This is a genomic window from Haemophilus paracuniculus (assembly GCF_002015115.1).
Lineage (GTDB): Bacteria > Pseudomonadota > Gammaproteobacteria > Enterobacterales > Pasteurellaceae > Haemophilus_E > Haemophilus_E paracuniculus.
In genome coordinates, this window is the sequence record NZ_MUYA01000003.1 from 1 (window position 1) to 56,207 (window position 56,207).

A 56,207-nucleotide genomic window follows, 5' to 3' on the forward strand; every position below is an offset into this window, starting at 1 on the left:
AGGGAACACAGTTGCTACCTCGCCTACGGCGATACTTCCCCCGTAAACGGGGGAAGAGCTCATCATTTCATTTTTCTCTCATAAAATAAAAAGCCCACAATTTTTAAATTTGCGGACTTTTAACTATAAAATAATTTATATCAATCTTCGTATTTCCCAAATGCTCGATCCCATTTTTGTTTGCGGGTCAAATGCGGATCAAAGATGATTTTTAACAACAAATACAGTGCAAAAAGAGTAAAAAGGAAAGCGACAATGATAACTGCAATTAGATAATCAAACTCAATAACAGTGTTGCCGATATAATAAATACCAGCACTGCATAAAGCTAAAAACAGTATTAACACTATAAGATGACGGCAGTAGTATAAAATGCTACACCAAATAATCACATCCATTTTTCCCTCTTTTTTCGTGGTTACTCTCTAAAAGGAATATATAACAGGATTTATCATAGTACAACGAAAAACCCACACCAAGCGGTAACTTGATGTGGGTTTTTATTAAGATCTTGCCCCTTGCATTTATTTTTCCCCCTTCGGTCTCGCGTTGCTCGACCACTTCCCCCGCAAGCGGGGGAAGTACCCTGCGTAGCAGGGGGTAGGGGGCTAAATTTTAGAAGATCCTACCCCTTGTAAGGGGAAAATTTAGCGAAAAGCCTTATTTTTCATTCGCCTTTTGCGACTCTCGGGCGGTTTGGATACTGCGTTCAATCACAGGCACGCGAGGGTCATCGGCGGGCATTAGTTTTAGCACCATTGCCCAAGTGAGGGCTGCCATTTTGTAATCTTCCGCTTCAAAATATTGGAACGCCAATAAATTCAAGGCTTCGATGTTGGAATGATCTTTTCGCACCACCTGTTTCAGTAGTTCCAGCCCTTTCTCTTTGTCCTCTTTTTCTGAGGAAAAGACCAAAATGCGGGCGTATTCGATTTTGTAATCGACATTATCGGGTTCAAGTTTGTTGGCTTGTTCGTTCGCATCGAGGGCGAGTTGCCATTTTTCCCCTTGCATTGCGATTTTGCCGAGTAACGACCACATTGCGGCGTTATTCGGTTCATCTTGCAATTTGAGGCGTAAGGCGGTGCTGAATTGTTGCAATTCGCTTTCACTTAGCTCTTTTCCTGCTTTTAGTTGATCGAAGAAATAGGGCAATTTCTGGTAGGTTTTGCTCATCATCATTTCGGCTTGTGGCGAGCCAACTTTGAGGTAAGTCGCCCCTGCCATTAAAATCAGCAAAAATACCCCTGCACCTAAGGCGATTTTCGGGTTAAACGCCGTTTGTTTTGTTTGTGCTTGTTCACTCGGAATATCTTGCAATAAAGATTGCTGCAATTCCGTTTTGAGCTGTTGGCTATTTTCTAATAGCCCGAGCTGTTCGTCTCGCTCTAATTCTTGTAAGCGGTTGAAATAAAAGGCTTTATTTAATTCTTCCCGTTTTACCCCCTCGCCTGTTGGCATTGGGCGGAACAGGGGATAAAAGCAGATCGCCAGCATCACGAGCGTGATTAAAGCGATAAAAAACCAGAGTATCATCGGTTATTCCTTGTCTTTTAATAATGCGTTGAGACGCTGTTTTTGTTCGTCTGTTAAAATTTCAGCGGAACTGACCGCTTGTTGGGCTTTGGGCTGGGATTTTCTTCGCCATAAAAAGCCGAAGCCAAACAGTAACATTAGGATCGGGGCGATCCATAAGATGATCGTGCCAGCGGTAACGGGCGGATCGTAGGTAACGAAATTGCCGTAGCGTTCGATCATATAGTTGGTAACGTCTTGCTTGGTTCTGCCCTCTTTCAATAATTCCAACACTTTGGCACGCATATCGGTGGCAATGGTGGCGTTGGAATCGGCAATGTTGTTATTTTGGCACTGCGGGCAACGCAATTCTTGAATCAAAGCACGGTAATCTTGCTCTTGTTGCGGCGAGTTAAATTCCACCACCTCAATGGTGGCAACGGCGGATACGCTCAACAAAAGCAGTAAACAAGCGGTCAGTTTTTTCATTATTTTTGCCCTAACAGTTGGTTGTAAATCGGCAGTAATTTTTCGTTCCACACTTTGTCGTTCACATCGCCCGTGTGGCGGTAACGAATAATGCCGTCTTTATCCACAATAAAGGTTTCTGGCGCACCATAAACCCCGAGATCAAAGGCAAAAGCCCCTTTTTCATCTTTCAGCACCACTTGATAAGGGTTGCCGAGATCTTTCAGCCATTTGATCGCTTTTTGGGTGTCGTCTTTGTAATCCACCCCAACAATGGTGATCCCTTGATCCGCTAATTTATTGAGGTAAGTATGTTCTGCATAACAAGTCGGACACCAAGTCGCCCACACATTAAGCAAAATCGGTTTGCCTTGCTGAAAGAGTTTGTTGTCGTACTCTTTATTTTCAAACAAATCGTACATTATTTTGCTCGGCACGGGCTTGCCGATTAACGCACTTTCCAAGGCACGAGGGTCGTTGCCCTCGGCGTTGCGTTGCAGTTGCACGAAAAACGCCACACACACGGCAACAAAAATAATTAAAGGTAAATAGAGTTTTTTATTCATAACGATTACGCCTCATTACGATTTTTATTGAGCAACGCCCCAAAGCGATAACGGCGATCAAGCATACAGAGCAATCCGCCGAGAGCCATAAATAAGCCGCCGATCCAGATCCAACGCACGAATGGTTTGTAATACAAACGCAACGCCCACGAATCATCTTCAAATTTTTCGCCTAACGCCACATAAATATCACGGCTGAAACCCCAGTCGATCGCGGCTTCGGTCATTGGCATTTTACTCACGGTGTAAAAACGTTTTTCCGCAAATAAACTTGCCTCTAATTTACCGTTGCGAGCCACATCGACTTGGGCTTTGCCACCCGTGTAGTTCGGGCCGTCCGCATCGCTTAATCCGACAAAGGTAAAATCGTAACCTGCAATGTTGGTGGTGTCGCCAATATTCATTCGCACATCACGTTCAATGCTGTAATTTTGAGTAAAGGCAACGCCCCAAATGCTCATCGCTAAACCTAAGTGAGCCAACACCATTCCCCAATGAGAACGGGAAATTTTTCGCACGCCAACGAAAAAGGATTCACGGTGGGTAGCTCGTTTATGCAATTCGTAGAGAGATAAGCAGACGATAAATACCGCCATCATAATCCCTAGCACCGCACTGACGGTAACGCCGTCTTGCAGTAAATATGGCAAGCCAAAACCAGCAATCAACATAATGATAAGACTAACAATCACAGGTTTGCGAATATGCGAAACCTGATCACGCCGCCATTTTACAAGGGGTCCGATTCCCAAAAATAGTGCAAATGGGATCATAATTAACAGGAACATTCTATCGAAGAATGGGGCACCGATAGAGATCGTCCCTAATCCTAACTGCTTATGCACCAGCGGTAACAAAGTGCCTAAGAACACCACCACCAACGCCGCCATTAACAACAAGTTGTTGGCGAGCAACATTGTTTCACGGGAATAGCGTTCCGCATTATCACGGGAACGAATTTGGCTACCTTTGTAGGCATAAAGGGCGAGTGAGCCACCGATTACGACCACTAAATACGCCAAAATATACAAGCCTCGGGTTGGGTTTGAAGCGAAAGCGTGTACCGAAACCAAAATCCCCGAACGCACCAAGAACGTGCCAACCAAACAGAGCGAAAACGCCAGAATGGCGAGTAGCACCGTCCAGGTTTTGAATGAGCCACGTTTTTCCGTTACCGCCAGCGAGTGCAGTAACGCCGTTCCTGCTAACCACGGCATTAGCGAGGCGTTTTCCGTTGGATCCCAGAACCACCAACCGCCCCAGCCGAGTTCGTAATACGCCCACCAAGAGCCAAGCACGATCCCAAGGGTAAGAAAAATCCACGCCGCCATTGTCCACGGACGAGACCATCTCGCCCAAGCGGTGTCCAATTTTCCCGACATCAATGAGGCAATTGAGAACGCAAACGCCACCGAGAACCCTACATAGCCCATATAGAGCAGCGGCGGGTGGAAAATCAAGCCCACATCTTGTAGCAACGGATTCAATTCACGCCCGTCCACAGGGAAATCAGGGAAAGTGCGGGTAAAGGGATTTGAGGTAAATAAAATAAAGATCAAAAAGCCCAGCGTTACCAAGCCGAGAACGCCCAGAACGCGAGCAACCGCTTCCCGTGGCAACTGTTTACTGAACAACGCCACCGCCGCACTCCAACAGGCGAGTAGCCAGATCCAGAGTAATAACGATCCCTCGTGAGCCCCCCACACGCCTGACAAGCGGTATTGTAATGGCAAGGTGCTGTTTGAGTTGGTTGCCACATATTTGACGCTAAAATCATTTACCGCAAACAGGTAAAACAGGCACGCAAAAGAGAGCGTGAGGCTTAAAAATAAGCCAAACGTCATTGGGCGAGCTAACGCCATCAGTTGCGAGTTGCCTTTCGCCGCCCCCCAAAGTGGGAAAATGGTCAAAAGCACCGCAATCGCCAAGCTAAGGGCGAGGCTATAATTTCCTAATTCCGCAATCATTTTTGACCTTCTTTCTCACTGGCTTGACGAGCTTTTTCGGCTCGATCTCGCTCACTTTCGTTTTTCAAATCCGATACGCCCATTGGTTTGTGGGCTTTTTTCATCTGTTCATCAAGCTCTGGTGGTACATAGTTTTCATCGTGTTTCGCCAACACTTCCGTGGCTTCTAACAAAGTTGGCGATTTCAACACCCCTTGTGCCACAATGCCTTGCCCTTCACGGAAGAGATCAGGCAAGATCCCTTCATATTCCACGCTGATCGCAGGTCCGATATCGTTCAGATCAAAACGCACTTTGAGGCTTTTCGGATCACGCACCACCGAACCTGTAACCACCATTCCGCCCACACGGATACGTTGTCCCACTTCGGGTTTGGTGCTAGGGTCGTTTTCTTTACCGTAGATAATTTCAGACGGGGTGTAAAATAGGTCGATATTTTGACGTAATGCGTAAAGCATCAAGCCCGCCGCAACGCTGATACCGAGTAGTACAAATAAAATTAACGATAAACGAGATTTACGTCTTGGATTCATTACGATTGCCCTCTTGCTAAACGCTGTTCCCGCTGTTGTTCACGGCGAACGCTCTCAAACACTTTTTTCTTGCCTCGCACACTTTGGGCGATCAAAATCACAATAGTGAGCAATGAAATGCCGTAGGAAAGCCAAACGTAAAAACCGTAGCCCCCCATTGCCCAAAATTCACTCCACGATTGAAAAAACATCATTCACTCCGTCTCTTTAATTTAATAATAAACCCAATTACAAGGGGTAAGATTTCTAAAAATTTCCACCTTTTAGCATCTACCTTATATTTTCAAAAATTTCAAACCATTGCTCGAATAAATCCCCCCGTCATTTTGCGTTGAGCGGTTTCGTCAATTTCAAGGTCAATTTGTACTGTTTGAGCCTACTCAGTAGGCGAGTTTACAAATTGACCGCAGAAATTAGAAACAAGCGAAACAAAAGCAAAATGCTCGGGGTCGCCTTTCTTTTGCTACTTTTCTTTGGCGAAGCAAAGAAAAGTAGAACTACAAGGGGTAGGATTTCTAAAAATTTCCACCTTTGCTCGCCAACTCACGCACCCACGGGCGTTTGCGATCTTCTTTGAGTAATTCCACCCGATAACGCACCAGCGAAAGCCAAATATAGAGGGCTAAAAAGCCGAAAATACATAAAATCAATGGAATTAACATTGGGGTGGCAATGGACGGCTTTTCAAATTTGGTAATGCTCGCCCCTTGATGTAGGGTATTCCACCATTGCACCGAAAAGTGAATAATCGGCAAGTTGATCACGCCGACAATGCACAAAATCCCCGCCGCTTTTGCCCCCATTGCCCGATCTTGGAAAGCGGTGTAAAGGGCTAAAATGCCTAAATAGAGGAAAAGCAGGATCAATTCTGAGGTTAAGCGAGCGTCCCACACCCACCAAGTTCCCCACATTGGCTTGCCCCACACTGCCCCTGTTACAAGGGCTAAAAAGGTAAACACTGCCCCAATAGGTGCAGTAGCAATCATAAACACATGAGCCTGTTTGATTTGCCACACGAGGGCAACTACCGCCGCCACTGCCATTGAGGCGTAAACGCCCATCGACCAAATCGCCGTGGGAACGTGTACATACATAATACGGAAACTATTGCCCTGTTGATAATCGGCTGGGGCATAAGCCAAGCCCCAAACTAGCCCCACGCCCAATAATAGGGCGGTTAATACCGCAAAAAACGGCATAAATTTACCGCACAAGCGGTATTGTGTTTCAGATTTGGCGTAAGGGTGTAACCACTTCCACATACATTTTCCTTATTGTTCTAAACTAATTCGTAACGCTGCCGCAATCGCAAAGGGGGATAGCGTAACCGCCCCCACTAACATTGCCCCCAAAATCGCCAATTGCCCGTGATAGGGGAAATTGGAACTGGCGGCGTCCAACACAGACGCAGCGAAAATTAACACGGGGATAAATAACGGCACAACCAGCAAGCTCAACAACACCCCGCCTTTGCGAAGCCCGACAGTTAAAGCCACCCCGATTGCCCCGATGCAACTTAAAATCGGTGTACCGACCAACAGAGTTAGCACCAAGGCTAACCATAAATTAAATTCTAACGACAACAACAAGCCAGCAATCGGCGATAACAAAATCAACGGCACACCCGTTAAAAGCCAATGGGCGATCACTTTGGCGAGTGCCGTCAAAGCGAGGGGTTGAGCCGTGAGCATTAGCTGTTCGAGCGAGCCGTCCATAAAATCATCACGGAATAAGCGTTCAAAAGAGAGTAACGCCGAGAGCAACGCCGCCACCCACGCAATCCCAGGGGCAATTTTTGCCAATAATTTCGGATCTGGGCCGACAACCAACGGAAAGAGGGTTAATACGATCAAAAAGAACCATAATGGATTCAATAATTCCGCCTGCTTCCGCCACGCGATTTGTAGCTCTCGCTGAATAATTTTACTGAAAATCATCATAATCCACCCCCTTGTAGAGGCTGAAATTGAGCGAGATTCACTTTTTTCAGTTGCGAACTTTCAATCTCTTGGTGGCTGGTTAAAATCACGATACCGCCTTGTTTCGCGTGGCTTTCAAACAGTGCTGTGAGTAGTTTTACCCCTGTTTTATCAATCGCCGTAAATGGCTCGTCTAAAATCCATAAAGGGGCTTTGGAAATCCATAACCGAGCCAACGCAATGCGTTTTTGTTGCCCTGCGGAAAGTTGGCTGGCGGGCAAATCTTCTCGCCCAATCAAGCCGACTTTTTCAAGGCTTTGCCATAAAATTTCATCGCCCTGTTCGCTTTGGCTGATTTGCTGATAAAAGCGTAAATTTTCCCAAGCGGTCAGTTCGGGCTTAATTCCCGCTTGATGCCCTAAATAGAGCAAATTGTGATGATATTCTTCCCGATTTTTATGAATTGCCAAGCCATTCCAGCTCACATCGCCCGCCAATGGACGAGCCAGCCCCGCCAAAATGCGTAAAAGGCTAGTTTTACCAATGCCGTTATGCCCCTCAATTTGCACAAAACTACCCGCTTGCCAAGTGGCATTTAGCCCTTGAAACAGCAGTTTATCGCCCCGTTGGCAGGCAATGTCGTTCAGTTGTAATTGATTAAGTTGGCTCATCACAAATCATTCGCTGAAAAAAGGGGGGCGATTTTAACATAGCCACCCAATTTAGTAATCACATTATCATCAATCAAAATAAATGGATTTTGCGATAATGGCTCACAAAATCCCTAAAATAAATAGGCTATTTTTACCTAAATAACTCTTTTATTTTAACCGATAAAATATAAATGTAGATTGTTTGTTACACACTTGTTCAATAAAGTTTGATCTAATTCAACTATTTATCATTTTTTGATAGCTAAAACCCTAATTTTAAAATACCCTTATCCTACCTTTCTTTATATTCGTCTCTTATTAAATTAAATAAGAAACATTCTCATTTTAATAGACCTTTCATTGGGGGAATAAAACGTGAAACGTTTAACAAAAAGCCTAGCAATGGCAACGATTGCGATGTTGGGGTGTATGCAATCTGTATGGGCAGAAGAAAAACCTGCACCAGCAACCGATGACACTCAAAAAGTCGAAACGGCAACAGACAAAGCGGTAAAACGCGAAGCAAATCCAATTAAAGTGGAATCGGTAAACGAGAAATTTGCCAAAGAATTTCCGTTGCAATATAACACTTGGAAAGCCACTTCCGAATCCACCGACCGTAGCAGTGCCTTAGAACAAGATCCACGCTATGTGGTGCTTTGGGGCGGTTATGCGTTCTCAAAAGAGTATAACAAACCGCGTGGACACTACTACGCCGTAACCGATGTGCGTGAAATTTTGCGTACGGGTGCACCAAAAAATGAGAACGATGGCCCAATGCCAATGGCGTGCTGGACGTGTAAAAGCCCTGATGTGGCTCGTATGATTTCTGAAAAAGGCGAAGACGGCTATTTCGGTGCGAAATGGGCGAAATATGGCTCTGAAATCGTTAATCCTATCGGTTGTGCCGACTGCCACGATACAGGTTCGCAAGAATTTAAAGAGGGTAAACCTGCGTTACGCATTGCTCGTCCTCACGTTTTGCGAGCGTTAAATACCGTTGGCTGGAAGTTTGAAGACTTAGATAAATTCGGCAAACGTGCCGCTGTGTGTGCAAACTGCCACGTGGAATACTATTTCGCAGGCAAAACCAAAGAAGTTACCTTCCCGTGGGATAAAGGCGTTGATGTGGATAGCATTGAGCAATACTACGATGAAATCAACTTCTCTGACTGGACACATTCCCTTTCAAAAGCACCAATGTTGAAAGCACAACACCCAGACTTTGAAATTTGGTCAATGGGTACGCACGGTAAAAACGGCGTAACTTGTGTGGACTGCCATATGCCGAAAGTAAAAGACAAAGACGGCAAAATCTTTACCGATCACAAAATCGGCAATCCGTTTGATGCCTTTGACAGCACTTGTAAAACTTGCCACGAACAAAGCAAAGAAACCTTACAAACCCGTGTTCAAGATCATAAGAAAAAAATCAAAGATGCGATCATTCGTCTAGAAGATCAATTAGTGAAAGCTCACTTTGAAGCGAAAGCAGCTTGGGACGCTGGTGCAACCGAAGACGAAATGAAAGAGATCTTGCAAGCGATCCGCCACGCACAATGGCGTTGGGACTTCGCCGCCGCAGGACACGGTAGCTATATGCACGCCCCAGATGAAACCTTACGCATTATCGCCACAGGTATCGACCGTGCCGCAGACGCTCGTGCGAAATTGGGTGTGGTCTTAACCAAACGTGGTGTCGCAACCCCTGTTCAAATTCCAGATATTTCAACCCGTGAAAAGGCACAAAAAGTAATGGGTATTGATATGGAAAAAGAAAACCGTGAGAAAGCGGAATTCTTACGCACAGTCGTACCACAATGGGAAGCCGAAGCGAAGAAAAAAGGCTTAATCGCTGATCCAGCCGATGCGAAATAATCGCTAAGTTGAGGTTCAAATGAAAAATTTTCTCGCAAAAATCGCTAAACAAGCGGTCGTTTTAGGCAGTTTTTTCGCAATGTCCGTTGCGGTGGCAGAAATGCCATCGCAGCCAAAACCGATGTGGACAGATCCCCTTGCGAATGTGGACGGCAAAACCATTGCCGAAGATGCTCGCCGTGATCCGAATACCTATTGTGTGAACTGCCACGTTTCCAATATGGAAAATTTCCAACACGCAGGTAAGCACTTCCAAAAGGATACGGTTAGCCCTAACAATAGTAAACCGCTTAACTGTGTCAGTTGCCACGGCAATATTTCCGAAGATCACCGTAAGGGTGTGAAAGATGTAATGCGTTTTAGCTCACTCGAAAATAAAGCGAAAAATCCATTACTCGAACGTAGTGTTGCAGAACAAAATCAAGTCTGCTTTGCGTGCCACAATCCAACCAAATTGCGTGAAACCTTCTGGGCTCACGATACGCACGCAGCAAAAATCACTTGTACCAACTGCCACAAAGTTCACCCAGACAAAGAACCGATGAAAGGGATTGGGCAAAAACAACGCGTGAAACTCTGCGTTGATTGCCACACCAACATTCATCAACAAAAAAGCCAACAAGCTGAACCTGCTAAGGAAGAAAAATAATGAGTTGCTCTCGCCGTGATTTCGTCTCGGGTGCAGGTGCAATCGCTATCGTGGCAACCACAGGGGTTGCCACGGGATCAATCGCCTTAGCCGCAGACGAAAAAAAACCTATTCGCTATGCGATGTTGCACGATGAGCAGTCTTGTATCGGCTGTACCGCTTGTATGGACGCTTGTCGTGAAACCAACAAAGTGCCAGAGGGTGTTTCTCGCTTAGAAATTATCCGCAGCGAGCCTTATGGCGAATTTCCAAACGTCAAATACGAATTTTACCGTCAATCCTGCCAACATTGTTCGAACGCCCCTTGTGTGAGCGTTTGCCCAACGGGGGCGTCTTACATTGATAAATCAACGGGGATCGTTGATGTAAATCCCGATCTCTGCGTTGGCTGTCAATACTGTATTGCCGTTTGTCCGTATCGTGTCCGCTTTATCCACCCAGAGAAAAAATCGGCGGATAAATGTAACTTCTGTCGTGATACCAACTTGGCACAAGGAAAACAACCCGCTTGCGTTGAGGCTTGCCCAACCAAAGCATTAACTTTTGGCGATATGAACGATCCAAACAGCGAAATCGCTCGCCTCGTCAAAGAAAAACCCGTTTACCGCACCAAAGTGGAACTCGGCACCGAACCGAATTTATATCACGTCCCATTTGAACACGGAGAGCCAAGACGATGAACGACTATGTTCCTTTTCAAACGCCCAATCTCGTGTGGGATTACACCATTGCGATCTACCTCTTTTTATTAGGGATCGCTTCTGGCACAACCATTTTAGCGGTGCTTTACAAGCGTAGCCGTAAACTCGAAAAGCCAAGTGAAAATTGGCTGATTCGCTCAACAGCGGTGCTTGCCCCTGGGTCAGTAACCCTTGGTTTATTGATTTTGATCTTCCACCTCACTAAACCTTGGACATTCTGGTACTTAATGTTTAACTACCAGTTCAATTCCATTATGTCGATGGGCGTAATGATGTTCCAAGTTTATATGGCGGTGATCTTCCTTTGGCTGGCGATTATTTTCAAAGATCTGATCGCTTGTTTAATCAACCGCTTCGTGCCAAAACTCGGTTTTGTGGTGAAATGGCTCGGCATCGCAGAAAAATTCATCAACCCAATTGAATTATTCTTGCTCTTCCTCGCCGTGGTGCTGGGGGCTTACACAGGTTTCCTACTTTCAGCACTCGTCAGTTACCCAATGCTGAACAACCCTGTTTTACCAATCCTCTTTTTGGTTTCAGGGGCTTCATCAGGCGTCGCCGCACTGTTGATCGCGATTTTAACCGTAGGCAAACTATCCACCCATTCCGATGAAGTGCATTTCCTGCACAAAATCGAAACCCCAACCGTGTTGGTGGAAATGGTGGTGCTATTCTGCTTCTTCGTGGGCTTATACTACGGTGGCGGTGCGAAAACCCTCTCTGCGGTAAACGCCCTCACAGGATTCTGGGGAACGATTTTCTGGGTGTGCATAGTCGGTATCGGCTTAATTTTCCCATTCCTCACCAACCAACTTGCCAACGACAAGCTCAAACACAGCAAAGGCTTTATCATCGCCCTCGCCAGCTGCGGCTTATTCGGCATCCTCTGCTTGCGTCTGTTTATCCTCTACGCAGGGCAGATGACGATAGCGGGATAAATACGAATGATCGAAATAAAGGGACGCAATGCGTCCCTTGTTTTTATCCATTGCAAGGGGGAGGATTTTTAAAAATTTTCCCCATCCCCCCTTGAAAGCCCAAAATTTGGCTTTATATAGTGGCTCGTTGTGCGGTTTGGCACAAAGTTTTTACTAAGAGGAACAAACAATGAGTATTCGTCCATTACACGATAAAGTAATTTTAAAACGTGAAGAAGTTGAAACGAAATCCGCTGGTGGGATCGTTTTAACGGGGTCGGCAGCGACTAAATCTACCCGAGGTAAAGTGATTGCGGTGGGCAATGGTCGTTTGTTGGAAAATGGTGCAATCCAACCGCTTGCGGTGAAAGTGGGCGATGTGGTGATTTTCAATGAAGGTTATGGCGTGAAAACAGAGAAAATTGACGGCGAAGAGGTGTTAATTCTTTCTGAAAACGATATTTTGGCGATTGTAGAATAATTTGAGAGGACAACAAAATGGCAGCAAAAGACGTAAAATTTGGTAACGATGCACGCGGTAAAATGTTGAAAGGCGTGAATGTTTTAGCCGATGCAGTAAAAGTAACCCTTGGCCCGAAAGGTCGTAATGTGGTGTTAGATAAAGCCTTTGGCGCGCCGACCATTACCAAAGACGGTGTTTCGGTGGCTCGTGAGATCGAATTAGAAGACAAATTCGAGAATATGGGCGCTCAAATGGTAAAAGAAGTTGCCTCGAAAGCGAATGATGCGGCAGGGGACGGTACAACTACGGCGACCGTGTTAGCCCAAGCTATTGTGAACGAGGGCTTGAAAGCCGTTGCGGCAGGTATGAACCCGATGGATCTTAAACGTGGGATCGATAAAGCGGTGTCTGCGGTGGTTGAGGAATTGAAATCGCTCTCTAAACCGTGCGAAACCTCAAAAGAGATCGAGCAAGTCGGCACAATTTCAGCCAACTCAGATAATTCGGTGGGTAAATTGATCGCCCAAGCGATGGAAAAAGTAGGCAAAGAGGGCGTGATCACCGTGGAAGACGGCACGGGCTTAGACGATGAATTAGCCGTAGTGGAAGGTATGCAGTTTGACCGTGGCTATCTCTCGCCATATTTCATCAATAAACCAGAAGCTGGCACAGTGGAATTAGATAATCCGTACATTTTGTTGGTGGACAAAAAAATCAGCAATATCCGTGAGATTTTGCCAGTGCTTGAAGCGGTCGCAAAAGCAGGTAAACCGTTGTTAATCATCGCCGAAGATATTGAGGGCGAAGCGTTAGCGACCCTCGTGGTGAACACAATGCGTGGTATCGTGAAAGTGGCGGCGGTGAAAGCCCCTGGTTTTGGAGATCGCCGTAAAGCAATGTTGCAAGATATTGCGATCTTAACCGCTGGCACAGTGATTTCCGAAGAAATCGGTATGGAATTAGAGAAAGCGACCCTCGAAGAGCTTGGTCAAGCGAAACGTGTAGTGATCTCAAAAGATAACACCACCATTATTGACGGCGTGGGTGATGAAGCACAAATCAAAGCTCGTGTGGCTCAAATTCGTCAGCAAATCGAAGAATCAACTTCGGATTACGACAAAGAGAAATTGCAAGAACGTGTGGCGAAACTCGCTGGCGGTGTGGCAGTTATCAAAGTCGGTGCAGCGACCGAAGTTGAAATGAAAGAGAAGAAAGACCGTGTTGATGATGCACTTCACGCGACCCGTGCGGCGGTGGAAGAAGGTATCGTAGCAGGTGGTGGTACAGCCCTTGTGCGTGCGGCAAGCAAAGTGGCGGCAAGCCTCAAAGGCGACAACGAAGAGCAAAATGTGGGGATCAAACTTGCCTTGCGTGCAATGGAAGCCCCATTACGCCAAATCGTAACCAACGCAGGCGAAGAAGCCTCAGTGGTAGCTCGCAACGTGAAAGACGGCAGCGGCAACTTCGGCTATAACGCCGCAACCGAGCAATACGGCGATATGATCGAAATGGGTATCCTCGACCCAACCAAAGTAACCCGTTCAGCGTTACAATTCGCCGCTTCTATCGCAGGCTTGATGATCACCACCGAATGTATGATCACCGACCTACCGAAAGACGACAAAGCCGACCTCGCCGGCGGAATGGGCGGTATGGGTGGAATGGGCGGAATGATGTAATCGCTCTTTCCCCAAAAATAGAAAACGCTACTGAGAAATCAGTGGCGTTTTTGTTTTTGCAAGGGGTAGGATTTTTTTTAATTTTACCCTTTACATAAAGAAAGATTGCCTTTGTTTTACGTTTGTTTTACATTACACAAAAAATAGTGAGGTAAATATGGCAAATTTAAATATCCGTGTTGATGATGCAATCAAGCAACAAGCCTTTTTGGCGTTTGATAAATTAGGCGTTACCCCATCTGATGCCATTCGTACTTTTTTGGCGTATGTGGCGGACACGGGCAAAATGCCGATGAAGCAGATTATTGTGTCTGATGAAGATGCGGATCTTTATGCTTTGGTCAAAAAGCGGTTAGCCGAGACGGATAAAATCAAAGAAACGACCTTAGACGAGCTTTTTTCATAGGGCATTACAATGGCTTATTCAATCAAAGTTCACGAGGATTTTGTGGTTGAATTAGCTAAACTTGACCCAGCGGTTAAACAGCAATTACGCAAGAAATTAGATAAAGTGGTTGAAAATCCACACATTCCTAAAAATCGGTTGGGTGGTGAATTGCATCAATGCTATAAAATTAAGCTGAAAAAAGCAGGTGTTCGGTTAATTTATCAAGTGAATGATGATGAAATTTATATTTTGCTTTTGACCGTAGGTCGCCGAGCCGATAACGAAGTTTACGATACAGCTTTAACCCGAATTTAGTGATGGTTAATCTCGGTTTAAATAAGGGGTAGGATTGTTGTACAGCAAAGATCAAATATAAAATTTCCTCACATTTTAAATTTTTGTTCGAAAAACATTTCCCCGTCATTTTGCGTTGAGCAGATTCGTTAATTTCAAATGGAAAGCAAGGACGCCAGCGTGGCGTCCCTACGTAGGGTCGCGATGCTCGCGACCCAGACCGCAGAATTTTCCCAAAATCCTACCGCTTGTTTGCTTTGACGAACAACAACGGTGGGCGGTGTTGTAGGTCTTTAAATTCGGCGTGCCATTCGGGTTGGGTGGCGAGCATTGGTTCTTCGATTTGTTGGATTTCAAAACCTGCTTGGATCAGTTGATTGAGAATGGTGGCGGTGGTGCGGTGATAGGTTTTGAATGGCTGTTGAAACCAACTGCGATCCCGTTCGCCTTCGTCTCGATAATAGTTTAAACGGTAGGCAACTTGTTGTTTTTGCTCATCTTTTTCCCAGCGGTTGCCCTGCCGATAGCAGGTTACAATCGGGTGTTCTTACGAGAAAATCAGCGTGCCACAAGCGGTCAGTTTGGCGGAAATTTTGGCGACTAGATCGGCAAAATCCGCCACATAATGAAAGGCGAATGAACTGGTAATCAGGTCAAAATCTTGTTCGGGAATTTGGTCTAGCTGTTCCATTGGCAAGCAATGTAGGCGGAAATGTTCCGCCGTGTAGCCCTGTGCGATGAGGTTGCTTTCCGCCTGTTTTAACATCAAAGCAGATAGATCCAACCCCACCACTTTTTTCGCCCCGCAAGCCAAATAATGCTGCAAATGCACCCCCGTGCCACAACCGAGATCCAACACTTTTTTGCCGTTGAGGTCGGGCAGCAGTGAGAACATTGTCGGTTTTTCCACCACTTCATTCAGGCTGATCGGGTTTTGGCGAAGTTGCTGGTAGCGTTCAAAGAAAATGGGGGTGTCGTAAATGCTTGTTTTCATTAGGCTTTTTTACTGAATACTTTGATTAACGGTAATACCACGGCACATACAATCGCCCCGATAATCACGCCTAGCACGAGGTCGGCAAGCGGTGCGATAGCAGGGTTTAAATTCAGGTTGGCGATAAAGTGATGAATTTGTGGCACATAGTGCGAGAAAATACCGCCGCCCACGAGGAACATTGCAATGGTGCCGACCACCGAGAGGGTTTTCATTACCCACGGCATAATGCGTAAAATGCCGTTGCCGACCGCTTGTGCGAGGCGGCTTTTTTTGTTGAGTAGCCATAAACCGATGTCGTCTAATTTGACGATCAAGCCAACCAGCCCGTAAACAAAAATGGTAATGCCGATCCCAATCGCAGAAAGGGTTAAAATTTTGGTGAGTAAGGCGGATTCTTGCATCACGCCGAGGGCGATAATCACAATTTCCGCGGAAAGGATAAAATCGGTGCGGATTGCCCCTTTGATTTTATCTTGTTCTGAAAGGGTACTGACTTCCGTTTGACCATTATCCGCTTTATGTAGCAATTTATGCAGTAACTTTTCCACACCCTCAAAACAGAGATAAGCTCCGCCGATCATTAGCAAGGGGGTAATTGCCATTGGCAGATAAACCGAGAGCAACAGAGCGAGAGGAATCAAAATCAATTTGTTGATAAAAGAGCCTTTTGCCACCGCCCAAACGATAGGTAGTTCTCGCTCGGGTTTGATCTCTTTGCCACTCACTTGGTTGGCGTTGAGGGCGAGATCATCGCCGATTACGCCTGCGGTTTTCTTGGCGGCGGCTTTGGTCATTATTGCCACATCGTCTAGCACGGTGGCGATGTCATCAAGTAGGGTAAAAAGTGAAGCGAATGCCATTTTGCTTTCCTAAAATAAAGGGTAGAAATAAAAAACCGAGCCTAAGCTCGGTTGTTTTTTGTTCGGAAATTAGCGACGTAAACCTAAACGTGCGATAGTTTCTGAGTATTTAGCAAGATCAGTACGTTTGAGGTAGTCTAATAATTTACGACGGCGTGAAACCATACGTAATAAACCACGACGACCGTGGTGATCTTTTTTGTGCTCAGCAAAGTGTGCTTGTAAGTGGTTGATTTGAGCGGTTAAAAGTGCGATTTGCACTTCTGATGAACCCGTATCTTTTGCATCACGACCAAATTCAGCCACGATTTTTGCTTTTGCTTCTACGCTTAGAGACATTTTATTTACTCCGTAAAGTGAGGTTAAAAATACATCAATAGCCGATCTCTAATCCAGCTACGACAGGAAGTGTGGATTTTAATGATAATCCGACCGCTTATCAAGCAATTTCTTCACGTTAGTGGGAAGAATTGCTTGGTTGTAAGTATTCCTCGCGGTTTGGATCAACCTGTTTCGATTTGCGGATCATTGGTTCAACCGTTGAGCCTTGTACCAAAATCGAGAACATTACCACCGAATAGGTCATCACAAGGATAATTTCTTTCACATCAATCCCATCGCCGACAAAAGCGGTTTTGGCTGGAATTGAGAGAGCCATCGCCAACGCCAAGCCACCACGCAAGCCACCCCACGTCATAATTTTGAGGGTGTAAGGGTTGTAGGTGCGAACTTGTTGCATTGCACGGTAAGGCATCCAGAGGCTGAAATAGCGAGCCGCTAAACAAACAGGAATTGCCACCACCATTAGGATAATGCCGTAGATGTTGAAATCCACCAACAACAGGGCGAAGCCGATTAAGAAGAACAGCAACGAGTTGAGGAAGTGGTCGATCATTTCCCAGAAGTGATCGAGGTAACGTTGGCTCTGTTCGGAAAAGCCTGAACGGCGAGTCCAGTTGCCGATCATAATCCCTGACACCACCATAGCTAATGCCCCCGACACCGCTAATACATTGTTGGCGAACATAAAGCCCGCAGTTGGAATGGTGAGGGTAAGCAGGATTTCCATACTACCGTCATCAGTGGACGAAATTAAAATATGGGCGATAAATCCGAGGACGAAACCGAATAAAATCCCACCAATTGCCTCGTGCAAGAACAAGCCCATAATGCCCGTGAAACTGGCTTCTTGACCGCCAAACGCCACCGCAAAGACGGTTACGAAAATCACTAAACCCACGCCGTCATTGAACAGCGATTCCCCCTCAACCTGCATTGAAAGGCGTTTTGGGGCGCGTAAGTTTTTGATGATGGCTAACACCGCAATCGGGTCGGTGGGCGAAATTAACGCCCCGAACACCACGCAGTAAATGAAATCAATCGGCAAACCGATTAAGTTGGCGATCAAATAAATCGCCCCTGCAATCAAGAAAGTGGACGCAAGGGTGGAAAACAGGGCGAAAATGGCGATTTCCCATTTTTGATCTTTCAAAATCGGCAATTTTACCCCGAGCGATCCCGCAAAGAGCAAGAAGCCTAAAATCCCGTTTAACAAGAAACTTTTGAAGTCGATCTGTTCCATTACGTTGGTGGCAATGGTGTCAATGTTGAATAAGCCGAGTGAACCTAAAATCCAAACGAGAATGGAACAAACCATCGCGGAAGCGGTAATTGCAATGGTGGATTGCACTTTATCGCTGATTTTGCTTGTGATAAAACCGAGTAAAATGGCGAGTGCCGAGAGAAAACAGATGTATGCGTAAATACCCATAGGTAATCCTTTCAGAAATCAAAAAATTGTGCCGCATTGGGTGGCGGAACAAGGCGGAAATTAAAACAAATTTTTCCCCAAAATGAAAGCGGAAATCCCTGATTTTTGGTGGGCAAGCGGTAAGATTTTGGCGAATTTTCACAAAATGCCGATTATCACTTTTGATAACGCACAACTTTCCTTTATAATTGCCGACAATTTTTGTCTAAATTTAGGAATAAACAATGATTGAAAAATGGCACGAACGGACGAACGGTCCTGTTTTTAAAGTGATTTTTGCGTTGGTTTCCCTCTCTTTCGTGTTGGGTGGCATCGGCGGCGGCTTGATTGGCGGCAACAATTCGGTGGTAAAAGTAAACGGCGAAGAAGTTTCCCAACAGGCGTTCAACAATTTAAAAAGACAGCAAGAAACGCAATTAAATCAACAACTTGGGGCGAAATTTTGGGATTTAATGGAAACCCCAGAATACGCCAAATCGTTCAATCAAGGCATTTTGGATAATTTGATCAACGATGAATTATTGCGTCAATATGCCAGCGATCTCAAATTAGGCATTTCAGCGGATCAAATCAAAGCGGAAATCGTCAATAGCCCTTATTTCCAACAAGACGGCAAATTCAATAACGATCTCTATTTGCAAACCTTGCGTAACAGTGGCTTAACCGCAGACGGCTACGCGAACGTGGTGCGTGAGGGCTTATTATTTGCACAAATTCAAGAGGGGATCGTAAACAGCGATTTCAGCGTGCCAGCTCAACAAAATTTATTGGCGAAATTGCTGTTCCAACAACGCCAAATTCGTTTAGCAAACTACCCGCTTGCGGCAGAAATGCAGGCTCAAACGGTTTCGCCAGCGGAAATGCAAACGTTCTATGATGCCAATAAAACCAAATTACTTGCCCCTGAAAAATTGACGGTGGAATACGTTACCATTACCCCGAAAGAGGTGGAAAGCAAGGTGCAAGTGGGCGATGAGCAAATTCAAACCTACTACGATAAAAACCTCGATCAATTTACCACTAATGGGGAATCTCGCTTAGCTCACATTCAAGTGGCGGACGAAAAAGAAGCCCAAGCGATTGAACAAGCGGTACGAAACGGCGAAGATTTCGCCAAACTTGCCGAGCAAAAATCAGCGGATAAACTTTCCGCCAGCCAAGGGGGCGATTTAGGCTGGGCGAAAGCAGGCGTGTTCCCAGCGGCGTTTGAAGAAACGGCAGCAAAATTAGCCGTAGGGCAAGTCAGCCAACCTGTGAAAGTGGACGGGGCTTACCACATCATCAAAGTGTTAGAGCGTAAAGATTCAACCACCATTCCACTCGCCCAAGTGAAAGAGCAAATCGCTCAAATCGTGCGTAAAGAGTTGGAATTAACCGAATACGCCAACGTTACCCGTGAAATGGCGAACAAAGCCTTTGAAAACACCACGTCCCTTGCCGAAGTGGCGAAAGCAGGTGGGGTAGCGGTGCAAAAAACCGAAGCCTTTACCCGTGATAATGTGCCAGAAGCATTGAAAAACGACAAAATTCTCAACGCTTTATTTGAGGGGGAATTGCGTCAAAACGCGCAAAATTCCGAAGCGATTGATTTGAGCGAGGGGGATCAGCAACGCACAATGTTTGTGCGTGTGAGCGAATATCAGCCAGAGCGTGAAAAAACCTTAGACGAGGCGAAAGCGCAAATTGAAACAATGCTCAAACGTGAAAAAGCGGAAAAAGCCTTAACCGAGCGTGCCGAGCAGCAGCTCAAAGCCTTGAACGAGGGCAAAGCCGAAGGCGTTACCTTTGGCGAAACGCAGGATCTCGTTTATTTGAAAGCCCTTGCGGATCAGCCGATCTTAACCCCAACCGTATTTGCAATGGCGAAACCAACGGATAAGCCGACCTATCAAGTGGCTCGCAACAGCCAAGGCGATGTGTTGATCGTTGCCCTTGATAAAGTGGTGGACGGCAACCCAGAGCAATTCAAAGCGGTGGAAGCGGGCTTTGATCGAGCTAATCAAGAGAACTTACGCCAAAACTTGTTGCAAGATTTGCGTTCCCGTGCTTCGATTGATGTGAACCAAGATTTCCTCGATCAAAATTTACCGAATACAGAAAAATAATCGGTCAGCACATCGCAAAAATGCCTCGTTAAACGAGGCATTTTTTTATGGGCGAATGGCGTTTTGCACAATCCGCTGAATTTCCGCCAAGCCATTGAGGCGAGTTTGGGTGAGGTTTTGGCTGATTTTGAGCTGATTAAACACCCCTTGTAAATCCAATTCCGCCAGTTTTTCCGTGGGCGTTTCGAGCAAAAGGGTTTGCACAATCTGCAAAATCCCTTGCATTAAACGAGCATCGCTAAATGCGAAAATTTGGCGAGGTTCGGCTTCAAATTGAAACCACAATCGGCTTTCGCACCCCTCAATTTCGGGCAATTCCGATAGTTGATCTTCACTTAATTTCGGCAGTTGGCGGCTCAGTTGCACCAACAAGCGGTATCTTTCTTCCCAAGATTGGCAATTTTCAAAAGCGGTTTGAATTTCGGTAAAATGCATTTTTTTGATATTAACTTATGATATTAAATTTCCCTCTCCCTGAAATTGACTTCTATACGAAGTCAATTTCTGTCCCTCTCCCGTAAACGGGCGAGGGCGAGCAAGAATTTTAGCAATCTACCCGCTTGTTGTTAATGATATTTTGTGAAAGTTTGGTAGAATGTGCCGTTTTTTCACGATGATAAGGAACAAAAATGAGTGTAATTCCAATGGTGGTCGAGCAGACCTCAAAAGGCGAAAGATCCTACGATATTTATTCACGATTATTAAAAGAGCGAATTATTTTCCTCAACGGCGAAGTGGAAGACCGTATGGCGAATTTAATCGTGGCACAATTACTGTTTTTAGAATCCGAAGATCCTGAAAAAGATATTCATCTTTACATCAATTCACCAGGGGGCGTAGTAACCGCAGGCTTGGCGATTTACGACACAATGAATTTCATCAAGCCAGATGTCAGCACCCTTTGCATCGGGCAGGCTTGCTCAATGGGGGCGTTTTTGCTGTCGGGTGGGGCGAAAGGCAAACGCTTTGCGTTACCTCACGCCCGTGTGATGATCCATCAACCTTTGGGCGGCTATCGTGGTCAGGCGACCGATATTCAAATCCACGCCCAAGAAATTTTGAAATTAAAAGAGACCCTCACTCGCCGTATGGCAGAGCACAGCAATCAGCCATTTGAAAAAGTAATGGCGGATACCGAGCGGGATAATTTTATGTCGGCGGAAGAAGCCCAAGCCTATGGCTTGATCGACAAAGTGCTGACCGAAAGAGGATAACAATGAGCGATTTTGAAAAACAACCCCATTGCGGATTTTGTGGCAAACGCCGTAATGAAGTGCAATATATGATCGAAGGCACGGAAGGGCATATTTGTAACGAATGTATTGACGAATCTTACGCCCTGCTACATAGCCAAGACGATCCACAAAACGCAGAAAAAGCCGAAGAAAAAAGCGAACCTGCGTTCTTTGAAAATGTGCCAATCCCACACCAAATTCACGCCCATTTAGATGAATATGTGATCGGGCAAAATCACGCGAAAAAAGTGCTGTCGGTGGCGGTTTACAACCATTACAAGCGGTTAAAAAATGCGTTATCAGGACATCAAGAAACGGGCGGTGTTGAGCTAGGCAAAAGTAACATTTTGCTGATCGGTCCAACGGGTAGCGGTAAAACTTTGCTCGCTGAAACCTTAGCTCGCCGTTTGAACGTGCCGTTTGCAGTGGCGGATGCCACCACCCTCACCCAAGCAGGTTATGTGGGGGAAGATGTGGAAAACGTGATCCAAAAATTGTTGATGAAATGCGATTTCGATGCGGAACAAGCCGAGCGAGGCATTATTTTCATTGATGAAATCGACAAAATCACTCGCAAATCGGAAAATCCGTCCTTAACCCGTGATGTCTCGGGCGAGGGCGTGCAACAAGCCTTATTGAAATTGGTGGAAGGCACAGTGGCGAATATCAACCCGCAGGGCAGCCGTAAACACCCGAAAAGCGAAACCATTCCCGTTGATACCTCAAAAATCCTGTTCATTTGTGGCGGGGCTTTTGCGGGTTTGGATAAAATCGTGGAAAGTCGCACCAACAAACAAGGCGGCATCGGCTTTGGTGCGGAATTGAAAAAGGATAAAGATCGTGAAGATCTGACCGAATTATTCAAACAAGTTGAGCCAGAAGATTTGGTGAAATTCGGCTTGATCCCCGAGCTAATCGGGCGTCTGCCTGTGGTTACCCCTTTGGAAGAATTGGACGAAAAAGCCCTGATCAGTATTCTGACCGAACCGAAAAATGCGATCATCAAGCAATATCAAGCCCTGTTCCAAATGGAAGGCGTGGAACTGCAATTTGAGCAAGAGGCATTGATCGCCATCGCCCAAAAAGCCATCGCCCGCAAAACAGGGGCAAGGGGGCTGCGTTCTATCGTTGAAAACTTGTTGCTAGATACGATGTACGATTTACCGTCCCTCAATGCGAAAAAAGTCATCGTGCATAAAGCCTGTGTAGAAAAAGGCGAAAAGCCAACGATTGAATAATTTCCCCTTAAAAGAAAAGCACGTTAGCCAACGCCAACGTGCTTTTTTTATGGGAAAATTTTCCAAAATCTTACCGCTTGCAAGCGGTAGGATTTTTGCAAGTTTTAAGCTCGTTTACATTTGCAAATGAATTTCCTCAAAAACCGCAATGCCTTTCACGCCGATGGCGGTGGCGATGCCGACAAAATCCGCCCCGACTGCTTTCATTCGGCGGTAGCCGTGAATGTCGCTGACACCGCCCACGCCGAGTATCTGAATCGATTTGAGGGCTTCGTGCTGGTTGAGCATTTGGCGTAGGGTGTAAACGTTGCCGAGGGAAAGCGGGTGGATTGCCGATCCAGCCATTCCGCCAATGCCCGTGCCAGTCATTGAGTTCAACACGGCGGTGGGTAAATCTTCGTGGTTCATCAACAACGAACTGCCGAGGGTGTTGGTGGATGCGATGTAGCAGAATGGCAAGCGGTCGTTTTGTTGGGAAAATTGCACGAGGGCGTGGATAAAGGTGTCGAACTGCTCTTGATAAGTGAATGGCGGTGTTTTAATCCCGACCGCAATGGCGTGATCTTGCCCTTGCTGTTTGAGTTGGTCGATTTGCGTTTTTAAGGCACTCAAGTAACTGAGCAGTTCCGTTTGATCGTAGGCGGGCGAGACTTTGCCAGGGATATTCGGGCAAGAGAGGTTGATTTCCATTGCAATCGGCATCGACACGCGGGCGGAAAAGGCGTTCACTCGCTGATAGGCTTCCGCCACTTCTTCGGGCGTGCCGGTTACGGAAACTATCACGGTTTTGAGGTTGTCTGGGTTGGTTTCGGCAATGGTTTGGATAAATCCGAGATAATCATTGAGGGTGTAGGGGCTAAATCCGATGGTGTTTAAACTGGCGTTTTGTGTGGGAAATTGGCTAATTTGGTTGGGTGGGGAAGATTGCTGGGAAGTGGGTTCAAATAAAACGAATTGATTAACATCGGGATTGTGGGGGAAACCGTTTAGCATTGCCGTTCGGGTGGTGATTGCCCCTAAATGGGGGCTGGCGTAGAGGGCTTGTAGCATTTCGAGATCGCTCGCCCACGGGCAAGGGGTGTTGAGAAGCGGTGGGTTAATCTGTAATTTTTGCATAGTGTGTTCCTCTTGAATGATAAAGTAGAAAGTGAAATAGAAAGATAAATCCGACAGTTTGGCTGGGCGGTTAAGCCCAGCCGTGCAGAGATTAGGCTTGCTCTGCTTTTTTCTCTTTTGGTAGCACAAGGTTCATAATGATGGCGGCAATCGCACAGAGGCTGATTCCTTTGAGGGAAAATTCGCCGATGTTGATCCACATTCCGCCGATGCCGAAAGTCATCACCACTGACACGATACAGAGGTTGCGAGGTTCGCCCATATCGACTTTGGCTCGGATTAGGGTACTCATTCCCACTGCGGCGATTGAGCCGAACACTAACATCATAATGCCACCCATTACCACCCCTGGGATCGTTTGCAAGAACGCCCCAACTTTTCCGCAGAATGAAATCGCAATCGCCCAGCAGGCTGCCCACGTCATAATCACAGGGTTGAAGTTTTTAGTGAGCATTACCGCCCCCGTTACTTCGGCGTAGGTGGTGTTTGGTGGCCCGCCTAAGAACGAGGCGGCAGAGGTGGCAACGCCGTCCCCCAATAAGGTGCGGTGCAAACCTGGTTTTTTCAGGAAGTCTTTGCCTGTTACTGAGCTAATCGCCATAATGCCGCCAACGTGTTCCACCGCAGGGGCGAGGGCGATTGGCAGTAAGTAGAGAATGGCTTCGAGCTTAAATTCTGGGGTGGTTATGTTTGGTAAGCTGAACCACGCTGCATTAGCGACAGGGCTGAAATCAATCACCCCAAAGAAGAGTGAGAGCAGATAACCCACCACAATCCCGAACATAATCGGCACTAATTTCATCAAGCCTTTGGCAAACACCGCCACTACGAGGGTGGTAATTAAGGTGGTCATTGAAATGAAGATCGCTTGATCTTGCGTAATCGCACCGTTAGCCGTTTTGCCGAGAGCCATATCTACCGCAGTTGGGGCTAAACCTAAGCCGATGATGATAATCACAGGGCCAACCACCACAGGCGGGAACAATTTTTCCAAAATTTCCGAGCCTTTCCATTTCACTAAGGCACTCAATGCGAAGTAAATTAAGCCCGAAAAGACTAATCCGCCCATTGTAACGGGAATTCCCCATTGTTGGACACCATATTGAATCGGGGCAATGAAAGCAAAGGAAGAAGCGAGGAAGATAGGGACTTGACGTTTGGTACAGAGTTGGAAAATTAAAGTGCCGAGACCAGCGGTAAGGAGGGCGGTGTTGGGGTCTAATCCAGTAATTAACGGCATTAGCACCAAAGCACCAAAGGCTACAAATAACATTTGCAAGCCCACAAACGCCTGTTTCGGCGTGCTGATAGGATTGTTTGACATTGTGTTTTCTCTCAGTTGTTGATTAGACGAATAGTTATCTTTATCCAGACAACTGAAATCACATTATAGCTGAAAACGCAAACGTTTGCATTTTGCGGATTGTAATAAAACGTAAAGAAAATAAGGGTATTTTTACAAGCGGTGGGATTTTTGAAATTTTGCCCCCTACCCCGCCTGTGGCGGTACTTCCCCCGCAGGCGGGGGAAGATTTTAAAACTACCACAAAACCAGATCTGCCCCCGCTTGCGGGGGAAGTGGTCGAGCAGAGCGAGACCGAAGGGGGCAACACTTGCAAGCGGTTAGATTAAATAAAAAATCACTTTTTTTGCATAATTATTCATTCTGAACTTGAAATCAAAATCGAAAATGCCTAGACTAATCCCCATTCAAATCAAGAAAAACAGGAAATGAAATGGCACAATATAAAATTTTTGTGGACGGTGTGGTCGGCACAACGGGCTTGCGAATCCACGAACGGCTGAGTGGTGATCCGACCATTCAGCTTTTAACCCTACCCGAAGCGGAACGCAAAGATCTCAACGCCCGCCTTGCTAAAATCAGCGAGGCGGATTTAACCTTTCTCTGCTTGCCCGATCAAGCCTCAAAGGAAATTATTACCCTCGCACCGCCTACTGCTCGTATTTGCGATACCTCAACCGCTTTCCGCACCGCCCCCCAATGGGTTTACGGCTTGTGTGAATTAACGGGGCAGGCAGAAAAAATCGCCCAAGCCAACCGCGTCGCCGTCCCTGGTTGCCACGCTACGGGCTTTATCAGCCTTGTGCGTCCGCTGGTGGAAAAAGGGGCGTTGGCGGCGGATTATCCGCTGAGTTGCCATTCCCTCACAGGCTATTCAGGCGGCGGCAAAGCGATGATCGCCGATTATCAAAACCCCGATCGAGCCAACGAATTTAACGCCCCTCGCATTTACGGCTTAACCCTCAGCCACAAACATTTGCCCGAAATGAAAGCGATGACGGGCATCGCCCACGCCCCGATTTTCAGCCCGATTGTGGCGGATTTTTACAGCGGAATGATCGTGAGCGTCCCCGTGCCGTTTTCAGCATTTTCCGCCGACTATCAATCGGGATCGGCGGTGGTTCAACTGTTTGAAAAATATTACGCCAACCGACCGCTTGTAACCGTCCACTCTTACGGCACAAGCCCTGAAAACGGAATGTTGGCGGCGAATGGCTTGGCAGGGCGAGATAATTTGGAAATTTTCGTGTTTAGCAACGCAGATCATCTGGTGCTAACCGCTCGTTTCGACAATTTAGGCAAAGGGGCTTCGGGGGCGGCGGTACAATGTATGAATTTAATGCTCGGCAGAGCCGAAACCGCAGGCTTAGTGTTATAAAAGAGGCAAAAAATGATTGAAACGCTAAAACAGATTTCCCCGTTCATTCAGCAATATCAAGGTCAAACCATTGTGGTGAAATATGGCGGCAATGCGATGATTAACGCTGAACTTAAACAAGCCGTAATGGCGGATATTCTGCAACTGCACCAGCTTGGAATGAAGATCGTCCTCGTACACGGCGGTGGCCCTGAAATTTCGCAAGGCTTGAAATTGCTTGGCAAAGAGAGCCAATTTATCAACGGCTTGCGAGTTACCGATCAAGATACCATTGATGTGGTGCTACAAATGCTGGCGGGCAAAGTGAATAAAAGCCTCGTTGCACAATTACAGGGCAAGGGCATTGGCTTGTCGGGGATTGACGGCGGTTTGTTGCAATGTGAGAAATTAACGGGCGAGGTCGATCTCGGCTTTGTGGGCGAGATCGTCAAAGTGAATAGCAAGGTGCTAGAAATGGCTCTTGCAAGCGGTCTGATCCCCGTGATTTCTACGGTGGGGGCGGATCAAAACGGCACGATCTACAACATCAACGCCGACACCGCCGCCAGCCAAATTGCGATTGCGTTAAAGGCGACAAAATTGGTGAGTATGACCGATATTGCAGGGCTGTTGCGGGATCGCAATGATGAAAGCACCTTGATCCCTCACGCCACTTTGGCGGAAGTGGAAACCTTGATCGCCGAGGGCGTGATCGCAGGGGGAATGATCCCGAAAATTGCCTGTTGCACTGATTTCATCAAGGCAGGCGGACAGCAAGCGGTGATTTTAGACGGGCGAGTACCGCACGCCATTTTAACCGAAATGTTGAGCGACCAAGCCAACGGCACGCGTTTTTCTCGGAATTAGGTAAAAAAGATGACAGATAATCAACAAATTAAACAACTGGATAGCGATTTTATCGCCCAAACTTACGGCAGATTTGAGCTCGCTCTTTCCCACGGTAAAGGGTGCGAAGTGTGGGATTTTGAGGGGAATAAATACCTTGATTTTACTAGCGGAATCGGCACTAATAGCCTTGGTTGGGCGGACAATAATTGGCTTGAAGCGGTAACGGCACAAGCAGGTAAATTACAACATACGTCCAACCTGTTCTACACCGAACCTGCTGGGCGTTTGGCTCAAACCCTCGTCAATGCAAGCGGTCTGAAACGGGCGTTTTTCTGCAATAGCGGGGCGGAAGCCAACGAGGGCGTGATTAAAACCGCTCGCAAATATAGCTTCGACAAATATGGCGAAGGGCGAGCGACCGTATTAAGTTTGCAAAATTCCTTTCACGGACGAACGATTTCCACCCTCGCCGCCACGGGGCAAGCGGTGTTTCATCACTCTTTTTTCCCGTTCACACAAGGCTTTGAACACTTGCCTGCCAACGATCTCAACGCCCTTGCCGAACGCCTCAAAACAGGCGATGTGTGTGCGGTAATGTTGGAAGTTGTGCAGGGTGAGGGCGGCGTTTGTGCCTTATCGCCTGAATATCTGCACGGGGTGCAAGCCTTGTGTGCCGAGCAAGATATTTTGTTGGCGATTGATGAAGTGCAAACGGGGATTGGTCGCACGGGAACGTTGTTCGCTTATCAACAATTTGGCTTAAAACCCGACCTCGTTTCCCTCGCCAAAGGCTTAGGCGGCGGCTTGCCGATTGGGGCGTTTTTGTTGGGCGAAAAATGCCAAACCACCCTCGGCAAAAGCGATCACGGCTCAACCTACGGCGGAAACCCTGTCTGCTGTGCGGCGGCAAATGCAGTGTTGGCAAAATTAGATGAAACCTTTCTTGCGGAAGTCAAACGCAAAGGCGAAAAATTACGCACCGCCTTGCTCGCTTTACCCAAAGTGAAAAGCGTCAGCGGATTAGGCTTGATGATCGGGGTGGAATTTGAGGACGGCACCACCGCCAGCGAAGTGGTCGCCAACGCAATGGCACAAGGGGTGCTCACCCTCACGGCAAAATCCAAATTACGCCTCTTGCCACCACTGATTATTTCAGACGAACAGATCGACCACGCTATCGCTGTGTTAAAATCGGTGCTAAATTCAGCGAATTAACCTTGAATTAGTTGTGGGATTTAAACAGGATTTTCGGTATCATAGTGCCAAAATCCTGTTTTATTTTGGATTGCAAGCGGTGTGATCTGCCCCCGTTACGGGGGAAGTACCACCGAAAGGTGGGGTAGGGGGCAACAAGCGGTTAGCCCCCTTCGGTTTCGCTACGCTCAACCACTTCCCCCGCCAGCGGGGGCAGATTTTAATCAATAACTAAACAACAAGGAAATCCTATGCTACAACAAGCAATCATTGACAAGCTCAATGAACAAATCAACCTTGAATTTTATTCTTCCAACGTCTATTTGCAGATGAGTGCGTGGTGCTCGGCGAATGGTTTTGAAGGGGCGGCGAAGTTCCTACTTCGCCACGCAGACGAAGAATTAGAGCATATGCAAAAATTGTTCGACTACGTTTGCGAAACAGGGGCGTTGCCGATTTTAGGCAAAATTGAAGCCCCTCGCAAAGCGTACGGCTCGCTCAAAGAGCTGTTTGAAATTGTGCTGGCTCACGAAAAACACGTTACCGACAAAATCAACGAACTCGTTGAAGTTACCTTTGCCGCCAAAGACTATTCCACCTTCAACTTCTTGCAATGGTATGTCGCCGAACAGCACGAAGAAGAAAAATTATTTGGCGAAATTATGGACAAATTTACCCTCGTGGGCGAGGGCGGAAAATCCCTCTATTTCGTGGACAAAGATCTTGAAAACCTCGATCAAGGAGCTGAATAATGTTATCGCAAAATATCGTCAAATCACTCAACGACCAACTCAACCTCGAATTTTATTCGTCTAACGTTTACCTGCAAATGTCGGCGTGGGCGGATAACAACGGCTTCGCAGGGGCGGCGAAATTCCTCAAAGCCCACGCCACCGAAGAAATGGAACATATGCGTCGCCTGTTTACCTACCTCAATGAAACAGGTGCGTTAGCCGAAATCGGTGCGATTGAAGCCCCAAAAGCGGACTACGCCAGCCTCAGACAGCTGTTTGAAATTGTGTTTGAACATGAAAAACACGTTACCGCCAAAATCAACGAATTAGTCGAAATGACCTTCGCCCAAAAAGATTATTCTTCGTTCAACTTCCTACAATGGTACGTTGCCGAACAACACGAAGAAGAACGCTTATTCAAAACCATTTTGGATAAATTCAATCTACTCGGCGAAGACGGCAAAGCCTTATACTATATCGACAAAGATCTCGAAAAATTAGCGGAAACGTCGCACTAATAAAAAACTTCACAAGCGGTCAGATCAGCAAAAATTTCCCTGATCTGACCGCTTGTTTTTTCTGCTTGAAATTTAACGCAACCGTTTGCTTTTTGGCGTAAGTTAAGCGAAAATTCGCCCCTCAAATTTTTCCTTGATTTTCCTTTCTTTTTTGAGGTTTTTTATGTCTTTATTTCAGCTTGAAGAACGTGGTTCTTCGGTGCGTCAAGAAGTGGTGGCAGGTTTAACCACCTTTTTGGCGATGGTTTATTCGGTAATTGTTGTGCCGAGTATGTTGAGCAACGCAGGTTTCCCTGCGGAATCGGTGTTTATCGCCACCTGTTTGGTGGCAGGGCTTGGCTCGATTTTAATCGGTTTATGGGCGAACGTGCCAATGGCGATTGGCTGTGCGATTTCGCTTACCGCCTTTACTGCATTCAGCCTCGTGCTAGGGCAGGGCATTTCCATTCCTGTCGCACTCGGGGCGATTTTCCTAATGGGCGTGATTTTTACCCTTGTGTCCGTAACGGGCGTGCGTAGCTGGATTTTGCGTAACCTACCGTCTAGCATTGCCCACGGGGCAGGGATCGGCATCGGCTTATTCCTACTGTTGATTGCGGCAAACGGCGTGGGCTTGGTGGTGAGCAACACCGCTGGGTTGCCGGTGAAAATGGGCGAATTTATGTCGTTCCCTGTGATTATGTCGTTGCTCGGCTTGGTGGCGATTATCGGCTTGGAACGCTTGAAAGTGAAAGGCAGCATTTTATGGGTGATTATTGCGATCACGATTGTCGGCTTGATTTTCGACCCGAACGTGAAATTCGGCGGTCAAATCTTCAAATTACCGAGCTTCGGCGAAAATTCCCAACTGTTCAACCTTGATATTATGGGGGCGTTGAACACCGCCATTTTGCCCGTGGTTTTTGCCCTTGTGATGACCGCTATTTTTGACGCAACAGGCACTATCCGTGCGGTGGCAGGTCAAGCGAATTTGTTAGACAAAGACGGTCAAATCATCAACGGCGGACGTGCTTTAACCTCGGATTCGGTCAGTAGCATTCTCTCGGGCTTATTCGGCACAGCCCCTGCGGCGGTTTATATTGAATCAGCGGCAGGTACGGCAGTCGGTGGCAAAACAGGTTTAACCGCTGTGGTGGTGGGCGTGTTGTTCCTCGTGGTGCTGTTCTTCCAACCCCTCGCGTTCTTAGTACCAGGTTACGCCACCGCTCCAGCGTTAATGTATGTCGGCTTGTTGATGTTGAGCAACGTGTCAAAACTCGACTTTGACGATTTTATCGGGGCAATGTCGGGCTTGGTGTGTGCGGTGTTTATCGTACTAACGTCCAACATCGTCACGGGCATTATGCTTGGCTTCGCCACCCTCGTGCTTGGTCGGATCGTGGCAGGCGAGTTCAAGAAATTGAACCTCGGCACGGTCGTGATTGCGGTGGTGCTGGTCGCTTTCTATGCTTTTGGTTGGGCGATCTAATTTTTAAACCTTAAAACAAGGGGGTAGATTCTTGAAATTTTTCAGAATCTACCCCCTTGCATTTGGGCTATCGGATTATTGCCCTTTGATTCCCCCAAATTCTTCGCTCAATTTAGCGGTAAACAGGCGAAGTTCTTCGGTCATTAGTAAGAAATCGGCATCGAACCGTTGAGCCACATCTTCTTTGAGAATATCATCATTTTTCTCTCGCACTTCATCGGCAAATTTTAGGCGTGAGAATGTGCCGTCCTCATTTAACATCAGTGAGAAATGGCTTTCCCAATCCAAGCCGAGCTTGGTGATTTGCTTGCCTGCGGACAGATGCCCGATCATTTCCTCACTTTCCAGATCTTGCCGTTTACAACGGATCACACTGTCCGTCTCGAACGATTTTAATTCTGCTTCTTCCAACAAATTCAACCAACTTGGGGTATGCCCTTTGGCGATCCACGCCGTCATCACTTCGCTTGGCGACAAATTAAACGCCAACGGCACAACAGGCAACGAGCCTAAGGTTTTGCGTAACAGGGCGAGGGTGTCTTCCGCCCGTTTGGACGAAGCACTATCCACATAAATCAACTGATTTTCCAAATCCAACCAAAGGGCGGTGAATTGATGCTTACTGAACGCACGCGGTAACAACATCGCCACCACATCATCTTTAATCGCCTGTTTTTCGATCTTTTTCAGCTTGCGAGCCTCTTTCTGTTCAAGGGCTTCAATGCGAGACTCACTCTCTTTTTTGACCACATTGGCGGGCAGGATTTTTTCCTCTTTGTGCGACACCAACAAAAACTGCTTGCCCTGCGAAAAGTGCAACAATTCGCTGGTGGCAAGGGGTTCGTTCCAGCCAAATTTACTCATATCGCTCTGCTGGCAAGGGTGGAATCTGGTGGCTTGCAGTTGTTGATCGAGTTCCTCACTGCTCAAAGAAAGGGGGCTAGTGAGGCGGTAAATCATCACATTTTTAAACCAAAACATATCAAAAAGTCCTATTTAGGGTAGAATGTGCCTATTTTACCGAAGATAAGCGATAAAAGGGGAAAACTTTATGCAACAGAAAAAAATCGCCTTTATTGGGGCGGGCAATATGGCGATGGCGATCATTTTAGGGCTGGTAAAAAGTGGCTACCCAACTGCTCAACTGGCGGCGTGCAATAAGAGCAATCAAGCTCGCCGTGCGGAATTGGGGGCGATGGGGATTGCGGTCAATTTGAGCAATCGTGAGGCGGTGGAATGGGCGGACGTGGTCATTTTGGCGGTCAAACCGCAGATGATGGCGGATGTTTGTGCCGAATTTGCCGATTTGGATTTAAGCTCAAAGTGGATCATTTCGGTGGCAGCAGGGATTTCGGTGGATCGTTTGTCGCAAATTTTGCCAACTGCTACCCAGATTATCCGCACAATGCCGAACACGCCTGCCTTGATCGGTGAGGGAATGACGGGGCTATTTGCAAAAAAATCCGTTGATCCGGCCGCTTGCGAGTTCGCTCAATCGCTGTTGTCGGCGGTGGGCAAATGTTACTGGGTTGAGCAAGAACCTCAGCTCAATCAGATTATTGCGATTACGGGGTCGAGCCCTGCCTATTTTTTCCGCTTTATGGAAGCGATGCAACAGAGTGCGAACAAAATGGGATTTAGCGAGGCGGACGCTCGCCAACTGGTGCAATCGGTGGCGGTCGGGGCGGCTCAAATGGTGGTGGCGAACCCTAATTTGTCTTTGGCGACTTTACGCGAAAATGTAACCTCAAAAGGTGGCACAACAGCGGCGGCGTTGGCGGTGTTTGAGCAGGCGAAATTGGCGGAAACCGTTGAAAACGCAATGGCGGCAGCTATCGCAAGGGCGGAGGAAATGGAGCGTTCCTTATGATCAAACTCACGCCATTCCAATGGTCGTCCTTTAACTTTTTCGGCTTTTTTTGTGCTTACGGCGTGTTGTTGCCGTTCTTTCCCGTTTGGTTGAGCCAGCAAGGGTATAGCACCGAAACGATCAGCTTGCTGATCGCCCTTGGCTATCTGTTCCGCTTTTTTGGGGGAATGTTACTCTCGCAACGGATTAAAGATTCCGCCCAACTGATTCCGTTCACTCGCTTTTTAGCGTGGTTTACCATTGCGATTTTGCTCGGCGTGATGTGGGCAGGCGGTCAGTTTTGGCTGTTGTTGCCGATTTTGGGGCTTTTCCACATTATCAACGGCGGGGCGATGCCGATTAACGAAACCATTGCTTCAACGTGGCAACGAGAGGTGGGAATGGATTACGGCAAGGCTCGGCTGTTTGGCTCGGTGGCGTTTGTGGTTGGTTCGATTAGCACGGGCTACCTCGTCAGTTGGCTGGGTGAGCAGGCGATTGTTTGGATTATGGCGAGTTTTACCCTACTTCTTGCAAGTGGTCTGATGTTGCCCGTCAATCACCGTTTCGCCCCCTCGCAAACCAAGGCGAGCGACACCGCTCAACTCAGTTATTGGGAAATTTTCAAAGATCCGACCGCTTGCAGAATGTTGCTGGCGGTGTCGTTCGTGCAGGCAGGACACGCCGCCTACTATGCGTATAGCACCTTGCATTGGCAAGCGGCAGGCATTTCCACCCAAACGTCCAGCCTACTTTGGGGGGCGGCGGTGGTGGCGGAAATCGGGCTATTTTTCTTCGCTACCCGCCTGTTTACCAATATCCGCATTTACCAACTGGTGCTGATCGGCACGCTCGGGGCGATGATCCGCTGGGCGATAATGGCGTCCACCACCAACGTGGCGATTTTGCTGTTCGCCCAACTGCTACACGCCCTCAGTTTCGGAATGACCCACTACGCAATGATCCGCTACATCGCCACCCAAGAAGCGAATAAAATCGCCAAACTGCAAGGGCTTTACTTCGGCTTGGCAAGCTGCGGCGTAATGGCATTATTCACCCTCTTTGCCGGCATCGCCTACAACATTTCCGCCGAAACCAGCTTCTGGCTAATGGTCGTGCTAGTCGTCCCTGCGATTTTCCTCACCCCGAAAGTGGTGGCTTCCAAGATTTCTTCGCAGTAGGCAAGCGGTGGGATTTGAGGAATTTTTCAAAGATGTTATTGATCACCCCCTTCGGTCTCGCTACGCTCAACCACTTCCCCCGCAAGCGGGGGCAGATCAGCTAGTATCTTTCTAACGAGGGAAGATCTTAAAATTTCCGCAGAATAGATCTGCCCCCGCTTGCGGGGGAAGTCCCCTGCGAAGCAGGGGGTAGGGGGAAATTTTTTCAGAAATCTCACCCCTTGTAATACTTATTTAGACAATAAAAAACCGCCCATTTAGGCGGTTTTTTAGGCTTTTTCCTTAGGGAATTTAGCCCATTCTATTCACAGCAATATGAGGAAAACAATCTTGAATATCTTGCTGTAATTTTTCTAGCATTGCGTAGCGTTTGCGGTACATTGAACGTTTATTACTCGCAATTTCTTCTAAGGATTTTAATTGTAAGTCCGTTGGAATATGCCAATAATTGTCGTTTAATGTGGCATTATTTTCTTCCCAAAATTTATCATAATTAAATAATAATTTAGAACGATCATTCCAACGATATTTAGCTTGATTGGAATGAGGAATGCCGAATAATTCTAGATCAAATAATTGACTGATCTGTTTTGCCGCTATCACTAACATAAACATCGGTCTGATGCCGTGCATTTTTTTCGTTACCGTTTTCATTAGGGTAACAGCATTTTCTTCTTTTGAGCCTTGAATAGAAGAAATTAAAAGCTGTTTTGTATTTAAAAATGAAAAAGTGGCGTTATAAATAATTCTATTTTCATTATCTTTGAGATTGATTGCCCAAAAACCTTCCGTTGGGTCAATATCATTGATTGTTAAGCAAAGGCGTAAATCATCGGTCAGCGTAGAGAGTACAATCTCTTCATTATTCAATAATTTTAAACAAAGTGGTGTTGAAAATAATTTTTCCATTGTGTCAAAATTATTGATAATGGCTTCCAAACGTCGTTTTTTATTAAATGATTTATCGCAATAGATATTGAGCAATGCATTTAGTCTAAAATAATCTTGACGAAAGAGCAGTTTCCAATGGCGATGTTTTTCAAGATAGTTGACAAGCTGATCACATTGTGTGCAACACCATCTTTTCCGATATTGGTAACGAATATATTCTCGTAAAACTTTTATTTTACGTTTTTCATTATGAAGAAATTGATTAAAAGTTGGAAAAGTAAATTGTTGATCCATTTTTCCCCTCAATTAAAAATTTATAAGATGTTGTATTGAACCAGTGAGTTAAAACAAAATTACCGACTATTTTAGCACAATAACCACAAATTAAATATGGTGTTGTGAGTTTTTTGTGAGCATTTAAAAGGTTAGCAAAGAAAGGTGGATTTGAAATAATTAAAGGGCAGACAAAAGTCTGCCCTAATATCAGAGAAGAATGAGTAGATAAGTTATTATTACCACCCTAGGGCTTGGTTTGCGAGCCATTTGCGGGTGGGGGTATGGTGGGTGAGGGTGAGTAAGCCGAGGTTGCGTAGGGCTTGGACGGGTAGAAATTCGCAACCAAAGAGGGAAATCAGACCGCTGGTTGAGCGGATGATGCGGTCTTGATCGGCTTTTCGGTGGCGTTCAAACTCGCTTAATAATGTGTAGTCGCCGAGATCGTTACCTGCTTGGAAAGCAGTAGCGACTTGTTGGGCGAGGGCGAAGAGATCTCGCATTCCGAGGTTGAAGCCTTGTCCTGCCACGGGGTGTAGCAGTTGAGCGGCGTTGCCGACAATCGCAAGGCGATGATGAATATGAGCTTCCGCTTTTTGGGACGTGAGCGGATAAGCGAAGCGTTGGCTGGCTCGTTCAAATTTGCCTAATTTCCAACCAAATTGCTGTTGCAGTTTGGCGAGAAAATCAGTTTCGGAAAGCGTGAGCAAATCCTCAGCCTGCTTGACGCACCAAACCAACGACATTGTTTGATCGGCAAGGGGCAATAAGGCTAACGGACCTTGCGAAGTAAAGCGTTCAAAGGCTTGTTGATGATGAGGTTCGCTGATTTTGACATTGGCGATAATTGCCGATTGTTGATAATCTTTCAGCAACCGCGTTTCCACCCCGCATTGCTTGGCGATTTGGGATTGAATCCCGTCCGAACACACCAGCAACGGCGTTTCAAGCCTTGTGCCGTCTTGCAAGGTAAGTTGGCAAATTTGGGGCGTGCGTTCAATTTGCTGAATCGTATTCGGGCAAAACAGGCTGATATTCAGCTGTTTGGCAAGGCAAGCGGTCAGTTCCTGCCCAATTTTTGCCAGTTCGACCACCCTGCCTAAATAGGGTAATTTCATCTCGGCGGCGGAAAGGGTGGTTTTGCCGAAATGCCCTTGATCAGAAACGTGGATTTGCTCAATCGGGGTGCTGATTGGCTCAATTTTTTCGAGTAAGTTACCCCTTGCAAGCGGTAGGATTTTACGAAATTTTTGCAATGTGCCGTAAGCGAGGGCGATGGAACGAGCGTCAAATCCCCCCTGCTCAGCGAAATTAGGTGGGCTTTTTTCGATGATTGCAATCTGCATTTGGTGCGAGCTGAAACTGCTCAACGCCAAGGCTAACACCGAGCCTGTTATCGCCCCACCGTTGATTACCACGTCAAATTTTTGTGCCATTAGCGAACCTCAATCAACGGCTTTGTGGAATCCGCCGTACGCAGATAACCCACGGGGAAAAGTGGCACATTGGCTTGTTCCGCAAGAGTTTGCACCGCAGAAATGGCGTTCGGTTTCACCGCAATCAATAATCCACCTGAGGTTTGTGGATCGCACAAAATCGCTTTTTGTTGTGGGTTGAGGGGCGAAATCAGATGCTCGTAGCTGTTGAAATTGCGTTGCGTTCCGCCTGGGATTGCCCCCTGTTGCAGATAATCTTCCACCCCGTCTAAGGTTTGAATTTGGGCGAAATCGACTTCCGCTCGCAAGTTCGAGCCTTGACAAATCTCGCTCAAATGCCCCAATAAGCCAAAGCCCGTAACGTCCGTCATCGCGGTTACGCCCGCTAATTTGGCAAATTCCGCCCCGATTTTATTCATCTGGCACATCGTATCCCGTGCCAAATGTTGATGTTCGGCTCGCAATTTGCCCTGTTTTTCGGCGGTGGTCAAAATGCCGATACCGAGGGGTTTGGTGAGAAATAAGGCACAATCCGCTTCGGCTGAGGCATTTTTCTTGATTTGAGCGGTGTCCACCACGCCTGTTACCGCCAGCCCAAAAATCGGTTCGGGCGAGTCAATAGAATGTCCGCCTGCGAGGGCGATCCCCGCTTCGGCACAGGCGGCTCGTCCGCCCTCTACAATCTTTTGAGCCACTTCCGCAGGTAACTTATTGATTGGAAAGCCTAAAATCGCAATCGCCATAATCGGCTTGCCGCCCATTGCGAAAATATCGCTGATCGCATTGGTCGCCGCAATTCGCCCGAAATCAAAGGGATCATCGACAATCGGCATAAAAAAATCGGTGGTGCTGACAATCCCAATGCCGTTGCCGAGATCGTACACCGCCGCGTCATCTTTGGTTTCGTTGCCGACCAACAAATTCGGGTCGATAAATTTCGCTTGTTCGGTGGCGAGAATTTGTTCTAACACTTTCGGGGAAATTTTGCAGCCGCAACCTGCCCCGTGGCTGTATTGGGTCAAGCGGATAGATTCGTTCATTTTTTGCCTCTTTCGTTGTCGAAAATGCCGATATTTTACGCCATTTCCGCCCAAAAACGAATGTGATTTCGTCGTGTAAATCCGCTTTTTTTGTAGGGGAAGATTTTCTATAATTACGAACCATTCTCAACTATAAAAATAAAGAGGTCGCAAAATGGCGAAATTTTTTTCGATTTTTTGGGTGGCATTAGGTCTGCTTTTTAGCCAACCTTTATCCGCCAAAGTCAATGTTAGCCCATTATTTGTACAGCTTTCAGACGCAATGGAAGCCGTGAAACAGGGCGAATCGGCAAAATCCCGGCCGATTTTAGCCACTTTACAGCAAGATTTTCTTGCCATTGAAAATCACAATTCCGAAAAGGGGCAGATTGTTTCTGCCGAGTTGGGGCGAGCCTTGCAAAATCCCGATCTCGCTAATTTGGAAAACCTTTCCAAAGCCCTTTATGCCTTTGAAAAAGAGCAAAACCCTGTCGATTACGCCCAAAAACGACAACAGTTCGCCAAGCGAGTGATCCCCGTTTATCAACAGCTCAAAACGGCGGTAATGGCGAAAAATTTGGACGAAGTGCAGGATCTTTACAAGCGTTTTAACAGCGTTTGGACGATGAACGAAAAAGTGGTGCGAGAAACCAGCTTGGGGCATTACGGGCAAATCGAAACGGCGATGACCTTTTTGCGAATTGCGATGCTTGCCGATCCGCCGAATTATGCGGAAATGGAAAAACAAGCGGTGGCTTTGGGCGAATCTTTGGCGGATTTCAAAGCAGGCAAGGTTTTGCAACCGCAAACTTCCACCGCCAGTAATGCCCCACAAAATTTGCGTGAGGGGATCAAACTGCTCGAAAAGGCGTATCAAGCCTTGCAAAATGGCGATCAACATCAAGCCAATGCGGATATTTCTCTGTTTATTCAGCAATGGGCGATTTTTGAGGGCGAGGTCAGCACCCGTAGCGGTGCGTTATACGCCAAAGTGGAAACGGATTTACCCGTGATTATGGCGAAGGGTAGCGAGCCTGCCAATTTGCAACAATTCCAGAATTTGATTAACGAATTAAATGGCTTAGACTTAGGCGGCAGCTACGGCGTGCTTGACGCGATGTTGATTTTATTGCGAGAGGGCGTTGAGGCGTTGTTGATTATTATGGCGTTGCTGACCGCCCTCAATGTGGCAAATCAACCGCGTGCCAAAGGCTGGATTTACGCAGGGGCAGGGCTTGGCGTAGGGGCGAGTTTGTTAGCAGCGGTCGCGTTGCAACAGTTCTTCCCTGCGGTCTCAGCTGGCACAAATCGAGAAATGATCGAGGGTGGTGTCGGCGTGTTAGCGGTGGCGATGATGTTGGTTGTGGGGGCGTGGTTACATAGCAAAGCGTCCATTTCGGGCTGGCAAAAATTCGTGAAAAAACAGGTGGCACAAGCCTTAGCCACTGGCAGTTTGCTCTCAATGCTTTCGTTGAGCTTCCTTTCCGTATTCCGTGAGGGGGCGGAAACTATTCTCTTTTATGTAGGAATGTTGCCGTTAATCAGCCTTAATGATTTACTGGTCGGCATCGGCTTGGCGTTGCTGCTACTCGGCGTACTGGCGTGGGCGTTAGCGAAATTCAGCACCAAATTGCCGATTCATCATCTCTTCAAAGTAATGACCGCCTTGATTTACCTGCTCGGCTTCAAAATTTTGGGCGTGAGCGTTCATTCGTTACAACTCACCAACGTCCTACCAAACAGCGTGATTGACAGCTTGCCAAATATCCCCGATCTCGGCATTTTTGCCACGGTGGAAACTTTGGTGGCTCAGGTGGTTTATCTGGTGTTAATTCCGCTGGTGGCTAGGGTGTTTAAATAAAGTTGGTATTGAAGAGCAAGCGGTAGGATTTTAAAAAATTTAAGGGCATCAAATGATGCCCTTTGGTTTAGTAATCTAATTCGTCTTTGTAGAGTAAATAATCCGCTTTTAAGGCTTCGATCAGCTCGACAAAATCCTCGGGTAAGGGGGCGTGCCATTCCATTAGTTCGCCTGTGATCGGGTGGTTGAGGCGAAGCATTGTGGCGTGTAGAGCTTGGCGTTGGAAGTTGCGAAGCACGCTTAAAAATTCCTCGCTCGCCCCTTTCGGTGGGCGAGGTCGTCCGCCGTAGAGTTGGTCGCCGAGCAATGGGTGGGCGATGTGTGCCATATGCACCCGAATTTGGTGGGTTCGCCCTGTTTCTAAGCGTAGGCGTAATCGGGTGTAGTTGCGGAAACGTTCCATAATGCGGTAGTGCGTTACCGCTGGTTTGCCGAGAGGGTGAACCGCCATTGCGGTGCGTTTGGTCGGGTGGCGAGCCATTGGTTCATCAACCTTACCCCCTTGGGTCATAATGCCGCTGGCGACCGCTTCATATTCTCGGGTAATTTGGCGTTTTTGCAGGGCGGTTACCAAGTGAGTTTGGGCAGGGATATTTTTCGCCACCACCATTAAGCCCGTGGTGTCTTTGTCGAGTCGGTGCACGATCCCCGCTCGTGGCACTTCCGCAATCGGCGGATAGTAGTGAAGTAGGGCGTTCAGCACCGTGCCGTCTGGATTGCCCGCACCTGGGTGAACGACCAGATCTTTGGGCTTGTTGATCACAAGAATATCGTCATCTTCATAGACGATATTGAGCGGAATATCCTGCGGTTCAAAACGGATCTCTTCTTCAATTTCCGCTTGAATTTCAATCAGTTCGCCGCCGAACACTTTTTCACGGGCTTTATTCACTATGTTACCGTTTACGCTGACGCGATCGTTTTCAATCCACACTTTGAGGCGTGAGCGAGAATAATCGGGGAAAAGTTGGGCGAGGGCTTGGTCGAGCCGACTGCCTAATAAATCGGCAGAAACTTCTGCGGTTAAGGTTTTTTGTTGGGTCATTGCGTGATTTCCAAAATTTGTAGTTTTCTTATTGGGCGATGTTCTATAAAATAGGCGAATTATTTTGATGAACTTAACAAGTCCTTGTCGGTCAAAAGTTGGCATTTTACATTAACTTTCGATCATAGACACTTTTTATAGGAAAAATTATGCGTAAATTGACATCGCTAGCGACCCTGTTGCTTGCTACTTTGGTTGTAACGGGTTGTTCAAACTCAAAAAATGAATTAGCGGATCAGCCTGTTCAAGATCTTTATGAGAAAGGTCAAACTTATTTGCAAGACGGCGATTATAACTCTGCGATTCGCTACCTTGACGCGGCAAATGGGCGTTCTAACATTTATGGTGAACAAACCCAGTTAAGTTTGATTTATGCACAATATAAAGTGGGCGAATACTACAAAGCCCTTGATGCGGCAGAGCGTTTTGCTCGTACTTATCCCGACAGTGCCAATATGGACTATGTGTTTTACCTCGCAGGTTTAGCCAATGCACGTTTGGGCGATAACTTTATTCAAGATTTCTTCCGTGTAAACCGTTCTTCTCGTGCGGTGGAAAATGTGCGTAATGCTTACGGCAACTTCCAAACTATCGTGCAAAATTTCCCACAAAGCCGTTATGTGCAAGATTCACAAAATTGGATGGTTTATTTGAAAAATCGTCTTGCGGAACACGAATTGGCGATTGTGAAATTCTATATGCAGCGTGAGGCTTATGTGGCGGCAGCGAATCGTGTGGAAGAGATGTTGAAACTCTATCCAGACAGCCAAGCGACAAGCGATGCGTTACCAATGTTACAAAAAGCCTTTGAGCAAATGGGCATCAAAGATTCCGCTGAGAAAACTGCTCAGTTGATTGAAGAATATAAAAATAAAACGTTCCCAACCATTACCAAACCAGCTTATGGGGAACAATTCTAGCGGTCAGATTTTTGATTTTTTCCGCAAATGAAAGAGGGGCGATTATCGCCCCTTATGCCTTTTCATTCTTAGCCTCAAAACAGATCAACCAACAATGCGAATTTTAGGAATTGAAACCTCTTGCGATGAAACGGGCGTTGCGATTTATGATGAGCAACGCGGGCTTATCGCCAATCAACTTTACAGCCAAATTGAAATGCACGCTGATTACGGCGGCGTTGTGCCAGAGCTTGCTTCACGGGATCATATCCGCAAAACCTTGCCGTTGATTCAAGCTGCATTAAAAGAGGCAAATCTCACCGCTTGCGAGATTGACGGCGTGGCTTATACCGCAGGGCCGGGCTTAGTTGGGGCGTTATTGGTGGGGGCGACCATTGCTCGTTCCCTTGCCTATGCGTGGGGCGTGCCAGCTTTGGGGGTTCATCATATGGAAGGGCATTTGCTCGCCCCAATGTTGGAAGAAAATCCCCCACAGTTTCCGTTTGTGGCATTGCTAGTGTCAGGGGGGCATACCCAATTAGTCAAAGTGGACAACGTGGGCGATTATCAATTATTGGGCGAATCCATTGACGATGCGGCAGGCGAAGCCTTTGATAAAACCGCAAAATTACTCGGCTTAGATTACCCTGGCGGGGCAGCACTCGCGAAACTTGCCGAGCAAGGCACGCCAAATCGCTTTATTTTCCCTCGCCCAATGACCGATCGCCCAGGGTTGGATTTCAGCTTTTCAGGCTTAAAAACTTTTGCAGCAAATACGATTAACCAAAATCTCAATCCACAAGGCGAACTCGACCAACAAACCCGTTGCGACATTGCTCACGCTTTTCAACAAGCGGTAATTGATACGTTGATTATCAAATGCAAACGAGCCTTGCAACAAACGGGCTACAAACGCCTTGTGATCGCAGGGGGTGTGAGTGCCAACAAACAACTACGCACCGACCTCGCCCAACTAATGCAGCAACTCGGCGGCGAAGTGTTCTACCCACGCCCACAATTCTGCACCGACAACGGGGCAATGATCGCCTACGCTGGTTTCCTACGCCTTAAAAACGGCGAATGTACGGATTTGAGTGTGAGTGTCAAACCGAGGTGGAATATGACGGAACTCGCAAAAATTTAGATATTTTCCTTCATTCTTTGATTTATAGGGCTACACTTATGCACACACAGCACAATTATGTTATTAGCGTAAAAAATAATACGCAACGTCGAAATCATATTATTTCAGAATTTGGAAAACAGAATATTCCTTTTGAGTTTTTTGATGCGATTACGCCTGATTTAATTGAGGCAAAAGCAAAAGAATTTGATCTTGATCTTTCTAGTAGCTCTTTAACCAAAGGAGAAATTGCTTGTGCATTAAGCCATATTGCTTTATGGCATTTAGCAAAAGAAAAAAATTTAGATTACATTTGTATTTTTGAAGATGATATTTATTTGGGAGAAAATGCGATAGATTTTCTAAGTAATAGTTATGTAAATGAAAATGTGGATGTTATTAAGCTAGAAAAACATTACGCTAGAATTAAATATAAATCTAACCCAGATGTTATTTTCAAAAATAGACAGCTTCATCGTCTCAAACTAAAACATACAGGTGCGGCAGGTTATGTTTTGACAAAAAAAGGGCTAACATTTATTTTAGATAAGTTAAAAAACTACCAACTTTCAAGGGCAATAGATGACTTGATGTTTGATAAATTATTAAAAGAGCCTGAATATAATGTTTTACAGCTTATTCCTGCGGTTTGCATTCAAGATTATGTGCTTAATAATGATATAACATTTAGTAGTGCGTTAGCTAATGAACGAGATAATAGAAGACGTAGTGTTTCTATTCTATCTAAATTACGCAGAGAATTAATTCGTCCTTTTTATCAATTAAATAAACGATTATTTGGTAGAGACCTTGAATTTAAATAATAAAGTATTTTCATAAATTATTTGGAGCAGTAAATGAATGTAGCAGAATTTCATCAACAAATCGAAAATGTATGGCAAGCGATTGAAGAGCAGATTGACGAGCAGGGCTATGATATCGATTGCGAGGTGCAAGGGGCGGTGATGACACTGACCTTTGAGGACGATTCGCAAATTGTGATCAACAAGCAAGAAGCGATGTTAGAATTATGGCTGGCGAGTAAACTCGGTGGTTTCCACTTTGCTTACAAAGACGGTCAATGGCAAACGGCAGAGGGACGTTCGTTCTGGACGCACCTTAACGAAGCCTTTGCACGCCACGGCGAAACGGCGAATTTCGGCTAATGCAATCGCCAACCGCCCGTATCAATCAAGCCAAAGAGGTGTTGAACCACGTCTTTGGCTATCAATCTTTCCGTCAAGGTCAGCAGGAAGTTATTGAGGCAATCTTGTCGGGCCAGGATTGCCTTGTGGTGATGACGACGGGCGGTGGAAAATCCCTTTGCTATCAAGTGCCAGCCCTCTGTTTAGAGGGGATTACGCTGGTGATCTCGCCCTTGATCTCGCTGATGAAAGATCAGGTGGATCAGCTGCTTGCCAATGGCATTGAAGCCGCTTATCTCAATTCCAGCCAAACCCTCGAAGAACAGCAAGCCGTTGAGCAAAAAGCTCTGTCGGGGCAGTTGAAATTACTCTATCTTTCCCCCGAAAAAGTGATGACAGCGGGCTTTTTCCATTTTATTTCCCATTGCAAAATTTCACTGATTGCGGTGGATGAAGCCCACTGCGTTTCCCAATGGGGGCACGATTTCCGCCCTGAATACACCTTGCTGGGCGGTTTGCGAAATACCTTTCCCAACATACCGCTTGTCGCCCTCACGGCGACCGCTGATCCGACTACCCGTGCTGATATTTTGCACCATTTGCGTTTGAACGAGCCACACACCTATCTCGGCAGTTTTGACCGCCCGAACATTCGCTACACCGTGCAAGAAAAATTTAAGCCAATGGAACAACTCGCCAAATTTATTGCGGGGCAAAAAGGCAAAAGTGGCATTGTTTATTGCAATAGTCGCAAAAAAGTGGAAGATATTACCGAAAAACTGGCGGCTCGCAAGGTGGCAGTGATGGGCTACCACGCAGGAATGAGCGTGCAGCAGCGAGAAGCGGTGCAGAATGCTTTTCAGCGAGATAACATTCAAGTGGTGGTGGCGACCGTGGCGTTTGGAATGGGGATCAACAAATCGAACGTGCGGTTTGTGGTGCATTTTGATCTGCCGAGAAGCATTGAATCTTACTATCAAGAAACGGGGCGAGCAGGGCGTGATGATCTGCCTGCGGAAGCGGTGCTTTTTTATGATCCGTCTGATTACGGCTGGTTGCAGAAAGTGCTACTGGAAAAGCCCGAAAGTGAGCAACGCCAAATTGAACAGCACAAACTGCAAGCGATAGGGGCATTTGCCGAATCGCAAACCTGTCGCCGTTTAGTTTTACTTAATTATTTTGGCGAATTGCGTCAAACGAGCTGCCAAAATTGCGATATTTGCCTTGATCCACCGAAAAAATATGATGGGCTGATTGATGCACAAAAAGTGATGTCGGTTATTTATCGCACGGGGCAAACCTTCGGCTTACACCACGTTATCGGCGTGCTGCGAGGCTTGCATAATCAGAAAATCCGTGATTTTCAGCACGACAGCCTTTCTGTTTATGGGATTGGCAAGGAAAAATCCCAAGAGTATTGGGTGAGCGTAACTCGTCAGTTGATCCATTTGGGGCTGATTCGGCAAAATATCGTCAATCATTCCGCCCTTGAACTTACCGAAAACGCTCGCCCGATTTTGCGAGCAGAACAGCCGTTGCAACTTGCCACGCCTCGCTTGAATTTTTCCAGCTCAGCCTATCTGCAAAAACAAGCGGTGCAACGCTACGACAAGGATCTCTTTGCTCGCCTGCGTTTCTTACGCAAACAGATTGCCGACAAAGAGAACATTCCGCCCTATGTGGTGTTCAACGATGCCACCTTGCAAGAAATGGCGGAATACACCCCAACCACCCCTGCCGAAATGCTCGACATCAACGGCGTGGGCGAACGTAAATTAGAACGGTTTGGGGAAGCCTTTTTGCAGTTGATTCAAGAACATTTAAAGGCACGAGCCTAAATTTTAAAAAATCTACCCGCTTGTAACCTGAATTATAGAAAAAATCCAGAGAGCTTTCTGAACAAAATATGAATTTGTCGATCGAGATCGACAAATTTAATTTTGCCCCTCGACTTTTGTTTTAATCCTTGCAAACTAATGGTGCGTGAATGGCACGCTTATGCAAGGAAATTTAAAATGAAATTCTCAACCATTAAACCACTCAAAAAAGCTTTTACCTTAATTGAACTGATGATCGTGATTGCGATTATTGCAATTTTGGCAACGGTTGCGATCCCCTCTTATACCAATTACACCAAAAAAGCCGCATTATCCGAATTATTAAATGCGTCAGCCTCTTATAAATCGGATGTGGAAATCTGTATTTATAATTTGGGGGCGGCAACGAATTGTTCTGCTGGCTCAAATGGGATCCAAGCAGATAAAACCTCAACGGACGAATTGAAGTATTTAAAATCCGTTTCCGTTAGTGCTGGTGTGATTAGTGTTGAAGGAAAATCCACCTTAGAGGGATATAGTTATTCTTTAACCCCTACCTTTAAAAATAATAATATTAGCTGGAAAGCAACCTGTGAGGGCGATGATGTTAGTTTATTTCCCGCAGGATTTTGTACCGCGAAATAGCTAATTAAGGGGAAATCAATGTCGTATTCTGTTTGTGAATTAAATAGCCAAAAAATTTATCAAATTTCTGAACAACAATGGCAAAAAAATTGTAATGAAAAGCAACTTTTATTACGTTATTTAGCCGTTCCATTATTAGAAGATGAGAAAAAACTTTGGTTAGCGATTGATGATGAGAAAAATCTTAATGCTTGTGAGATCTTTTCATTTATTGTCAATAAACAGATTGAACCTGTATTGATTTCCTCTGATGAATTGAAATATCTGTTAAATGAACTTTCCCCCGAAAATTCTTCGCAGAATGAATATACGGAAATTGTTTATCAGCAAGAGCAACCAGCGGTGCAAAATGAGATAGAGATTGATTTTAATGATCCTATTATTCAACTGCTCGATAATTTATTTAAATTTTGCTTACAGAAAAATGTTTCTGATATTCATTTAGAACCACAAAAAGAGTATTTTTTAATTAGAATTAGAGTTGATGGTGTTCTACATATCTATAAAACCTTGTCGTTAAATTTATCCGCTCGCATTATTTCTAGAATTAAGTTATTGGCTAAATTAGATATTAGTGAGTCTAGATTACCCCAAGATGGACAATTTACCTTTACAACAGCATTATCGGAAACCTTAGATTTTCGTGTTTCTACCTTGCCGATCAATTATGGCGAAAAAGTTGTATTGCGTTTACAAAAAAATAAACCGACCAAATTTGATTTTTTAGATTTAGGTTTAACTGAAAAACAAAAAGATATTTTTATCAATGCATTGAAGCAACCGCAGGGATTAATTTTAGTAACAGGCCCAACGGGAAGTGGAAAAAGTATAACCTTATATAGCGGATTAAGTTATTTAAATCGTCCAGAAAAGCATATTTTAACTGCCGAAGACCCTATCGAAATTGAAATTGAGGGGATTATTCAATCCCAAGTCAATCGCAGTATTGATTTAGATTTTAGCCGATTATTACGTACTTTTTTACGCCAAGATCCCGATATTATTATGCTAGGGGAAATTCGTGATCAAGAGAGTGCAGAAATTGCCTTGCGAGCAGCACAAACAGGGCATTTAGTTTTATCGACTTTACACACCAATGATGCTTTATCAGCGGTAGAACGTTTAATGCAATTTGGCATTAAAGAATATGAATTAAAAAATAGTTTATTGCTCGTTATTGCTCAACGATTAGTAAGGCGTTTATGTGTTGAATGTGGCGGAAAAAGTTGTCAAGCCTGCTATCAAGGCTATAAAGGTCGGATTGGTATTTATCAATTTTTAGCCAGGCAAGGCAAAATTTTTGATAAAGAGACCGCTTGTTTAGATTTTGAAACACTTTTATTGAGTGCGAAACAGAAAATTGCAGAAAATAAAACGAATTTATCAGAGGTTTCAAGGGTTTTAGGCGATGAATAAGGTTTATGAATATCAATGGAAAGGGATTAACCGTTTCCAACAAAAACAAGGGGGTAGATTATTATCAATAAGCCGAGAAAAGGTTGAAAGTGAGTTAATCAGTCAAGGCTATTCTAATATAAAAATTAGCCGTAATTTCAGCTTTTCTTCAAAACCTAAATCAGAAGAAATCAGTAAATTATTGACCCAATTTAGTTTATTACTCAGTTCAAAAATCCAGTTAAAGAAAGTATTAGAAATCTTACTCAAAGGCTGTTTAAATAAACCTCTATATCTTTGGCTTAATGAAGTTAAGAAATTGATTGAGTCTGGTTTCTCTTTTTCAGAAGCATTGGATAAAACTAATCAAAATGGTTATTTAAAATCACAAGAAATTCAGCTCATCAAGATCGGCGAGGTTAGCGGAAGACTAGCTGAAATGATGAAAAATATCGCTCAATATCGAGAAAAATCGGATAAAATGAATAAAAAAGTGAAGAAAATTTTATTTTATCCTCTGTTTATTTTAAGTATATCCTTAATTATTTCTATTTTTCTCTTGATAAGCATTGTGCCACAGTTTGCTGATTTGTATCAGAGTAAAGGACAAAACTTACCCTTTATTACTGAAATGCTTTTCTCATTGTCTTCATTTCTACAAGAAAAAGGAAAATTTTTGTTAATTTCTTCTTTTGTTATTATTATTTTGATCAAGGTTTTAGCTAAAAAAACAACATTTATTTATCGTTTAAAATTCAGCATTTTAAGTTGCCTGCCATTACTAAATCAAATTATTTCCTTTGCCCGTATTATCTATTTTAGCCAAAGTTTAGCGTTGATGTTAAATGCTAAGGTGAGGATTGATGTCGCATTATCTTCCTTTTTAACTAAAAAAGGTAGTGATCCTATTTTGGAAAAAGAGATCGATCAGATATTAAGTTTATTAAAACAGGGTTATCAATTTTCAGATGGGCTAAATTCGGTAGTTTTTACTGATGAAGTAGTTCAAATGGTTTCCGTTGCAGAGAAAAGCGGTAATTTAGCGGAAATGTTAGCTTATATTAGTGAAAATTATCAGACAAAATTGGATTATCAGATTGATATTTTATCGCAATTATTAGAACCAATGTTAATGTTGTTAATGGGATTGATTGTTGGGGTAATCATTACGGGATTATATTTACCGATTTTTGATATGGGGGCAATTATTGAATGATACTGTTTTTGTTTTCTTTTATTGTTGCTTTTTGGTTTAATCGATCATTAGTTAATTTCCCACACTATATCCATCGTCAAACTTATGACGATTATACTTATTTAGTAAAACCTGAAATCAATTTCCAGCAATTTTGTGAATTATCTCGCTTGAAACCTAAAATAACACATTATGGTTATCTGTTATATTTTTTATGTCCTTTGGTAAGTTTATTATTTGAACAGCCTATTGTTGTGGTGGTGCTATGGATTTTATGCTTTCTTTCCATATTGGACAGCTATTATCTTTTAACGGATATTCGTTATGTTGGTTTGATTTTTGTTTTATCTCTTATTTATCTTTTGATTGAAAGGGTAGAGTTCTATGATTATTTATTCAATTTGCTTGCTATTATTATCTTTTTTATCGCTTTTTATTTTGTAAGTTCAATCGTATGCAAAAAAGAGATGATAGGCAATGGTGATCTCTTTCTGTTGTTTTCCCTTTGTCTGTTTTTTAAGTTAGAACAGATGTTAATCTTAATTTTTATGGCTTGTTTATTTGGGATTCTATTTTACTTCATTTATCTTTGGCTTAAAAAAGAAAAGATAAATAAATTACCCTTTATTCCTTTTATTAGTTTATCAAGTTTTATTATGTTTTTTGTTATATAGAAAAAACGTAAAATTTGTGGGATAATAGCCATTAAAATAATAATGAGGATAATAAAATGGCATATATTGTGGGTTTAACAGGGGGAATTGGCAGCGGAAAAAGCACGATTGCCGTTCTTTTTGTTGAATTAGGGGTAAAAATCATTGATGCGGATATTGTGGCAAGGGAAGTAGTGGCGAAAGGAACGCCACTTTTAGCTGAAATTGTTAATCATTTTGGCGAGCAGATTTTAACGGAACAAAAAGAGCTAGATCGAGCAAAATTACGCCAAATTGTGTTTAATGATCCAAAACAGAAAGAGTGGTTAAATCAGTTATTACACCCAGCAATCCGACAAGAGATGTTAAATCAACTTCATCAAAATAATGATGATTATGTGATTTGGGTTGTGCCTTTATTGATTGAAAATAATTTAACAGAATTTTGTGATCGTGTTTTAGTGATTGATGTGTTACCCGAAATTCAATTATCAAGAGCATTAGCACGAGATAAAAGTAATATTGAAACCATTAAAAATATAATGGCGGCACAAGTTAGTCGAGAAAAAAGATTAAGTTATGCCGATGATATTATTGAGAATAACTTACCCCTTGCTCAAAATTTTTCAAATATTAAAGAACAAGTGCTGGAATTACACCAAAAATATATTGCGTTAGCTTTACAGAAAAATAAATAAGGAAAGCAATAAAATGTCAGAAGTAATAGTAAATTGCCCACAATGTGAAAAAGAAGTGATTTGGAATGAACAAAGTAAATATCGCCCTTTTTGTTCTGAACGTTGTAAGTTAATTGATTTAGGTGAGTGGGCGGACGAAAATAGAAGAATTGCAGGCAGTTTAGATGAATCTGCGTTAGAAGAATTGATCGATCAATACTAATTAAACTGAGCCGAAAATCTGGCTAATAAAACCCAAATATCTTCACTAAATTCTTGTTTTGTTTGGCGTTCTAATTCTGCCAGTTGTTGAATAAGTTGATATAGTTTTTTATAGGTTAAACGGTTAATCGCATTTTGATAAATCGCTCGTTTATTTTGCCAAATTTTTAAACGGTCAAATTCGGCTCTTAAATTGCCATTAAAGAGCGGTGTTTGGCTATTTTTAATCGGATTTGGCGAGCGAGAAAGTTCAACTAATAACATCAATTCTTTTTGAATAATTCGCAGTAAAACCACCGCTTGCACGTCTTCCTGTTGCAGATGTTTTAAAATGCGTTCGGCTCGAATAATTTTTCCTTCGAGCAGGGCATCAATCCATTGAAAAGGGGTAAATTGGGAAGATTGCTCAATAATTTCTTTGGCTTTATTGAGACTAATTTTATTTTCGCCAAAGCGAAGTTGTAGCAGTTGCAATGTTTGTTTGAGGGCAAGCAAATTTCCCTCATAATTATAAGCAAGTAGTTGAATCGCATCGGGTCCAAATTGCAAATTCATTGACCTAGCACGTCCGCTGATCCATTGAGGCAACTTGGTCATTTCAGGCGTTTGGCATTGAACGAGAACGCTATTTCCGTCAATTAAACTTAACCATTGTTGCTTTTCAATGGTTTTATTCCACTTCGGCAAATGGAAAATCAGCAGTAAATCGGGATTATTGAGAGAAATCAATTCCGCAATTTGCTTTTGCTGGGCGGTGGTAAGGCTTTCTGGCAGGTTGAGGATAATGATTTGACGAGCAGAAAACAGCCCCTGCGATTGTGCCATTTCGTAGAGCTGTTCCCAACGAGTTTCGTTGTTGATGGTAACTTCAAATTTTTCATCAAAACCGAGCGTGCGAGCTTGTTGCACGATGTGATCTTTGCTTTCGCCCACGAGCAACAAATCCGCCCCCCCGAGTAAATAGAAAGGGGCGAGATTTTTTTGCAATACAAGCGGTAGGTTTTCGGGAAAAATTCGTTGCATCGTCAAATCACTATCTTATTGATTTGAAACTGCTTTTTGCAAGCCAGCCATTTTGATGATGAGCTGTTGAGCCGCTTGCTGATACATATCTTTCATAATCATTTCACGTTCTGCCGATTTGGCGAGTGCCGCACGAGAGTCGTCAAAAAATGAACGATAAACAGAAACTTCAAGCGGGTAAGCCCCTTTATTTGGCATATCCACAATCGCTTGAACGTGTAGGGCTAAACTTTTTTCTGCCTCACGAGCCTGTTTGAACACGGAAACCACACGGCTTTCCGATGATGTGCCGACTAAGCGTAATTTTGCCACACCCGCTTGGCGATCAACGATTTTGACATCGTTCAATAAGAGTTGATTACGCAAAATTCTGGACATTTCGCTGTATTGATCGGCACTTTCAAACGAGAGGGTGCGTAATTCAGGCGGAAGTTGTTCGCCGTTCTTGAAATGCCAACCGCAAGCGGTCAGGAATAAGATGAGCAGTAGAGAGAGTTTTTTTAACATTGTTGATCCCTTTTGGATTAAAAACAAAAAGCAAAATGAACAAAGGCGAGGGCAAACCTCGCCTGATAATTAGCCTTTTACCACAAAATTCAACATTTTGAACGGAATGTAGATTTCTTTCACGATTTCTACGCCGTCTAAGAATTTTGCCACGTTGTTGTCGGCTTTTGCTGCCGCTTTGACTTCGTCCTCGCTAGCGGTGGCTGGCACGGTAACTTTGCCACGCACCTTTCCGTTGACTTGCACCACCACGAGTTTTTCGTCTTCCACCATTGCGGTTTCGTCTGCTTCCACCCACGGGGCGAAGTCGATTGAGCTTTCGTTGCCCAACGCTTGCCACAATTCAAAGCAGATATGTGGTGTGATAGGGTAGAGCATACGCACCACCGCACTCAACGCTTCCGCCATAACCGCTTTGTCTTGATCGCTTTCGAGGCTGGCTTTGGTAAGTTTGTTCATCAATTCCATAATCGCCGCAATCGCGGTATTAAAGGTTTGACGGCGACCAATGTCATCGCTCACTTTGGCAATCGTTTTATGCACATCACGGCGAAGCTCTTTTTGGGCTTTGGTTAAAGTGGTCGGATCGAGGGCGACTTTTGCAGGATCTTTGCGGTATTCATACACCAAATTCCACACACGCCCTAAGAAACGTTTCGCCCCCTCAACGCCCGATTCTTGCCATTCGAGGGTCATTTCCGCTGGCGAAGCGAACATCATAAACAGACGAACGGTGTCCGCACCGTATTTTTCCACCATTTCTTGTGGGTCGATCCCGTTATTTTTCGATTTCGACATTTTGGTCATACCTGTATGCACCAATTCACGCCCCTCTGGGTCGGTGGCTTTGATGATACGACCTTTCTCATCACGCTCTAAGCTCACTTGGGTTGGGCTAACCCAAATTCGTTCATTGGTTGGGCTGGTGTAGTAGAACGCATCGGCTAACACCATTCCTTGACACAACAATTTGGTGGCTGGCTCATCGCTATTCACTAAGCCTGCATCACGCATCAATTTGTGGAAGAAGCGGAAGTAGAGCAAGTGCATTGTGGCGTGTTCGATACCACCGATATATTGATCGACAGGTAACCAATAGTTGGCTTCCTCGCTATCGAGCATTCCCTCGTTAAATTGTGGGCAGGTGTAGCGAGCGTAATACCACGAAGATTCCATAAAGGTGTCGAAGGTATCGGTTTCACGCAAGGCAGGCTTACCGTTGTAGCTGGTTTTCGCCCATTCTGGATCGGCTTTGATTGGGCTTTGTACGCCGTTCATCACCACATCTTCTGGCAAAATCACTGGCAGATCCGCAAGCGGCACCGTTACCACTTCGCCCTCTTCGGTGGTCATCATTGGGATTGGCGCACCCCAATAACGTTGGCGAGAAACGCCCCAATCACGCAAGCGGAAATTCACTTGACGTTTACCCACGCCCATTTGTTCGAGTTTATTCGCTATGCCATTAAAGGCTTCATCAAAACCTAAGCCGTCAAATTCGCCCGAATGGATCAATTTTCCGTGTTCCGTGAATGCCGCTTTTGAGAAATCCCATTCGGCATCATCAAGCGGTGCGATTACTTGTTTAATTGGCAAATTGTATTTATTCGCAAATTCAAAATCACGCTCATCGTGGGCAGGCACTGCCATTACTGCCCCTGTGCCGTAGTGCATTAACACGAAATTTGCTACCCAAACTGGCACTTCTTCGCCTGTAAGCGGGTGGATGGCGAATAATCCTGTCGCCATACCTTTCTTTTCCATTGTGGCAAGTTCTGCTTCCGCCACTTTGGTGTTTTTCGCTTCTTGAATAAATTGAGCGAGTTCAGGATTATTTTCCGCCGCCATTGTCGCTAATGGGTGAGCCGCCGCCACCGCCACATAGCTTACGCCAAAGAATGTATCTGGACGGGTAGTGTAAACAGGCAAAGTCGCATTTGAACCTGCGATCTTAAAGGTAATTTCCACCCCTTCGGAACGCCCGATCCAGTTGCGTTGCATTGTTTTCACTTGATCTGGCCATTGCGGTAAATCGTCAAGGCTATTCAGTAACTGCTCGGCGTAATCGGTAATTTTGATAAACCATTGCGGAATTTCACGCTGTTCCACAGGGGTATCACAACGCCAGCAACAGCCCTCGTGAACTTGCTCATTCGCCAACACCGTTTCATCGTTCGGACACCAGTTCACCGTTGAGGTTTTCTTGTAAACCAAGCCTTTTTTATACAACTCGGTAAAGAACCACTGTTCCCATTTGTAGTATTCAGGACGGCAAGTGGTAACCTCACGATCCCAATCGTAAGAAAAGCCCAACACTTTGAGCTGATTTTTCATATATTCGATATTTTCGTAAGTCCACTTGGCAGGGGCGGTATTATTTTTGACCGCAGCCCCTTCCGCAGGCAAGCCGAATGCGTCCCAACCCATTGGTTGCAACACATTTTTGCCGATCATACGCTGATAACGAGAAACCACATCGCCAATGGTGTAGTTACGCACGTGTCCCATATGCAAACGACCAGACGGATACGGCAACATCGACAGGCAATAATATTTCTCTTTGGTTACATCTTTAACGGCTTTAAACACCTTATTTTCAGCCCAGTATTGTTGAACCTTCGGCTCAATCTCACTCGGGCGATACTGCTCTTGCATAGTCATACCTTAAATTTAATCGAAAAAAATTGTGCTAAGGATACCGTAAAACGGGCTTTTTTTGAATTACAAGCGGTTGGATTTTTGCGATTTTTTCAAATAAATGTGGACAACCCATAAAATTCTTTTGCTTTATTAATTAAAATCAAACCTATTGCTAGAACGATTTAGCCAAAATAGAGTACAATCCACCCCGTTTCAATTTTGACAAAATAGAGGAATTTTTATGCTTAATTTATCGGCACAAAATATCTGCCTGAACGCAACGGCACAAAGCAAAAACGAGGCGATTTCCCTCGTGGCGAAAGGGCTGGTGGCGAACGGCAATGTGGCACAAGGCTACGAAGCAGGAATGTTGGCTCGTGAGCAGCAAACCAGCACCTTTTTGGGCAATGGGATCGCCATTCCCCACGGCACGTTAGACACCCGTGATTTGGTGCAACAAACGGGCGTGCAGATCTACCAATTCCCACAAGGGATCGAATGGGGCGAGGGCAATATCGCTTATGTGGTGATCGGGATCGCCGCCAAATCAGACGAACATCTCGCCCTGTTGCGTCAGCTCACCACCGTCCTCAGCGATGAAGCCGCTGCCGAAACCCTCGCCAAAACCCAAGATCTCAACCTGTTCATTCAAACCCTCAAAGGCGAACAAGCCAAACCAGCCATTACAAGCGGTCTGATTTCATTAAATATCGACAGCAACAGCTTGCTCACCCTTTGTGCGATTAACGCCGCCAACTTGCAAGAGCAAGGCTATGTGAACCAAGCCTTTATCGCCGAAGCGATTGCTCAACCTGCGTTATCGCTTGGTAACGGCGTATGGCTTAACGATAGTGGTATCGGCAACCTCGCCAACGGCGTGGCGGTGGCTCGTGCGGTGTCGCCGTTCCTCGTCAATCAAAAATCGGTGCAAACCTTGATTACCGTGTCTGCCGTAGATGAAAAAGTACAACCGTTATTGGCGAAATTACTCGATAAAAATACCCAGCAACAATTTGCCACCGCATCAAGCGAGCAGATTTTAGCCCTGTTCGGCACGGCGGAAACGACTAACGAAATTTCGCAGAATCCTACCCCTTGTAATCAGGTGATCGGCACATTTACGGTGCGTAACGACAACGGTTTACACGCTCGCCCAAGTGCGGTGTTGGTGCAAACCTTGAAGCCGTTTGAAGCGAAAGTGACGGTGGAAAATTTAGATCGCCAAACCGCCCCAGCCAATGCGAAAAGCACAATGAAAGTGGTGGCGTTAGGGGCGAGCCAAGCCCACCGTTTACGCTTTGTCGCCGAAGGGGCAGACGCTCAACAAGCGATCGAAGCCCTCGCGAAAGCGTTCGCCGAGGGCTTAGGCGAGGAAG

At 45.4% G+C, this 56,207-nt stretch carries 57 protein-coding genes and 1 pseudogene (1 of these 58 running past the window's edge); 33 read left to right on the forward strand and 25 right to left on the reverse strand.

All coding sequences use genetic code 11. From position 1 onward, the window contains the following. Nucleotides 1-140: 140 nt before the first annotated feature. The 10 genes from B0187_RS01660 to ccmA all read right to left on the reverse strand — a co-directional run bounded on the left by B0187_RS01660 (nucleotide 141) and on the right by ccmA (nucleotide 7,639). Nucleotides 141-398, reverse strand: a complete 258-nt coding sequence (locus tag B0187_RS01660) for a hypothetical protein (protein ID WP_078236133.1) — start codon at nucleotides 396-398, stop codon at nucleotides 141-143. 262 nt (nucleotides 399-660) lie between these two features. Further along, nucleotides 661-1,536, reverse strand: coding sequence for a c-type cytochrome biogenesis protein CcmI (gene ccmI / locus B0187_RS01665; RefSeq protein WP_078236134.1), 876 nt, complete (start codon nucleotides 1,534-1,536; stop codon nucleotides 661-663). A gap of 3 nt (nucleotides 1,537-1,539) precedes the next feature. Further along, a complete protein-coding gene (locus B0187_RS01670; protein ID WP_078236135.1) occupies nucleotides 1,540-2,004 on the reverse strand; it encodes a cytochrome c-type biogenesis protein in 465 nt (154 codons plus the stop codon). Further along, a complete protein-coding gene (locus B0187_RS01675; RefSeq protein WP_078236136.1) occupies nucleotides 2,004-2,549 on the reverse strand; it encodes a DsbE family thiol:disulfide interchange protein in 546 nt (181 codons plus the stop codon). The genes B0187_RS01670 and B0187_RS01675 overlap by 1 nt, the downstream gene beginning before the upstream one ends. Before the next feature lie 5 nt (nucleotides 2,550-2,554). After that, nucleotides 2,555-4,516, reverse strand: coding sequence for a heme lyase CcmF/NrfE family subunit (locus B0187_RS01680; RefSeq protein ID WP_078236137.1), 1,962 nt, complete (start codon nucleotides 4,514-4,516; stop codon nucleotides 2,555-2,557). Further along, nucleotides 4,513-5,049 carry a cytochrome c maturation protein CcmE gene (ccmE, locus tag B0187_RS01685; RefSeq protein WP_078236138.1) on the reverse strand — a complete coding sequence of 179 codons (537 nt, stop codon included), beginning with the start codon at nucleotides 5,047-5,049 and terminating at the stop codon, nucleotides 4,513-4,515. Before ccmE ends, B0187_RS01680 begins: the two co-directional genes overlap by 4 nt. After that, entirely contained in the window at nucleotides 5,049-5,240 is a 192-nt protein-coding gene (gene ccmD / locus B0187_RS01690) for a heme exporter protein CcmD (RefSeq protein WP_078236139.1), read from the reverse strand. The genes ccmE and ccmD overlap by 1 nt, the downstream gene beginning before the upstream one ends. Nucleotides 5,241-5,564: 324 nt before the next feature. Next, nucleotides 5,565-6,311, reverse strand: a complete 747-nt coding sequence (locus B0187_RS01695) for a heme ABC transporter permease (protein WP_078236140.1) — start codon at nucleotides 6,309-6,311, stop codon at nucleotides 5,565-5,567. A 9-nt stretch (nucleotides 6,312-6,320) separates the two neighbouring features. Continuing rightward, complete coding sequence (gene ccmB, locus B0187_RS01700) at nucleotides 6,321-6,986, reverse strand: heme exporter protein CcmB (RefSeq protein WP_078236280.1); 666 nt, start codon at nucleotides 6,984-6,986, stop codon at nucleotides 6,321-6,323. Next, nucleotides 6,986-7,639: a cytochrome c biogenesis heme-transporting ATPase CcmA gene (gene ccmA, locus B0187_RS01705; protein ID WP_078236141.1), complete on the reverse strand. Its 654-nt coding sequence runs from the start codon at nucleotides 7,637-7,639 to the stop codon at nucleotides 6,986-6,988. The genes ccmB and ccmA overlap by 1 nt, the downstream gene beginning before the upstream one ends. A gap of 357 nt (nucleotides 7,640-7,996) precedes the next feature. On the opposite strand from ccmA, the gene nrfA reads away from it, so the two are divergent. The 8 genes from nrfA to B0187_RS01745 all read left to right on the forward strand — a co-directional run bounded on the left by nrfA (nucleotide 7,997) and on the right by B0187_RS01745 (nucleotide 14,611). After that, on the forward strand, nucleotides 7,997-9,499 hold the full coding sequence (gene nrfA, locus B0187_RS01710; RefSeq protein ID WP_078236142.1) for an ammonia-forming nitrite reductase cytochrome c552 subunit: 1,503 nt from the start codon (nucleotides 7,997-7,999) through the stop codon (nucleotides 9,497-9,499). Nucleotides 9,500-9,518: 19 nt separating this feature from the next. Next, a complete protein-coding gene (gene nrfB, locus B0187_RS01715) occupies nucleotides 9,519-10,148 on the forward strand; it encodes a cytochrome c nitrite reductase pentaheme subunit (RefSeq protein WP_078236143.1) in 630 nt (209 codons plus the stop codon). After that, nucleotides 10,148-10,828 (forward strand): cytochrome c nitrite reductase Fe-S protein, encoded by a 681-nt coding sequence (gene nrfC / locus B0187_RS01720; RefSeq protein ID WP_078236144.1) that lies wholly within the window; start codon nucleotides 10,148-10,150, stop codon nucleotides 10,826-10,828. The genes nrfB and nrfC overlap by 1 nt, the downstream gene beginning before the upstream one ends. Next, the gene (nrfD, locus tag B0187_RS01725; protein WP_078236145.1) at nucleotides 10,825-11,787 is read left to right on the forward strand and encodes a cytochrome c nitrite reductase subunit NrfD; all 963 of its coding nucleotides are present in this window, start codon (nucleotides 10,825-10,827) and stop codon (nucleotides 11,785-11,787) included. Before nrfC ends, nrfD begins: the two co-directional genes overlap by 4 nt. A gap of 169 nt (nucleotides 11,788-11,956) precedes the next feature. After that, nucleotides 11,957-12,247, forward strand: a complete 291-nt coding sequence (locus B0187_RS01730; protein ID WP_078236146.1) for a co-chaperone GroES — start codon at nucleotides 11,957-11,959, stop codon at nucleotides 12,245-12,247. A 17-nt stretch (nucleotides 12,248-12,264) separates the two neighbouring features. Then, entirely contained in the window at nucleotides 12,265-13,908 is a 1,644-nt protein-coding gene (gene groL / locus B0187_RS01735) for a chaperonin GroEL (RefSeq protein ID WP_078236147.1), read from the forward strand. Between the two features lie 157 nt (nucleotides 13,909-14,065). Further along, a complete protein-coding gene (locus B0187_RS01740) occupies nucleotides 14,066-14,314 on the forward strand; it encodes a type II toxin-antitoxin system RelB/DinJ family antitoxin (RefSeq protein ID WP_078236148.1) in 249 nt (82 codons plus the stop codon). A gap of 9 nt (nucleotides 14,315-14,323) precedes the next feature. Further along, nucleotides 14,324-14,611 (forward strand): type II toxin-antitoxin system RelE family toxin, encoded by a 288-nt coding sequence (locus tag B0187_RS01745; RefSeq protein ID WP_078236149.1) that lies wholly within the window; start codon nucleotides 14,324-14,326, stop codon nucleotides 14,609-14,611. Nucleotides 14,612-14,831: 220 nt separating this feature from the next. Here B0187_RS01745 and B0187_RS01750 read toward each other — a convergent pair. The 4 genes and pseudogenes from B0187_RS01750 to B0187_RS01765 all read right to left on the reverse strand — a co-directional run bounded on the left by B0187_RS01750 (nucleotide 14,832) and on the right by B0187_RS01765 (nucleotide 18,218). Continuing rightward, a pseudogene (locus B0187_RS01750) lies at nucleotides 14,832-15,584 on the reverse strand (class I SAM-dependent methyltransferase). Then, nucleotides 15,584-16,447 (reverse strand): DUF808 domain-containing protein, encoded by an 864-nt coding sequence (locus B0187_RS01755; RefSeq protein WP_078236150.1) that lies wholly within the window; start codon nucleotides 16,445-16,447, stop codon nucleotides 15,584-15,586. The pseudogene B0187_RS01750 and the gene B0187_RS01755 overlap by 1 nt, the downstream one beginning before the upstream one ends. A 69-nt stretch (nucleotides 16,448-16,516) precedes the next feature. Next, on the reverse strand, nucleotides 16,517-16,786 hold the full coding sequence (gene rpsO, locus B0187_RS01760) for a 30S ribosomal protein S15 (protein ID WP_005597777.1): 270 nt from the start codon (nucleotides 16,784-16,786) through the stop codon (nucleotides 16,517-16,519). A gap of 118 nt (nucleotides 16,787-16,904) precedes the next feature. Then, nucleotides 16,905-18,218: a cation:proton antiporter gene (locus tag B0187_RS01765; RefSeq protein ID WP_078236151.1), complete on the reverse strand. Its 1,314-nt coding sequence runs from the start codon at nucleotides 18,216-18,218 to the stop codon at nucleotides 16,905-16,907. Between the two features lie 224 nt (nucleotides 18,219-18,442). On the opposite strand from B0187_RS01765, the gene B0187_RS01770 reads away from it, so the two are divergent. After that, entirely contained in the window at nucleotides 18,443-20,323 is a 1,881-nt protein-coding gene (locus B0187_RS01770; RefSeq protein WP_078236152.1) for a SurA N-terminal domain-containing protein, read from the forward strand. A 45-nt stretch (nucleotides 20,324-20,368) separates the two neighbouring features. Here the strand turns inward: B0187_RS01770 and B0187_RS01775 are convergent, their stop codons facing one another. Next, nucleotides 20,369-20,758, reverse strand: coding sequence for a SufE family protein (locus tag B0187_RS01775; RefSeq protein ID WP_078236153.1), 390 nt, complete (start codon nucleotides 20,756-20,758; stop codon nucleotides 20,369-20,371). 194 nt (nucleotides 20,759-20,952) lie between these two features. Here B0187_RS01775 and clpP point away from each other — a divergent pair, with 194 nt between their 5' ends. After that, nucleotides 20,953-21,537, forward strand: a complete 585-nt coding sequence (gene clpP, locus B0187_RS01780; RefSeq protein WP_078236154.1) for an ATP-dependent Clp endopeptidase proteolytic subunit ClpP — start codon at nucleotides 20,953-20,955, stop codon at nucleotides 21,535-21,537. Nucleotides 21,538-21,539: 2 nt separating this feature from the next. Next, nucleotides 21,540-22,796, forward strand: a complete 1,257-nt coding sequence (gene clpX / locus B0187_RS01785) for an ATP-dependent protease ATP-binding subunit ClpX (protein ID WP_078236155.1) — start codon at nucleotides 21,540-21,542, stop codon at nucleotides 22,794-22,796. A 114-nt stretch (nucleotides 22,797-22,910) separates the two neighbouring features. Here clpX and B0187_RS01790 read toward each other — a convergent pair whose 3' ends face one another. Both B0187_RS01790 and B0187_RS01795 read right to left on the reverse strand, forming a co-directional pair. Further along, a complete protein-coding gene (locus B0187_RS01790; RefSeq protein ID WP_078236156.1) occupies nucleotides 22,911-23,912 on the reverse strand; it encodes a dihydroorotate dehydrogenase in 1,002 nt (333 codons plus the stop codon). Nucleotides 23,913-24,003: 91 nt separating this feature from the next. Next, nucleotides 24,004-25,236: a uracil-xanthine permease family protein gene (locus B0187_RS01795; protein ID WP_078236157.1), complete on the reverse strand. Its 1,233-nt coding sequence runs from the start codon at nucleotides 25,234-25,236 to the stop codon at nucleotides 24,004-24,006. Between the two features lie 176 nt (nucleotides 25,237-25,412). Here B0187_RS01795 and B0187_RS10405 point away from each other — a divergent pair, with 176 nt between their 5' ends. The 7 genes from B0187_RS10405 to B0187_RS01830 all read left to right on the forward strand — a co-directional run bounded on the left by B0187_RS10405 (nucleotide 25,413) and on the right by B0187_RS01830 (nucleotide 31,335). Then, complete coding sequence (locus B0187_RS10405) at nucleotides 25,413-25,544, forward strand: hypothetical protein (protein WP_281247589.1); 132 nt, start codon at nucleotides 25,413-25,415, stop codon at nucleotides 25,542-25,544. Nucleotides 25,545-25,648: 104 nt separating this feature from the next. Further along, nucleotides 25,649-26,593, forward strand: a complete 945-nt coding sequence (argC, locus tag B0187_RS01805; protein ID WP_078236159.1) for an N-acetyl-gamma-glutamyl-phosphate reductase — start codon at nucleotides 25,649-25,651, stop codon at nucleotides 26,591-26,593. A gap of 12 nt (nucleotides 26,594-26,605) precedes the next feature. Further along, nucleotides 26,606-27,439 carry an acetylglutamate kinase gene (gene argB, locus B0187_RS01810; protein WP_078236160.1) on the forward strand — a complete coding sequence of 278 codons (834 nt, stop codon included), beginning with the start codon at nucleotides 26,606-26,608 and terminating at the stop codon, nucleotides 27,437-27,439. A gap of 9 nt (nucleotides 27,440-27,448) precedes the next feature. After that, a complete protein-coding gene (locus tag B0187_RS01815) occupies nucleotides 27,449-28,636 on the forward strand; it encodes an aspartate aminotransferase family protein (protein WP_078236161.1) in 1,188 nt (395 codons plus the stop codon). A gap of 230 nt (nucleotides 28,637-28,866) precedes the next feature. Further along, entirely contained in the window at nucleotides 28,867-29,367 is a 501-nt protein-coding gene (gene ftnA / locus B0187_RS01820; RefSeq protein ID WP_078236162.1) for a non-heme ferritin, read from the forward strand. Beyond that, entirely contained in the window at nucleotides 29,367-29,867 is a 501-nt protein-coding gene (gene ftnA, locus B0187_RS01825; RefSeq protein WP_078236163.1) for a non-heme ferritin, read from the forward strand. Before ftnA (B0187_RS01820) ends, ftnA (B0187_RS01825) begins: the two co-directional genes overlap by 1 nt. A gap of 163 nt (nucleotides 29,868-30,030) precedes the next feature. Continuing rightward, a complete protein-coding gene (locus tag B0187_RS01830; RefSeq protein ID WP_078236164.1) occupies nucleotides 30,031-31,335 on the forward strand; it encodes an NCS2 family permease in 1,305 nt (434 codons plus the stop codon). Nucleotides 31,336-31,410: 75 nt separating this feature from the next. On the opposite strand, the gene rdgC is transcribed toward B0187_RS01830, so the two are convergent. Beyond that, nucleotides 31,411-32,316, reverse strand: coding sequence for a recombination-associated protein RdgC (gene rdgC / locus B0187_RS01835; RefSeq protein ID WP_078236165.1), 906 nt, complete (start codon nucleotides 32,314-32,316; stop codon nucleotides 31,411-31,413). 70 nt (nucleotides 32,317-32,386) lie between these two features. On the opposite strand from rdgC, the gene proC reads away from it, so the two are divergent. Both proC and B0187_RS01845 read left to right on the forward strand, forming a co-directional pair. Beyond that, nucleotides 32,387-33,205 carry a pyrroline-5-carboxylate reductase gene (gene proC, locus B0187_RS01840; RefSeq protein WP_078236166.1) on the forward strand — a complete coding sequence of 273 codons (819 nt, stop codon included), beginning with the start codon at nucleotides 32,387-32,389 and terminating at the stop codon, nucleotides 33,203-33,205. After that, a complete protein-coding gene (locus B0187_RS01845) occupies nucleotides 33,202-34,365 on the forward strand; it encodes a 3-phenylpropionate MFS transporter (RefSeq protein ID WP_078236167.1) in 1,164 nt (387 codons plus the stop codon). The genes proC and B0187_RS01845 overlap by 4 nt, the downstream gene beginning before the upstream one ends. Before the next feature lie 291 nt (nucleotides 34,366-34,656). Here the strand turns inward: B0187_RS01845 and B0187_RS01850 are convergent, their stop codons facing one another. The 3 genes from B0187_RS01850 to selD all read right to left on the reverse strand — a co-directional run bounded on the left by B0187_RS01850 (nucleotide 34,657) and on the right by selD (nucleotide 38,005). Continuing rightward, nucleotides 34,657-35,550 carry a VirK/YbjX family protein gene (locus B0187_RS01850; protein WP_078236168.1) on the reverse strand — a complete coding sequence of 298 codons (894 nt, stop codon included), beginning with the start codon at nucleotides 35,548-35,550 and terminating at the stop codon, nucleotides 34,657-34,659. 218 nt (nucleotides 35,551-35,768) lie between these two features. Continuing rightward, on the reverse strand, nucleotides 35,769-36,965 hold the full coding sequence (ubiH, locus tag B0187_RS01855; RefSeq protein ID WP_078236169.1) for a 2-octaprenyl-6-methoxyphenyl hydroxylase: 1,197 nt from the start codon (nucleotides 36,963-36,965) through the stop codon (nucleotides 35,769-35,771). After that, nucleotides 36,965-38,005 (reverse strand): selenide, water dikinase SelD, encoded by a 1,041-nt coding sequence (gene selD, locus B0187_RS01860; RefSeq protein ID WP_078236170.1) that lies wholly within the window; start codon nucleotides 38,003-38,005, stop codon nucleotides 36,965-36,967. Before selD ends, ubiH begins: the two co-directional genes overlap by 1 nt. 154 nt (nucleotides 38,006-38,159) lie before the next feature. Here selD and B0187_RS01865 point away from each other — a divergent pair, with 154 nt between their 5' ends. Further along, the gene (locus tag B0187_RS01865; RefSeq protein WP_078236171.1) at nucleotides 38,160-39,845 is read left to right on the forward strand and encodes an FTR1 family iron permease; all 1,686 of its coding nucleotides are present in this window, start codon (nucleotides 38,160-38,162) and stop codon (nucleotides 39,843-39,845) included. Between the two features lie 67 nt (nucleotides 39,846-39,912). Here the strand turns inward: B0187_RS01865 and rluD are convergent, their stop codons facing one another. After that, on the reverse strand, nucleotides 39,913-40,890 hold the full coding sequence (gene rluD / locus B0187_RS01870; protein WP_078236172.1) for a 23S rRNA pseudouridine(1911/1915/1917) synthase RluD: 978 nt from the start codon (nucleotides 40,888-40,890) through the stop codon (nucleotides 39,913-39,915). Between the two features lie 149 nt (nucleotides 40,891-41,039). Between rluD and B0187_RS01875 the strand changes: the two genes are divergently transcribed. The 11 genes from B0187_RS01875 to yacG all read left to right on the forward strand — a co-directional run bounded on the left by B0187_RS01875 (nucleotide 41,040) and on the right by yacG (nucleotide 50,662). After that, entirely contained in the window at nucleotides 41,040-41,810 is a 771-nt protein-coding gene (locus tag B0187_RS01875) for an outer membrane protein assembly factor BamD (RefSeq protein WP_078236173.1), read from the forward strand. A 94-nt stretch (nucleotides 41,811-41,904) separates the two neighbouring features. Beyond that, nucleotides 41,905-42,933, forward strand: a complete 1,029-nt coding sequence (tsaD, locus tag B0187_RS01880; protein ID WP_078236174.1) for a tRNA (adenosine(37)-N6)-threonylcarbamoyltransferase complex transferase subunit TsaD — start codon at nucleotides 41,905-41,907, stop codon at nucleotides 42,931-42,933. A 38-nt stretch (nucleotides 42,934-42,971) separates the two neighbouring features. Next, on the forward strand, nucleotides 42,972-43,736 hold the full coding sequence (locus B0187_RS01885; protein WP_078236175.1) for a glycosyltransferase family 25 protein: 765 nt from the start codon (nucleotides 42,972-42,974) through the stop codon (nucleotides 43,734-43,736). A 33-nt stretch (nucleotides 43,737-43,769) separates the two neighbouring features. After that, nucleotides 43,770-44,078: an iron donor protein CyaY gene (gene cyaY / locus B0187_RS01890; RefSeq protein WP_078236176.1), complete on the forward strand. Its 309-nt coding sequence runs from the start codon at nucleotides 43,770-43,772 to the stop codon at nucleotides 44,076-44,078. After that, nucleotides 44,078-45,895, forward strand: a complete 1,818-nt coding sequence (gene recQ / locus B0187_RS01895) for an ATP-dependent DNA helicase RecQ (protein WP_078236177.1) — start codon at nucleotides 44,078-44,080, stop codon at nucleotides 45,893-45,895. Before cyaY ends, recQ begins: the two co-directional genes overlap by 1 nt. Before the next feature lie 177 nt (nucleotides 45,896-46,072). Next, nucleotides 46,073-46,519: a prepilin-type N-terminal cleavage/methylation domain-containing protein gene (locus tag B0187_RS01900; protein ID WP_078236178.1), complete on the forward strand. Its 447-nt coding sequence runs from the start codon at nucleotides 46,073-46,075 to the stop codon at nucleotides 46,517-46,519. Nucleotides 46,520-46,537: 18 nt separating this feature from the next. Beyond that, a complete protein-coding gene (locus B0187_RS01905; RefSeq protein ID WP_078236179.1) occupies nucleotides 46,538-47,935 on the forward strand; it encodes a GspE/PulE family protein in 1,398 nt (465 codons plus the stop codon). After that, entirely contained in the window at nucleotides 47,928-49,130 is a 1,203-nt protein-coding gene (locus B0187_RS01910; RefSeq protein ID WP_078236180.1) for a type II secretion system F family protein, read from the forward strand. The genes B0187_RS01905 and B0187_RS01910 overlap by 8 nt, the downstream gene beginning before the upstream one ends. Next, on the forward strand, nucleotides 49,127-49,783 hold the full coding sequence (locus B0187_RS01915; protein ID WP_078236181.1) for a prepilin peptidase: 657 nt from the start codon (nucleotides 49,127-49,129) through the stop codon (nucleotides 49,781-49,783). The genes B0187_RS01910 and B0187_RS01915 overlap by 4 nt, the downstream gene beginning before the upstream one ends. Before the next feature lie 56 nt (nucleotides 49,784-49,839). Further along, nucleotides 49,840-50,460, forward strand: a complete 621-nt coding sequence (gene coaE, locus B0187_RS01920; protein ID WP_078236182.1) for a dephospho-CoA kinase — start codon at nucleotides 49,840-49,842, stop codon at nucleotides 50,458-50,460. Between the two features lie 13 nt (nucleotides 50,461-50,473). Further along, nucleotides 50,474-50,662 carry a DNA gyrase inhibitor YacG gene (gene yacG / locus B0187_RS01925; protein ID WP_078236183.1) on the forward strand — a complete coding sequence of 63 codons (189 nt, stop codon included), beginning with the start codon at nucleotides 50,474-50,476 and terminating at the stop codon, nucleotides 50,660-50,662. Here yacG and holA read toward each other — a convergent pair. The 3 genes from holA to leuS form a co-directional block, all read right to left on the reverse strand. After that, nucleotides 50,659-51,684 (reverse strand): DNA polymerase III subunit delta, encoded by a 1,026-nt coding sequence (gene holA / locus B0187_RS01930; RefSeq protein WP_078236184.1) that lies wholly within the window; start codon nucleotides 51,682-51,684, stop codon nucleotides 50,659-50,661. The two genes, yacG and holA, sit on opposite strands and share 4 nt — an antisense overlap. Before the next feature lie 15 nt (nucleotides 51,685-51,699). After that, nucleotides 51,700-52,191, reverse strand: coding sequence for an LPS assembly lipoprotein LptE (lptE, locus tag B0187_RS01935; RefSeq protein ID WP_078236185.1), 492 nt, complete (start codon nucleotides 52,189-52,191; stop codon nucleotides 51,700-51,702). Nucleotides 52,192-52,260: 69 nt separating this feature from the next. Further along, the gene (gene leuS, locus B0187_RS01940; RefSeq protein ID WP_078236186.1) at nucleotides 52,261-54,846 is read right to left on the reverse strand and encodes a leucine--tRNA ligase; all 2,586 of its coding nucleotides are present in this window, start codon (nucleotides 54,844-54,846) and stop codon (nucleotides 52,261-52,263) included. A gap of 226 nt (nucleotides 54,847-55,072) precedes the next feature. On the opposite strand from leuS, the gene fruB reads away from it, so the two are divergent. Next, on the forward strand, nucleotides 55,073-56,207 hold the 5' portion of the coding sequence (fruB, locus tag B0187_RS01945) for a fused PTS fructose transporter subunit IIA/HPr protein (protein ID WP_078236187.1). The gene runs 389 nt beyond the window's last position; only the first 1,135 of its 1,524 coding nucleotides appear in the window; the start codon lies at nucleotides 55,073-55,075; its stop codon lies beyond the right edge, outside the window.

Excerpts from the sequence above, each read along its gene's own strand:
- B0187_RS01660 (WP_078236133.1), bottom strand. The coding sequence starts at position 398 with ATGGATGTGATTATTTGGTGTAGCATTTTATACTACTGCCGTCATCTT.
- ccmI (WP_078236134.1), bottom strand. The coding sequence starts at position 1,536 with ATGATACTCTGGTTTTTTATCGCTTTAATCACGCTCGTGATGCTGGCG.
- B0187_RS01670 (WP_078236135.1), bottom strand. The coding sequence starts at position 2,004 with ATGAAAAAACTGACCGCTTGTTTACTGCTTTTGTTGAGCGTATCCGCC.
- B0187_RS01675 (WP_078236136.1), bottom strand. The coding sequence starts at position 2,549 with ATGAATAAAAAACTCTATTTACCTTTAATTATTTTTGTTGCCGTGTGT.
- B0187_RS01680 (WP_078236137.1), bottom strand. The coding sequence starts at position 4,516 with ATGATTGCGGAATTAGGAAATTATAGCCTCGCCCTTAGCTTGGCGATT.
- ccmE (WP_078236138.1), bottom strand. The coding sequence starts at position 5,049 with ATGAATCCAAGACGTAAATCTCGTTTATCGTTAATTTTATTTGTACTA.
- ccmD (WP_078236139.1), bottom strand. The coding sequence starts at position 5,240 with ATGTTTTTTCAATCGTGGAGTGAATTTTGGGCAATGGGGGGCTACGGT.
- B0187_RS01695 (WP_078236140.1), bottom strand. The coding sequence starts at position 6,311 with ATGTGGAAGTGGTTACACCCTTACGCCAAATCTGAAACACAATACCGC.
- ccmB (WP_078236280.1), bottom strand. The coding sequence starts at position 6,986 with ATGATTTTCAGTAAAATTATTCAGCGAGAGCTACAAATCGCGTGGCGG.
- ccmA (WP_078236141.1), bottom strand. The coding sequence starts at position 7,639 with ATGAGCCAACTTAATCAATTACAACTGAACGACATTGCCTGCCAACGG.
- nrfB (WP_078236143.1), top strand. The coding sequence starts at position 9,519 with ATGAAAAATTTTCTCGCAAAAATCGCTAAACAAGCGGTCGTTTTAGGC.
- nrfC (WP_078236144.1), top strand. The coding sequence starts at position 10,148 with ATGAGTTGCTCTCGCCGTGATTTCGTCTCGGGTGCAGGTGCAATCGCT.
- nrfD (WP_078236145.1), top strand. The coding sequence starts at position 10,825 with ATGAACGACTATGTTCCTTTTCAAACGCCCAATCTCGTGTGGGATTAC.
- B0187_RS01730 (WP_078236146.1), top strand. The coding sequence starts at position 11,957 with ATGAGTATTCGTCCATTACACGATAAAGTAATTTTAAAACGTGAAGAA.
- groL (WP_078236147.1), top strand. The coding sequence starts at position 12,265 with ATGGCAGCAAAAGACGTAAAATTTGGTAACGATGCACGCGGTAAAATG.
- B0187_RS01740 (WP_078236148.1), top strand. The coding sequence starts at position 14,066 with ATGGCAAATTTAAATATCCGTGTTGATGATGCAATCAAGCAACAAGCC.
- B0187_RS01745 (WP_078236149.1), top strand. The coding sequence starts at position 14,324 with ATGGCTTATTCAATCAAAGTTCACGAGGATTTTGTGGTTGAATTAGCT.
- B0187_RS01755 (WP_078236150.1), bottom strand. The coding sequence starts at position 16,447 with ATGGCATTCGCTTCACTTTTTACCCTACTTGATGACATCGCCACCGTG.
- rpsO (WP_005597777.1), bottom strand. The coding sequence starts at position 16,786 with ATGTCTCTAAGCGTAGAAGCAAAAGCAAAAATCGTGGCTGAATTTGGT.
- B0187_RS01765 (WP_078236151.1), bottom strand. The coding sequence starts at position 18,218 with ATGGGTATTTACGCATACATCTGTTTTCTCTCGGCACTCGCCATTTTA.
- B0187_RS01770 (WP_078236152.1), top strand. The coding sequence starts at position 18,443 with ATGATTGAAAAATGGCACGAACGGACGAACGGTCCTGTTTTTAAAGTG.
- B0187_RS01775 (WP_078236153.1), bottom strand. The coding sequence starts at position 20,758 with ATGCATTTTACCGAAATTCAAACCGCTTTTGAAAATTGCCAATCTTGG.
- clpP (WP_078236154.1), top strand. The coding sequence starts at position 20,953 with ATGAGTGTAATTCCAATGGTGGTCGAGCAGACCTCAAAAGGCGAAAGA.
- clpX (WP_078236155.1), top strand. The coding sequence starts at position 21,540 with ATGAGCGATTTTGAAAAACAACCCCATTGCGGATTTTGTGGCAAACGC.
- B0187_RS01790 (WP_078236156.1), bottom strand. The coding sequence starts at position 23,912 with ATGCAAAAATTACAGATTAACCCACCGCTTCTCAACACCCCTTGCCCG.
- B0187_RS01795 (WP_078236157.1), bottom strand. The coding sequence starts at position 25,236 with ATGTCAAACAATCCTATCAGCACGCCGAAACAGGCGTTTGTGGGCTTG.
- argC (WP_078236159.1), top strand. The coding sequence starts at position 25,649 with ATGGCACAATATAAAATTTTTGTGGACGGTGTGGTCGGCACAACGGGC.
- argB (WP_078236160.1), top strand. The coding sequence starts at position 26,606 with ATGATTGAAACGCTAAAACAGATTTCCCCGTTCATTCAGCAATATCAA.
- B0187_RS01815 (WP_078236161.1), top strand. The coding sequence starts at position 27,449 with ATGACAGATAATCAACAAATTAAACAACTGGATAGCGATTTTATCGCC.
- ftnA (WP_078236162.1), top strand. The coding sequence starts at position 28,867 with ATGCTACAACAAGCAATCATTGACAAGCTCAATGAACAAATCAACCTT.
- ftnA (WP_078236163.1), top strand. The coding sequence starts at position 29,367 with ATGTTATCGCAAAATATCGTCAAATCACTCAACGACCAACTCAACCTC.
- B0187_RS01830 (WP_078236164.1), top strand. The coding sequence starts at position 30,031 with ATGTCTTTATTTCAGCTTGAAGAACGTGGTTCTTCGGTGCGTCAAGAA.
- rdgC (WP_078236165.1), bottom strand. The coding sequence starts at position 32,316 with ATGTTTTGGTTTAAAAATGTGATGATTTACCGCCTCACTAGCCCCCTT.
- proC (WP_078236166.1), top strand. The coding sequence starts at position 32,387 with ATGCAACAGAAAAAAATCGCCTTTATTGGGGCGGGCAATATGGCGATG.
- B0187_RS01845 (WP_078236167.1), top strand. The coding sequence starts at position 33,202 with ATGATCAAACTCACGCCATTCCAATGGTCGTCCTTTAACTTTTTCGGC.
- B0187_RS01850 (WP_078236168.1), bottom strand. The coding sequence starts at position 35,550 with ATGGATCAACAATTTACTTTTCCAACTTTTAATCAATTTCTTCATAAT.
- ubiH (WP_078236169.1), bottom strand. The coding sequence starts at position 36,965 with ATGGCACAAAAATTTGACGTGGTAATCAACGGTGGGGCGATAACAGGC.
- selD (WP_078236170.1), bottom strand. The coding sequence starts at position 38,005 with ATGAACGAATCTATCCGCTTGACCCAATACAGCCACGGGGCAGGTTGC.
- B0187_RS01865 (WP_078236171.1), top strand. The coding sequence starts at position 38,160 with ATGGCGAAATTTTTTTCGATTTTTTGGGTGGCATTAGGTCTGCTTTTT.
- rluD (WP_078236172.1), bottom strand. The coding sequence starts at position 40,890 with ATGACCCAACAAAAAACCTTAACCGCAGAAGTTTCTGCCGATTTATTA.
- B0187_RS01875 (WP_078236173.1), top strand. The coding sequence starts at position 41,040 with ATGCGTAAATTGACATCGCTAGCGACCCTGTTGCTTGCTACTTTGGTT.
- tsaD (WP_078236174.1), top strand. The coding sequence starts at position 41,905 with ATGCGAATTTTAGGAATTGAAACCTCTTGCGATGAAACGGGCGTTGCG.
- B0187_RS01885 (WP_078236175.1), top strand. The coding sequence starts at position 42,972 with ATGCACACACAGCACAATTATGTTATTAGCGTAAAAAATAATACGCAA.
- cyaY (WP_078236176.1), top strand. The coding sequence starts at position 43,770 with ATGAATGTAGCAGAATTTCATCAACAAATCGAAAATGTATGGCAAGCG.
- recQ (WP_078236177.1), top strand. The coding sequence starts at position 44,078 with ATGCAATCGCCAACCGCCCGTATCAATCAAGCCAAAGAGGTGTTGAAC.
- B0187_RS01900 (WP_078236178.1), top strand. The coding sequence starts at position 46,073 with ATGAAATTCTCAACCATTAAACCACTCAAAAAAGCTTTTACCTTAATT.
- B0187_RS01905 (WP_078236179.1), top strand. The coding sequence starts at position 46,538 with ATGTCGTATTCTGTTTGTGAATTAAATAGCCAAAAAATTTATCAAATT.
- B0187_RS01910 (WP_078236180.1), top strand. The coding sequence starts at position 47,928 with ATGAATAAGGTTTATGAATATCAATGGAAAGGGATTAACCGTTTCCAA.
- B0187_RS01915 (WP_078236181.1), top strand. The coding sequence starts at position 49,127 with ATGATACTGTTTTTGTTTTCTTTTATTGTTGCTTTTTGGTTTAATCGA.
- coaE (WP_078236182.1), top strand. The coding sequence starts at position 49,840 with ATGGCATATATTGTGGGTTTAACAGGGGGAATTGGCAGCGGAAAAAGC.
- yacG (WP_078236183.1), top strand. The coding sequence starts at position 50,474 with ATGTCAGAAGTAATAGTAAATTGCCCACAATGTGAAAAAGAAGTGATT.
- holA (WP_078236184.1), bottom strand. The coding sequence starts at position 51,684 with ATGCAACGAATTTTTCCCGAAAACCTACCGCTTGTATTGCAAAAAAAT.
- lptE (WP_078236185.1), bottom strand. The coding sequence starts at position 52,191 with ATGTTAAAAAAACTCTCTCTACTGCTCATCTTATTCCTGACCGCTTGC.
- leuS (WP_078236186.1), bottom strand. The coding sequence starts at position 54,846 with ATGCAAGAGCAGTATCGCCCGAGTGAGATTGAGCCGAAGGTTCAACAA.